51 protein-coding genes and 5 pseudogenes (1 of these 56 running past the window's edge) are annotated in these 57,671 nt (G+C 69.6%); 24 read left to right on the top strand and 32 right to left on the bottom strand.

What is annotated here, in order from left to right; genetic code table 11:
* Positions 1-454: the 5' portion of an aminotransferase-like domain-containing protein gene (locus NP777_RS37455; protein WP_256654647.1), read on the bottom strand. It extends 671 nt beyond the left edge of the window; only the first 454 of its 1,125 coding nucleotides appear in the window; its start codon is at positions 452-454; its stop codon lies beyond the left edge, outside the window.
* Positions 455-569: 115 nt separating this feature from the next.
* Between NP777_RS37455 and NP777_RS37450 the strand changes: the two genes are divergently transcribed.
* The 6 genes and pseudogenes from NP777_RS37450 (at position 570) to NP777_RS37430 (ending at position 5,592) form a co-directional block, all read left to right on the top strand.
* The gene (locus tag NP777_RS37450; protein ID WP_256654646.1) at positions 570-1,253 is read left to right on the top strand and encodes an HAD family hydrolase; all 684 of its coding nucleotides are present in this window, start codon (positions 570-572) and stop codon (positions 1,251-1,253) included.
* A complete protein-coding gene (gene ggt, locus NP777_RS37445; RefSeq protein WP_256654645.1) occupies positions 1,250-2,857 on the top strand; it encodes a gamma-glutamyltransferase in 1,608 nt (535 codons plus the stop codon). The genes NP777_RS37450 and ggt overlap by 4 nt, the downstream gene beginning before the upstream one ends.
* Before the next feature lie 13 nt (positions 2,858-2,870).
* Positions 2,871-3,428, top strand: a pseudogene (locus NP777_RS37440) (amidohydrolase family protein); the annotation flags it as partial.
* The gene (locus NP777_RS48690; RefSeq protein WP_391858652.1) at positions 3,359-3,739 is read left to right on the top strand and encodes an amidohydrolase family protein; all 381 of its coding nucleotides are present in this window, start codon (positions 3,359-3,361) and stop codon (positions 3,737-3,739) included. The pseudogene NP777_RS37440 and the gene NP777_RS48690, both read left to right, overlap by 70 nt.
* A gap of 9 nt (positions 3,740-3,748) precedes the next feature.
* Positions 3,749-4,339, top strand: coding sequence for an RraA family protein (locus tag NP777_RS37435; RefSeq protein WP_256654643.1), 591 nt, complete (start codon positions 3,749-3,751; stop codon positions 4,337-4,339).
* 14 nt (positions 4,340-4,353) lie between these two features.
* Positions 4,354-5,592, top strand: coding sequence for a hypothetical protein (locus NP777_RS37430; RefSeq protein WP_256654642.1), 1,239 nt, complete (start codon positions 4,354-4,356; stop codon positions 5,590-5,592).
* Between the two features lie 236 nt (positions 5,593-5,828).
* Here the strand turns inward: NP777_RS37430 and NP777_RS37425 are convergent, their stop codons facing one another.
* Positions 5,829-6,428, bottom strand: coding sequence for a TetR/AcrR family transcriptional regulator (locus NP777_RS37425; protein ID WP_256654641.1), 600 nt, complete (start codon positions 6,426-6,428; stop codon positions 5,829-5,831).
* Between the two features lie 102 nt (positions 6,429-6,530).
* Between NP777_RS37425 and NP777_RS37420 the strand changes: the two genes are divergently transcribed.
* Positions 6,531-7,694 carry an epoxide hydrolase family protein gene (locus NP777_RS37420; RefSeq protein WP_256654640.1) on the top strand — a complete coding sequence of 388 codons (1,164 nt, stop codon included), beginning with the start codon at positions 6,531-6,533 and terminating at the stop codon, positions 7,692-7,694.
* Between the two features lie 63 nt (positions 7,695-7,757).
* Here the strand turns inward: NP777_RS37420 and NP777_RS37415 are convergent, their stop codons facing one another.
* The 4 genes from NP777_RS37415 to NP777_RS37400 all read right to left on the bottom strand — a co-directional run bounded on the left by NP777_RS37415 (position 7,758) and on the right by NP777_RS37400 (position 10,320).
* Positions 7,758-8,039, bottom strand: coding sequence for a hypothetical protein (locus NP777_RS37415; protein ID WP_256654639.1), 282 nt, complete (start codon positions 8,037-8,039; stop codon positions 7,758-7,760).
* Between the two features lie 149 nt (positions 8,040-8,188).
* Positions 8,189-8,755 carry a hypothetical protein gene (locus NP777_RS37410; protein ID WP_256654638.1) on the bottom strand — a complete coding sequence of 189 codons (567 nt, stop codon included), beginning with the start codon at positions 8,753-8,755 and terminating at the stop codon, positions 8,189-8,191.
* A complete protein-coding gene (locus NP777_RS37405; RefSeq protein ID WP_256654637.1) occupies positions 8,752-9,015 on the bottom strand; it encodes a hypothetical protein in 264 nt (87 codons plus the stop codon). Before NP777_RS37405 ends, NP777_RS37410 begins: the two co-directional genes overlap by 4 nt.
* A gap of 351 nt (positions 9,016-9,366) precedes the next feature.
* Positions 9,367-10,320 carry a MurR/RpiR family transcriptional regulator gene (locus NP777_RS37400; protein ID WP_256654672.1) on the bottom strand — a complete coding sequence of 318 codons (954 nt, stop codon included), beginning with the start codon at positions 10,318-10,320 and terminating at the stop codon, positions 9,367-9,369.
* A 137-nt stretch (positions 10,321-10,457) separates the two neighbouring features.
* Here NP777_RS37400 and NP777_RS37395 point away from each other — a divergent pair, with 137 nt between their 5' ends.
* Positions 10,458-11,681, top strand: coding sequence for a metal-dependent hydrolase family protein (locus NP777_RS37395; RefSeq protein ID WP_256654636.1), 1,224 nt, complete (start codon positions 10,458-10,460; stop codon positions 11,679-11,681).
* Positions 11,682-12,025: 344 nt separating this feature from the next.
* Positions 12,026-12,544, top strand: coding sequence for an alpha-D-ribose 1-methylphosphonate 5-phosphate C-P-lyase PhnJ (locus NP777_RS37390; RefSeq protein ID WP_256654674.1), 519 nt, complete (start codon positions 12,026-12,028; stop codon positions 12,542-12,544).
* Between the two features lie 194 nt (positions 12,545-12,738).
* Here the strand turns inward: NP777_RS37390 and NP777_RS37385 are convergent, their stop codons facing one another.
* From NP777_RS37385 to NP777_RS37375, 3 genes are all read right to left on the bottom strand, one after another.
* Complete coding sequence (locus NP777_RS37385) at positions 12,739-14,793, bottom strand: phosphocholine-specific phospholipase C (protein WP_256654635.1); 2,055 nt, start codon at positions 14,791-14,793, stop codon at positions 12,739-12,741.
* 172 nt (positions 14,794-14,965) lie between these two features.
* Positions 14,966-17,257 (bottom strand): hypothetical protein, encoded by a 2,292-nt coding sequence (locus NP777_RS37380; RefSeq protein WP_256654634.1) that lies wholly within the window; start codon positions 17,255-17,257, stop codon positions 14,966-14,968.
* A gap of 222 nt (positions 17,258-17,479) precedes the next feature.
* Positions 17,480-18,478 carry a LacI family DNA-binding transcriptional regulator gene (locus NP777_RS37375; RefSeq protein WP_256654633.1) on the bottom strand — a complete coding sequence of 333 codons (999 nt, stop codon included), beginning with the start codon at positions 18,476-18,478 and terminating at the stop codon, positions 17,480-17,482.
* A gap of 211 nt (positions 18,479-18,689) precedes the next feature.
* On the opposite strand from NP777_RS37375, the gene NP777_RS37370 reads away from it, so the two are divergent.
* The 4 genes from NP777_RS37370 to NP777_RS37355 all read left to right on the top strand — a co-directional run bounded on the left by NP777_RS37370 (position 18,690) and on the right by NP777_RS37355 (position 24,059).
* Positions 18,690-20,675, top strand: coding sequence for a glycogen debranching N-terminal domain-containing protein (locus NP777_RS37370; RefSeq protein WP_256654632.1), 1,986 nt, complete (start codon positions 18,690-18,692; stop codon positions 20,673-20,675).
* A gap of 90 nt (positions 20,676-20,765) precedes the next feature.
* Entirely contained in the window at positions 20,766-22,085 is a 1,320-nt protein-coding gene (locus tag NP777_RS37365; RefSeq protein ID WP_256654631.1) for an ABC transporter substrate-binding protein, read from the top strand.
* A gap of 82 nt (positions 22,086-22,167) precedes the next feature.
* On the top strand, positions 22,168-23,190 hold the full coding sequence (locus NP777_RS37360; RefSeq protein ID WP_256654630.1) for a carbohydrate ABC transporter permease: 1,023 nt from the start codon (positions 22,168-22,170) through the stop codon (positions 23,188-23,190).
* Complete coding sequence (locus NP777_RS37355; protein ID WP_256654629.1) at positions 23,187-24,059, top strand: carbohydrate ABC transporter permease; 873 nt, start codon at positions 23,187-23,189, stop codon at positions 24,057-24,059. Before NP777_RS37360 ends, NP777_RS37355 begins: the two co-directional genes overlap by 4 nt.
* Before the next feature lie 75 nt (positions 24,060-24,134).
* Here the strand turns inward: NP777_RS37355 and NP777_RS37350 are convergent, their stop codons facing one another.
* From NP777_RS37350 to NP777_RS37340, 3 genes are all read right to left on the bottom strand, one after another.
* Complete coding sequence (locus NP777_RS37350) at positions 24,135-25,268, bottom strand: GDSL-type esterase/lipase family protein (protein ID WP_256654628.1); 1,134 nt, start codon at positions 25,266-25,268, stop codon at positions 24,135-24,137.
* A gap of 87 nt (positions 25,269-25,355) precedes the next feature.
* A complete protein-coding gene (locus NP777_RS37345; RefSeq protein ID WP_256654627.1) occupies positions 25,356-26,426 on the bottom strand; it encodes a glycoside hydrolase family 43 protein in 1,071 nt (356 codons plus the stop codon).
* A gap of 231 nt (positions 26,427-26,657) precedes the next feature.
* Entirely contained in the window at positions 26,658-27,020 is a 363-nt protein-coding gene (locus NP777_RS37340; protein ID WP_256654626.1) for a hypothetical protein, read from the bottom strand.
* 38 nt (positions 27,021-27,058) lie between these two features.
* Here NP777_RS37340 and NP777_RS37335 point away from each other — a divergent pair.
* A pseudogene (locus tag NP777_RS37335) lies at positions 27,059-27,163 on the top strand (ABC transporter permease); the annotation flags it as partial.
* Positions 27,164-27,214: 51 nt separating this feature from the next.
* Here the strand turns inward: NP777_RS37335 and NP777_RS37330 are convergent.
* A complete protein-coding gene (locus NP777_RS37330; protein WP_256654625.1) occupies positions 27,215-28,108 on the bottom strand; it encodes a LysR family transcriptional regulator in 894 nt (297 codons plus the stop codon).
* Positions 28,109-28,208: 100 nt separating this feature from the next.
* Here NP777_RS37330 and NP777_RS37325 point away from each other — a divergent pair, with 100 nt between their 5' ends.
* Positions 28,209-29,297 carry an alcohol dehydrogenase catalytic domain-containing protein gene (locus tag NP777_RS37325; RefSeq protein WP_256654624.1) on the top strand — a complete coding sequence of 363 codons (1,089 nt, stop codon included), beginning with the start codon at positions 28,209-28,211 and terminating at the stop codon, positions 29,295-29,297.
* Positions 29,298-29,806: 509 nt separating this feature from the next.
* Here the strand turns inward: NP777_RS37325 and NP777_RS37320 are convergent.
* Entirely contained in the window at positions 29,807-30,307 is a 501-nt protein-coding gene (locus NP777_RS37320) for a hypothetical protein (RefSeq protein ID WP_256654623.1), read from the bottom strand.
* A gap of 603 nt (positions 30,308-30,910) precedes the next feature.
* Positions 30,911-31,689 (bottom strand): annotated as a pseudogene (locus NP777_RS48870) (MerR family transcriptional regulator).
* Between the two features lie 264 nt (positions 31,690-31,953).
* Between NP777_RS48870 and NP777_RS37305 the strand changes: the two are divergent.
* A complete protein-coding gene (locus NP777_RS37305) occupies positions 31,954-32,196 on the top strand; it encodes a hypothetical protein (protein ID WP_256654620.1) in 243 nt (80 codons plus the stop codon).
* Between the two features lie 270 nt (positions 32,197-32,466).
* On the opposite strand, the gene NP777_RS37300 is transcribed toward NP777_RS37305, so the two are convergent.
* On the bottom strand, positions 32,467-32,670 hold the full coding sequence (locus NP777_RS37300; RefSeq protein ID WP_256654619.1) for a hypothetical protein: 204 nt from the start codon (positions 32,668-32,670) through the stop codon (positions 32,467-32,469).
* A 261-nt stretch (positions 32,671-32,931) separates the two neighbouring features.
* Positions 32,932-33,522, bottom strand: coding sequence for a TetR/AcrR family transcriptional regulator (locus NP777_RS37295; protein ID WP_256654618.1), 591 nt, complete (start codon positions 33,520-33,522; stop codon positions 32,932-32,934).
* Between the two features lie 87 nt (positions 33,523-33,609).
* Here NP777_RS37295 and NP777_RS37290 point away from each other — a divergent pair, with 87 nt between their 5' ends.
* The 4 genes from NP777_RS37290 (at position 33,610) to NP777_RS37275 (ending at position 38,599) form a co-directional block, all read left to right on the top strand.
* Positions 33,610-34,890: an MFS transporter gene (locus NP777_RS37290; protein ID WP_256654617.1), complete on the top strand. Its 1,281-nt coding sequence runs from the start codon at positions 33,610-33,612 to the stop codon at positions 34,888-34,890.
* A complete protein-coding gene (locus tag NP777_RS37285) occupies positions 34,883-35,815 on the top strand; it encodes an alpha/beta fold hydrolase (protein ID WP_256654616.1) in 933 nt (310 codons plus the stop codon). Before NP777_RS37290 ends, NP777_RS37285 begins: the two co-directional genes overlap by 8 nt.
* Before the next feature lie 644 nt (positions 35,816-36,459).
* Positions 36,460-37,650 (top strand): NAD(P)/FAD-dependent oxidoreductase, encoded by a 1,191-nt coding sequence (locus tag NP777_RS37280; RefSeq protein WP_256654615.1) that lies wholly within the window; start codon positions 36,460-36,462, stop codon positions 37,648-37,650.
* 10 nt (positions 37,651-37,660) lie between these two features.
* Positions 37,661-38,599 (top strand): sigma-70 family RNA polymerase sigma factor, encoded by a 939-nt coding sequence (locus NP777_RS37275; protein ID WP_256654614.1) that lies wholly within the window; start codon positions 37,661-37,663, stop codon positions 38,597-38,599.
* A 238-nt stretch (positions 38,600-38,837) separates the two neighbouring features.
* Here NP777_RS37275 and NP777_RS37270 read toward each other — a convergent pair whose 3' ends face one another.
* The 6 genes from NP777_RS37270 to NP777_RS37240 form a co-directional block, all read right to left on the bottom strand.
* The gene (locus NP777_RS37270; RefSeq protein WP_391858651.1) at positions 38,838-39,119 is read right to left on the bottom strand and encodes an SbtR family transcriptional regulator; all 282 of its coding nucleotides are present in this window, start codon (positions 39,117-39,119) and stop codon (positions 38,838-38,840) included.
* A gap of 51 nt (positions 39,120-39,170) precedes the next feature.
* On the bottom strand, positions 39,171-39,341 hold the full coding sequence (locus NP777_RS37265) for a hypothetical protein (protein WP_256654612.1): 171 nt from the start codon (positions 39,339-39,341) through the stop codon (positions 39,171-39,173).
* The gene (locus NP777_RS37260) at positions 39,338-39,490 is read right to left on the bottom strand and encodes a hypothetical protein (protein WP_256654611.1); all 153 of its coding nucleotides are present in this window, start codon (positions 39,488-39,490) and stop codon (positions 39,338-39,340) included. The genes NP777_RS37265 and NP777_RS37260 overlap by 4 nt, the downstream gene beginning before the upstream one ends.
* Before the next feature lie 234 nt (positions 39,491-39,724).
* Positions 39,725-42,451 (bottom strand): DUF6493 family protein, encoded by a 2,727-nt coding sequence (locus NP777_RS37255; protein ID WP_256654610.1) that lies wholly within the window; start codon positions 42,449-42,451, stop codon positions 39,725-39,727.
* Complete coding sequence (locus tag NP777_RS37250; RefSeq protein ID WP_256654671.1) at positions 42,448-43,866, bottom strand: SWIM zinc finger family protein; 1,419 nt, start codon at positions 43,864-43,866, stop codon at positions 42,448-42,450. The genes NP777_RS37255 and NP777_RS37250 overlap by 4 nt, the downstream gene beginning before the upstream one ends.
* 307 nt (positions 43,867-44,173) lie before the next feature.
* Entirely contained in the window at positions 44,174-44,302 is a 129-nt protein-coding gene (locus NP777_RS37240) for a hypothetical protein (protein WP_256654673.1), read from the bottom strand.
* A 430-nt stretch (positions 44,303-44,732) separates the two neighbouring features.
* Between NP777_RS37240 and NP777_RS37235 the strand changes: the two genes are divergently transcribed.
* Together NP777_RS37235 and NP777_RS37230 are read left to right on the top strand one after the other, a co-directional pair.
* Positions 44,733-45,365 carry a hypothetical protein gene (locus NP777_RS37235; protein ID WP_256654609.1) on the top strand — a complete coding sequence of 211 codons (633 nt, stop codon included), beginning with the start codon at positions 44,733-44,735 and terminating at the stop codon, positions 45,363-45,365.
* A gap of 121 nt (positions 45,366-45,486) precedes the next feature.
* Entirely contained in the window at positions 45,487-46,119 is a 633-nt protein-coding gene (locus NP777_RS37230; protein ID WP_256654608.1) for a DUF2461 family protein, read from the top strand.
* A 97-nt stretch (positions 46,120-46,216) separates the two neighbouring features.
* Here NP777_RS37230 and NP777_RS37225 read toward each other — a convergent pair.
* Together NP777_RS37225 and NP777_RS37220 are read right to left on the bottom strand one after the other, a co-directional pair.
* Positions 46,217-47,233, bottom strand: a pseudogene (locus NP777_RS37225) (lactonase family protein).
* Between the two features lie 545 nt (positions 47,234-47,778).
* Positions 47,779-48,684, bottom strand: coding sequence for a phosphotransferase family protein (locus NP777_RS37220; RefSeq protein WP_391858649.1), 906 nt, complete (start codon positions 48,682-48,684; stop codon positions 47,779-47,781).
* A gap of 426 nt (positions 48,685-49,110) precedes the next feature.
* Here NP777_RS37220 and NP777_RS37215 point away from each other — a divergent pair, with 426 nt between their 5' ends.
* Positions 49,111-50,157 carry an LLM class flavin-dependent oxidoreductase gene (locus tag NP777_RS37215; protein ID WP_256654606.1) on the top strand — a complete coding sequence of 349 codons (1,047 nt, stop codon included), beginning with the start codon at positions 49,111-49,113 and terminating at the stop codon, positions 50,155-50,157.
* Between the two features lie 138 nt (positions 50,158-50,295).
* Here NP777_RS37215 and tpg read toward each other — a convergent pair whose 3' ends face one another.
* From tpg to NP777_RS37195, 4 genes are all read right to left on the bottom strand, one after another.
* The gene (tpg, locus tag NP777_RS37210) at positions 50,296-50,853 is read right to left on the bottom strand and encodes a telomere-protecting terminal protein Tpg (RefSeq protein ID WP_256654605.1); all 558 of its coding nucleotides are present in this window, start codon (positions 50,851-50,853) and stop codon (positions 50,296-50,298) included.
* Between the two features lie 12 nt (positions 50,854-50,865).
* Complete coding sequence (gene tap / locus NP777_RS37205; RefSeq protein ID WP_256654604.1) at positions 50,866-53,154, bottom strand: telomere-associated protein Tap; 2,289 nt, start codon at positions 53,152-53,154, stop codon at positions 50,866-50,868.
* 70 nt (positions 53,155-53,224) lie between these two features.
* Positions 53,225-53,416, bottom strand: coding sequence for a hypothetical protein (locus tag NP777_RS37200; protein WP_256654603.1), 192 nt, complete (start codon positions 53,414-53,416; stop codon positions 53,225-53,227).
* A gap of 48 nt (positions 53,417-53,464) precedes the next feature.
* Complete coding sequence (locus NP777_RS37195; RefSeq protein ID WP_256654602.1) at positions 53,465-54,061, bottom strand: cadmium resistance transporter; 597 nt, start codon at positions 54,059-54,061, stop codon at positions 53,465-53,467.
* 838 nt (positions 54,062-54,899) lie between these two features.
* On the opposite strand from NP777_RS37195, the gene NP777_RS37190 reads away from it, so the two are divergent.
* A complete protein-coding gene (locus NP777_RS37190) occupies positions 54,900-55,727 on the top strand; it encodes a calcium-binding protein (protein ID WP_256654601.1) in 828 nt (275 codons plus the stop codon).
* A 146-nt stretch (positions 55,728-55,873) separates the two neighbouring features.
* On the opposite strand, the gene NP777_RS37185 is transcribed toward NP777_RS37190, so the two are convergent.
* The 3 genes and pseudogenes from NP777_RS37185 to NP777_RS37175 form a co-directional block, all read right to left on the bottom strand.
* The gene (locus NP777_RS37185; RefSeq protein ID WP_256654600.1) at positions 55,874-56,089 is read right to left on the bottom strand and encodes an MbtH family protein; all 216 of its coding nucleotides are present in this window, start codon (positions 56,087-56,089) and stop codon (positions 55,874-55,876) included.
* A 116-nt stretch (positions 56,090-56,205) separates the two neighbouring features.
* Positions 56,206-57,009: a hypothetical protein gene (locus NP777_RS37180; protein ID WP_256654599.1), complete on the bottom strand. Its 804-nt coding sequence runs from the start codon at positions 57,007-57,009 to the stop codon at positions 56,206-56,208.
* Positions 57,006-57,671: pseudogene (locus NP777_RS37175) on the bottom strand (class I adenylate-forming enzyme family protein); the annotation flags it as partial. The gene NP777_RS37180 and the pseudogene NP777_RS37175, both read right to left, overlap by 4 nt.

The following is a 57,671-nucleotide window of genomic DNA, read 5'->3' as shown; positions in this document are numbered from 1 at the left end:
TGTGGTAGCCGGGATTGCAGTAGATCAGCCGGGGTTTGAACTTGCGGCACGCCGCGGCCAACGACTCGGGCACCATGCCGTCGTCGTCAAGATCAACGGGGTGTAGGTGCACCCTGGCGCGCTCGGCCAGGTTGCCGATGGACCCGTAGGTGAGCCCTTCGGCCAGTACGGCATCCCCCGGGGCGGCCAGGTGGCGCAGGACCAGCAGGAGCGAACTCTGCGTTCCGTTGGTCAGCAGCAACCGGTGAGGCTCTGGCGCGGGCATCCGCCGCGCCATCCATCGGGCCGCCGCGAGGCGGTCTTCCGGCCCGCCGCCGGGCTTGCTCTCGTGGAGCAGCATCCGGGCGCCGGGGTCGGCGGCGATGGCCCCGAGGGTGTTGATCAGTGCGTCGCCCACCTCGGGCGGGGCCGGCGGTATGGATCGGGTGAAGTCGGCGACGATGTCGCGTTGCATGGAGTCCCCTCTCGACCCGGGCAGGCTAGCCGCACAAGCAACCTCGTTGCCACATCGAGGGTTAATGATGGATTATCGTTCCCTCATCGCGTTCCACCGATCGAAGGGAAGCACCATGCACGTTGCACCGCCGGACTGGGAGTTGTTGGTCTGCGACATGGCCGGTACCGCGTTCAGCGACGACGGCCTGGTCATCGAGGCGTTCCGCGCCGCACTGCTGGACACCGGACTCCCCGACGGCCCCGAGCTCAAGGCCGCCCTGGCCTCGTTCGACGGCAACCGCGGCCGCAGCAAGCTGGACGCCTTCCGCGATGTGCTGCCCGAGGAGCGGGCACGGGCGGCCAACGAGGCGTTCGAGCGGCGTTACGAGGAACTCGTCGCCAAGGTCGGCATCAAGGCATTTCCCGGCGTCGAGGACCTGTTCGTGCGACTTCGGACAGCGGGCGTACGGATCGCACTCATCACCGGCTTCGCGGAACGCACCCGCGAAACCCTCGTCGACGCACTGGGCTGGCGGGACACCGTCGATCTCACGCTCAGCCCCAGCGACGCCGGCCGCGGCCGGCCGTTCCCCGACATGATCCTCACCGCGGCACTCCGGCTGCAGATCACCGACATGCATGCCGTCGCGGTCGTCGGCGACACCCGCAGCGACCTGCTCGCAGGCTGGCGTTCGGGGGCCGGCATCGTCGCCGGTGTCACCACCGGGGCCCACACCCGGGCCACCCTGGAGACCGCACCGCACACCCATCTCCTGGACTCCCTCGCCGGGATCGAGACCGCGACGACCACCCGATGACCGCCCACCGCCCCGCGGCCAGCGGCCGCAACGGCATCGTCACCTCCGCCCACCAGCTGGCCACCCAGGCCGGCATGCGCATCCTGTGGGCAGGCGGAAACGCCGTCGACGCGGCGGTGGCCGTCGCCGCCGCGCTCAGCGTGGTCGAACCGTGCAGCAGCGGACCCGCCGGCATCGGCTACATGCTCATCCGGACACCGCACGAGCCGGCACCCGCGGTCCTCGACTTCGTCGGACCGGCACCAGAGGCCGCACACCCCGACCGGTTCACCACCCCCGGCAGCAAGGACGTCGGCATCCTCTCCGCGATGGTCCCCGGCGCGGCCGCAGGCTGGTCCGCCGCCCTGGAACGCTACGGAACCATGGACCTCGCCACGGTCCTGGCACCGGCCATCACCCACGCCGAACAGGGCTTCCCCGTCTCCCACTACCTCCACCACTACCTCGCGGCAGCCCGCCCCCGCCTCGAACTCGCCGCCACCAGCAGAGAGATCTTCCTCCCCAACGGACGAGTCCCACGCCCCGGCGAACTCCTCGTCCAGAAGAACGCCGCCGACACCCTGCGGCTCATCGCCGAAGCCGGCACCGAAGCCCTCTACCACGGCCCCATCGCCGAGGAGATCACCCAGTACTGCGCCGACCACGGCGGCCTCCTCACGGCATCCGACCTCGCCGGCTTCACCCCAAACTGGCAGGACCCGATCTCCAGCACGTACCGCGGCCTGACCGTCTACTGCCCGCCCGCGCCGAGCGCAGCGCTGGAGTACCTCATAAGCCTGCGCATGCTCGGCGAGTTCCCGCTCTCCGAGATGGCAGCGGACAGCGACGCATACCTGCACCTGCTGTCCGAGGTCTTCAAGGCGGCGATCGAGGAACGAAAAGCCCACCTGCTGGACCCGTCACCCCCCTACGACGACCTCCTGTCCGACGCACACATCACAGGGGCCACACAACGGCTGGACCTGCAACGGGCAACCCCGTTCCCGGGGGAACGCCACGAGTACAACCCCGCACTGGAATGGACCCGGGCCGTATTCGCCGGCCCGGAGAACACGACACACTTCGTCACCGCCGACGCTCAAGGGTATGTGGTCTCCTGCACCCAGACCCTGGGAGGCGCCTTCGGATCAGGTGTGGTGGCCGGCACCACCGGACTGCTGCTGAACAGCTTCGCCTCCTGGTTCGACACCGACCCCACAAGCCCCAACGCGATCGGCCCCGGCAAGAAAGTGGAGGTCTGCCTCGCTCCCTCACAGATCTGGTCGGACGGCCGGCCGTTCCTGGCCGTCGGCACCCCCGGATCGTACGGCATCCTGCAGACCACACCCCAGATGATCATCAACGTCGTCGACCACCGCATGGACATCCAGGAAGCGATCGAAGCACCCCGGATCCGCGTCGGACACGGCACCCTCTTGGGCACCGAGAGCAGGATCAGCACGGAAACCCTGGCCCGGCTCCGTGGCCGTGGACACCAGGTGCACGACCTGGGCGCCTGGAGCCGCGTGGTCGGCGGCGGACACGGCGTGGCCTTCGACCCGGACACCTCCACCATGTGGGGCGGAGCTGACCCACGACGCGACGGCTTCGCATTCGCCTGGTGAACAAGAGCCCCCAGTGATCCGACAAGACAGCATCGACGTTCACGCACACTTCCTGCCGAAGCGGTACCGGACGGCGTACCAACACCTCGGTACGCCCGGCCCGGACCGCCTGGCCGGATGGCCGGACTGGTCTGTCGGCCCGGCCCTCGACACGATGGACAAACTCGGTATCGAACTCGCCATCCTGTCCATCTCATCGCCGGGCGTCCACTTCGGCGACGACCGCGCGGCGACGGTGCTCGCTCGTGGTGTCAACGAGGACGGGGCGGCACTGGCCGCCCAGCACCCCGACCGGTTCGGGTTCTTCGCCTCCCTGCCGCTGCCCGACATGGACAGCGCGCTGGACGAGATCGCCTACGCACTCGACCAACTGGGCGCGGACGGCGTGGTCCTGCTGAGCAACTACCACGGGACCTACCTCTTCGATCCGAGGTTCCGTCCGGTCCTCGACGAGCTCGACCGCCGGGGCGCCGTGGTCTTCCTGCACCCCACGTCGCCACCGTGCTGGGAGCAGACCGCGTTCGGACAGCCACGCAGCCTCATCGAGTTTCCCTTCGAGACCACCCGGGCGGTCACCGGTCTGCTGCTGACCGGTGCGCTGGACAGGTATCCGCGGCTGCGCATCATCCTTCCCACGGCGGTGGCGCGTCGGGGTTCCCACTCGACACGCAACTGGCCTCGTTGCTGCGGCTGGTGCCGCCGAGCCGGCTGCTGTACGGGACCGACTGGCCGTTCACTCCCCAACCCCAGATCACCGAGTCCGCTCGGCGCATCGCACACACTCGGCTGCTGTCCGGCGACGACCGCCAGCTGATCCGGTACCGCAACGCGCGACACCTCTTCAAACGCTTCGAACCCTCCGGCGCACCCGACCTTTCATAAGGAGTTCCCATGACTACAGCCCATACCGACAACCTCGACCGCTGGCATGGACTGGCCAGCAGCACCGTCTGCGACTGCCTCAACCGCTTCCAAGCCATGCACGCGGCCATCCGGCCGGTCGTCGGCGGCACACTGCTGGGACGCGCATGGACCGCCCGCAGCATGCCGGGCGAGAACAACACCCTGCTACGCGCCATCGAGACGGCACCGGCCGGCAGCATCCTCGTCGTCGACGCCGGCGGCTTCGTGGACCGGGCCGTCTGGGGCGAGGTCCGCACCATGGAGGCCATTCGGGCCGGTCTGATCGGCCTGGTCGTCGACGGCGCGGTCCGCGACGTCGACGCGATCCGCGAGCGGGGCTTCACCGTCTACGCGCGCGGCATCTGCGCCGCCGGGCCGAACAAGGGATGGGACGGCGATGTCGGCGGTCAGATCCAGTGCGCTGGCGTCGTCGTCAATCCGGGCGACCTGGTGGTGGCCGACACCGACGGAGTCGTCGTAGTCCCCCGCGACCGGGAAGAACAGGTCCTCCTCGCGGCTCGTCGACGTGAGCAGGAAGACGCCAACCTCATCGCCGAGGCCGCCAAGGGTCAGCGATGATGGAAAAACCTGCGGTGACCTGGGAACAGTACGTCCGCAATGGCGCGGCGTCGCGCGAGGTGATCGATGGCTTCCTGACCGGTCCGGGGTGGGCGGCGTTCGGCCCTGAGCTTGGCTATGTGTCGCAGAACTCGCTGGTGCCGTGGGGGATCGACGACAGCCGGACGATCGAGACGTTCGGCCCGACCGGCGCGCGGTCGGCGTTCCTGTACGCGGACCGGGTGCCGCGGATCAACACCTACGGCGACAGCTTCACCGAGGGCAACCAGGTCAGCGACGGCGAGACCTGGCAGCAGTACCTGGCCGGGCATCTGGGCGAGCCGATCGGCAACTACGGCGTGGGCGGGTACGGCATCTACCAGGCGTACCGGCGGATGGTCCGGGAGGAGAGCGCCGAGCACGGCGCGGAGTATGTGATCCTCTACGTCTGGGGTGACGACCCGGTCCGCAGTCTGATGCGAGCCCGCTGGCTGCAGCGCTACCCGTGGTTCGCCGACCTGTCGCGGCGCAACCTCCAGTTCCACGGAAACCCGTGGGCGCACATCGAACTGGACCTGTCCACCGGCCGGTTCACCGAGCACGAGAGCTTGCTGACCACACCGGCGTCGGTGTACTCGCTGTGTGACCCGGACTGGCTGTGGGAGCACCTGGGTGACGACCTCGCGGTGCAGTTGTACGCGTACGGCGCCGGCCTGACCACCGAGCTCGACCATGAGAAGGCCGATGCGCTGGCCGGCCACCTCGGCTTCGACTTCCACGGCGCGACGGACCCGCGGGAGCAGGCCAACCGGCCCCTGCGTGTGTACGGCCAACGGGCGACCAGCCACATCCCCGACCTGGCCAGATCGTATGCCGTTGCCATCGGCAAGAAACTGCTGGTCGCGCTCGACTTCACCGCGCGTATCGGTGTCGGCGGCCCGGCCCGGGAGCTGGGGACCCCGATCGGCGACGGTGAGCGCACCGACCAGCTGATCGTGGACCACCTGGCGGGCGGAGGCTTCGACTGCTTCGACATGAACGAGGTGCACCGGCTGGAGTACGAGCGGATGGCGCCGACGAGCCTGTCCTACACCGACTACCTCGGCCTGTACCGAGTCCGCGGCGGGCACTACAAGCCCGCGCGGCAACCACCTGTTCGCGTACGCGATCAAGGACTCGTTGGTCGCGCTGCTGGCCCCCAAGCCGCTGCCGTACCGCGAGCCCAACACCAACGCGCCGATCGACTTCGAAGGCTACCTGCCCGCTTCCACTGAGACCGGAGCGCCGCGGTCAGGACGTGTCGACCACCTGGGCGATCTGCCAGGCCAATGCGGCGAACGCTTCGACCTCGGCCGCCGGTGCATAGTCTCCGTATTGAGAACTCAGGAGCGTTATCCGGAACGGCATCCGTCGGTTTCCGGCCATCAGGGGCGTTACGAGATCCGGGAGGTCGCCAACGCGCTGCGGTACCAGAACCGGACTGGCTCCGCGGCTCGTCGAGTACTGCGGGTCAGGGCTGGTCGCCCACGAGAGCGATGGCGCGCGTCTCGGGAACTCCCAGCATCAGCAGGCTCGTGATCGTCGCTGCTCGGGCACCGAAGGTCCCGTTCGGCAGATCGCTGTCCGCGATGGCGAACACGACGCCGTAGGCGACCTGGCCCAGCAGGCCCGCCGGCAGGTGCTGTGCGAACACCTCGGTGTCCTGGCCCCGTTTCACGAGGTCGGCGAGGAGCTCATCGACTGGCCCGAGCAGGCCGTGGATCGCCTCGCCGTACTCACCACGGCGCAGCGCCAGCAGCACTCGGTACCGGTGCGCCACCGGCCAGAGGCGGGCGATGAATTCGACCCACGTCGCGTCCGCCTCCGCGCCGGAGGCGTTGACTTCGTTGAGCACGGCCGTCATCTCGGTGACGGCCCGTTCCGTGAGTGTCCGGACCAGGTCGAGGCGCGAGGGGAAATGGTCATAGACCGTGCGACGGACGACGCCGGCAGCGGAGGCGATCTCGCCCATTCCGGCATCGGGGTTCTCCCCCAGCACATCGAGGGCGACGTCGAGGATGCGATCGCGCGTCTCGTTCATCGAGCGCACACGGGAGGACTCGGTGGACACGGCACCAGTATTGCACACCGGTGTACAGTGAGATTCACTGTACACCGATGTGCAGCGGAGAGTTGCGCTGTGCTTCGAAGCTCAGGAGAAGGGAAGAAGGCCATGACCGCACCGACGCCGCCTACCTCGGCCCTCGTCCGCCCGTTCACCGTCTCGATCCCGGAATCGGCGATCGACGACGTCAAGCAGCGACTGGCCAGAACTCGATGGCCGGATCCGGAAACGGTGGGCGACTGGTCGCAAGGGGTCCGTGTAGAGAACGCCAGATCTCTGGTCGACTACTGGGAGCGCGGCTACGACTGGCGGCGCTTCGAGTCCGAGCTCAATCGCTTCCCCCAGTTCCTGACCGAGATTGATGGACTGGACATCCACTTCATCCACGTCAGGTCCAAGAATCCCCACGCGATGCCGCTGATACTCACGCATGGATGGCCGGGCTCGATCGTCGAGTTCCTGAAGCTGATCGGCCCGCTGACCGATCCGGTTTCGTTCGGAGGAGACGCCGCCGATTCGTTCGATGTCGTCGTCCCGTCGCTCCCCGGGTTCGGGTTCTCCCAGAAGCCCACGGAGACCGGGTGGGCTGTATCGCGCATCGCAAGCGCATGGGTGGAGCTGATGAAGCGTCTCGGCTACACGAGATGGGCCGCGCAAGGCGGCGATTGGGGTGCCGTCGTCACCACCGCCCTCGGGGCCATGCAACCCGAGGGGCTTCTCGGAATCCATCTGAACACCCAGTACGCCTTTCCCGCACAGATACCCGACACCTTGTCGCCCGAACAGCGCTACGCCGTGGAGACCCTCGCCCTCTACACCGGCGATCTCGGTGGGTCTAACCACCTTCAGGGCACGAAGCCGGAGACGGTAGCGTTCGCCCTGGCGGACTCCCCCGCCGGCCAGGCAGCCTGGATCTACGAGAAGTTCCAGTCCAAGACCGACAACCACGGGCTCGCCGAGGACGCTCTCAGCATCGACGACATGCTCGACGCGATATCCCTCTACTGGTTCACCAACAGCGCAGCGTCGTCCGGCCGCATCTACTGGGAGAACAAGTCGCTCACTTTCGCCGGCCCGAAGGTGACGCTTCCGGTCGCGGTGACCGTCTTCCCGAGGGACATCCCACGCGTGCCACGTAGCTGGATCGAAGACACCTACAGCAATCTGATCCACTACGGCGAGGCCGACAAGGGCGGGCACTTCGCGGCCTTGGAACAGCCCGAGATCCTGGTCAGCGAAATCCGCACCGGCCTGCGCACTCTTCGATTCTGACGCCAACGCGCGAGCTCAGCGGGCAATAAGCGAGTCTTGTAAGGTTTTGCCAGTTGGCCTGGATCAGGATTGCTGGTCGGCGGGGGCTGTCGGGGCCTGAAGGCCGTGCTGTGCGAACAGTCCGGGTTCGGTCTCATCGAGGAATCCGAGGCTGACCAGGCGTTTGAGTTTCGCGCGGGTGCCTTCGACGTGCTTGGGCATCAAGGGCAGGTCCAGCGCGAGGCATAGCTCGCGGGCGCGAAGCGGTCGGCGTTCGTGGTCGAATACGTCCATGATCTGCTGGTAGGCCGCACCGTCCGGCAGCGCCGGGGTCGGCGGCCGCTCGAGGTCGAGGTCGGCGGCCATCGCGCGGACGGTCTTGGCCGTGGTCGCCAAGGCCTCGCGCTCAGCCCGCGCCTCACGCAGGCGGGCGGCGAGTTCGCCGATCTACTCGGCAAGTTGACGTTCGCGCGGTTCGATTCCGTCCAGGAGTTGCTGGATGACGGCGTGGGTCATCACACCTCCCGCCAGCGGGCGGGCGTGCCGACCAGGCGGCGGCCTGCCAGAGCTCCTCGATGTGGCGTGCCGCGCGGCGGGCACCGGCGGCGCCGAGGAAGAAGAAGTGGTTGCCGGGCATGAAACGGACCAGGTCCGTGGACAGCCGCCGACTGGTCGCGGTCAGGCCCGCCCAGATGTCGGCCGGCAGCGCCCGTCGCATCCGACAGGCGCCATCCCAGTGAGTAGGCGGTGATCGCCGACCAGGTGAGGTGATCGCACAGGGCCTGCCGAGCGTCCTGTGCGCCCTCCGGGACGACGGCCTCGCATATGGGGAACTCCGCCCACCGTCCCACCCCGGTCTCCCGGATCGCGGCCTCGGCGTCATGGACGTCGGCCGCCCCGTCCCAGCGCTGCGCCTCACCACGCAGACCGACCGAGTGCCGGCCCAGGTAGTGCCGTACGTACTCCTCCCGCGACATGATCGGCCTGCCCTGTTCCGCCTGAGCAGAGATCTGCCCGTACCAGTTGTCAAGCCGCGCCGACGACTGCCCCAGGGCGGCTTCCCACAGACCCTCGGGGGTCAATGGCTGGCCTGCCGGAGGGACCGGTACGGGCCGGGCAGCGGAGCCGAAGCCGCGAGCGACACGAAGCACCGCAGATCGAGGCCGACCCGCCGGGCGGTCCGGGCGGTCCGGGCGGTCCGGGCGGTCCGGGCGGTCCGGGCGGTCCGGGCGGTCCGGGCGGTCCGGGCGAACGGTAGAACGCATCGGCCGGCCATGCTCCAGTCGCACAGGATGACTCCGGCCCCGAGCTGGTGCTCGGCGACGATCCGTTGGGTGAGCACCGCTGCCGCCGCACCCCACCGGTCGACGGTCAATTCCGGGTGCGCCGCCGGGAAGGCCGGATGGTCCGACGGATACGACAGCGCGAGTACCGTGAATCCACGTGCCGCCAGCCAATGTGCGAGAAAGTCGTCCGGGCGACCGTCCGGGTGCCCGTAACTGATGCGAGCCAGGCGGCCGCCGCCGACAGGAACACGACGAGGGGCCGACCGGGATCGCCCACCCGCAGATAGGTCAGGAGCGGGAGCCCTTCGCTGTGCTCGAGGGACTCACCGCTGTAGTGAAGGGACTCACCGCTGTGTTGGAGGACTCACCGGCGTACTGGAGGGACTCACCATGGACCCGGTCGTCCCTCACAGCATGTGCTCTGCGTGGACGTCCGCGATCGCGTTCAGGTACGCCCTGGACCGCTCCGGATCGCGCAGGGCGAGCCCGACGAACAGCGCGTCGGTGATCGCCAGATGTGCCAATCGGCTGGCCGTGGCCTCCAGTCGGAAACCCTGCCCCGGGCTGCCCGCGATGAGAGGCGCGTCCGCGATGTCGGCCAGCGGCGAGCCGTGAAAGCTCGTCACCGCGATGACGTAGGCGCCGCCCGCCTTCGCGGTCTCTGCGGCCAGCACTGTCTCGCGTGTCGCGCCGCTGTGGCTCATTGCCAGGCAGACGCCGCTTTCGCCCAACTGCCGAGCAGCGATGTGCTGTGTAATCGCGTCCATCGGCGCTGCCGTGGCCAGCCCCAGCATCCGCATGCGGTGTGCCGCATCTCGGACGGGCGTGGTCGACTGGCCGTTACCGACGAAGAACACCTTCTGGCGGGTACGCAGGGCGGCCAACGCACCGGCGAATGCCACCGGGTCGACCGTGCTGATCGCATCGGACAGCGCACGGCTGCTGGCCGCGAGGATGGTGTGCAACACCGCGTCCGGAGGCGAGTCGGTATCCAGCTCGTCGGCGAACACCAGCTGGTCGGCGCCGCGCAAGGCCAGGTCACGGACCAAGGCCAGCTTCAGATCCTGGAAACCCTTGAACCCGGCTTGCTGGCAGGCTCTGACCACGGTTGATGCCGCCGTGTCAGCACGCGCGGCAAGGTCTGCGGCGGAGTATCTGGTGGCTGCCTCGGGGTCGGCGATGATCACCTCCATGGCCCGACGCGCACTGGGCACGAGCGACGGCGCCGCAGCCTGAATCTGCGCAAGGACCGCACCGCTGGTCAGCGGGCCGGTCGACTGCCCGGCCGGAAGGTTCTGAGGACCCAAGCCCTGTGCGCCGTCCCCGTCAGCCCCCTGACGTCGGGCTGCCTTAGCCGCCATCCCCGCCCCTTCCTCCATCCAGGGAATATTGTTGCGGCGCCAGTGTACCCCAGGGAACAACGTCTCACATGCAATACTGGTGCCTCGATTGGCCGTGACTATGGAATGAAATTCTCCTCTGTTGGACGGAGCTCTACGTGACTCAGCTGATCAACGCACGGCTCATCGACGGCACCGGCACAACGCCGGTTGACGGTGCGACCATCGCCATCGATGCCTTCGGCCGTATCACTCACGCCGGTACCGGGCCCGGGGCGATGCCGGCCCCGGACGAGACCGTCATCGATCTCGGTGGCCGTACCGTGGCGCCAGGCTTCATCGACTGCCACGTGCATTTCGGTCTCGGACACGTCAGCGAACTGCTGGAGCCGCCCCCGCACTGGGCGTCACTCGCCACCTTCCAGACCGCGGAGCGCCTCCGCCGGACCCTCGTGGCCGGCGTCACCACCGCGCGTGACCTCGGCGGCCTCGACGCCGGATACCGAGAGGCAGTGACGGCCGGCCTGGTGGAGGGGCCGCGCCTGCAGGTAGCCATCCGGATGATCAGCCACACCGGCGGGCACGCCGACTTCACACAACCCAGTGGGATCGACATCGATGCGCTCCGCCCGCAGCCCTGGACGGAGATCGCCGACACCGTCGGCGAAGCCCGAATCGCAACACGCCGCGTCATCCGGGCCGGCGCCGACGTGATCAAGGTGTGCGCCACAGGCGGCGTGAGCAGCCCGACGGACCAGCCTGACGACGAAGGGCTCGCAACCGACGAGATGGCCGCCATCGTCGACGAAGCGCTCCGACACCGCGGGCGACCGGTCGCCGCGCACGCCCAAGGCACCTCTGGCATCCGCAACGCCGTCCTCGCCGGCGTCACCAGCATCGAACACGGCTACGGCATCGACGACGAGACAATCGACCTCATGCTCGAACACGGCACCATACTCGTGCCGACGCTCACCACCGCGGCCACCATCCCAGAGCCGGGCTCAGTGCCCGACTTCCTTTACCAGAAGAAAATCCGGTGGTCCGCACTCGCGATGGAACGAGTCGCGGAGGCGATCCGCCGAGGCGTACCCATAGCACTCGGCACCGACTCCGGGGTGACCTCGCATGGACACAACCTGCGCGAACTGGCGTATCTCGTCGACCTCGGCCTCTCCCCCATGGGCGCGATCGAGGCCGGCACCCGTGTCGCAGCCCGGCTCCTGGGCCTCGACACCGACCTCGGCACGATCGAACCGGGGAAGCTCGCTGATCTTGTCGTGTGTCGGACCGACCCGCTCCACGGCATCGCCAGCCTCGCCGACCCGGACAACATCCTGCTCGTCATGCAGGCTGGCCGCCTCGTGAAGGATCGGCTGTGACCGCAGACTTCACCGACCTCCCGCTGCGAATGTCACGTGCCTTCCCGTGGCCGGGACGCGAGTGTGGCCTGGTGCCGTTCCTGCTGCAACGGACGTACCGCGCGGCGAGGAGTTGAGCGATCACCTCGGCCGACAAACCCGTGATCCGCCGGTTACCGATGGTCGCCGCACGAGACACATCCTCGCAGATCAATGCTCAGGGGCCGGTGGCTGGCGGGGACGGACCCCAGCCGGACCACCCCCGACAGCTGTCCAGGCGGAGGGGGGTCCGGTCGTCTTGCAGGTCCCGGTTCCCGAGCCCCTGCGCACCGTGGAGCGACGCCTGGACGAAGCGCTTCGGATGCATGCCGAAGGGGACTACGCACATCACCGTCTTCGGTGCCGGCCGGGAAAGCCGGATCCACGCGATCCCCCCGCACACCCGCGTCGAACCGCTCACCTTCGACGACCTGGAATTCACCGTCGAATCCCGCCCCGGCCGCTGCGCCCGCTGTGGCAGCGACACCAGCTACCTCGTCGAAGTCCCCGACCCGACCGGCGCCGGTGGTCGGTGGATCTGCAGCGACACCGACTGGTGCGCCGAGCACCGCGACCCCGGCTCGCGCCCCCGCTCGACCTCGGCTCCAGGCCGGTCGGCGGTCCACCGTCGCACAGCCGAAACCAGCGACCCTCCTGACACGCTTCCCACCACGGCGGCTCCTACGCCGACCAGCACGCCGAAGAGGCGAGCCGGCGGGGCCGGCCCGGTCCTCCAAGCACACGACGTGCTCGTCCGCTGGGGCACGTTCACCGCGGCACAAGCCATCTCGTTCTCGGTCGACGCCGCGGACATGGCACGACTGCATCCCGAGTGCGGGCCGTGACCACCACCGCGCCGCCGCCGTCCGCCACGCCCTCGACGACCAGCGCCGCAAGCCCGGAAAGCACCGTCTCCACAAGGGAGTTGACATCTATCACAAGCTCGTGATCAGGGACGGCTACTCGACGTCACCACCGACTACGGGCCAGAGCCGATCTGGGCCCGGCCCCCGGCGGCAGCTCTGGTCGCGGGGGAAGATCAGGTGGTGGTGGTTGCGGGGTCGCTGGTGCCGGCTGTGCCGGTCTCGACGTGCCCGGCGAACCGTCGCACGAACGCGCTGTCGGTGTTGGAGGTGACGGTGACGTCGTACCAGTGGTGGCCGGCGGGCACGCCCCAGGCGGGGACCGTCCGGGAGGCGCCGGGCTGCACGGTGTAGGAGTAGTGGTCGTCGGGTGCGTACGCGTCGGTGGCGGTGAAGGTGACGGAGGTGCTGCCGGCGTTGGTGAACGTCAGCGTGACCTGCCCGGCGGCGTTGTCGTGGCGGGCGGTGACCTCGGGACCGACGGCGGTGTTGGTGCCGGCCTGGCGGCGCAGGAACCCGTTGGGGCCGTAGACGGAGAAGTCGTAGCGGCTGCCGGGCAGCGCCCAACTGTCGGTCAGGCTCTTGCCGCCCTCGACCGTGTACGGCCAGGGACCGTCGCCGCGGGTGGCCGATGTGACATGGAACGACGCCCCCGCCGCACCGAGGCTGGTGAAGGTGAACCGCATCCTGCCGCCCACCGCCTTGGTGTCCACGACCAGGTCGTACGGCAGCGGCCGGGCGTTGCGCAGCCCGCTCTCCTGCCTGGGCAGCGTGCCGGTGGCCGGCGGCGCGGGCACGTAGTCGCCGGGGTTGTCGTGGTTCGGCGGGGCGTAGCCGGTGGTGTCGGGCAGGGCGGGCACGCCGGCATCGCTGCCGGAGAAGTCGAACGCGGAGGTGAGGTCGCCGCACACCGCGCGGCGCCACGCGGACACGTTCGGGTTGTGAACGCCGAAACGCTTCTCGATGAACTGCACGATGGAGGTGTGGTCGAAAGTCTGCGAGCACACCCACCCTCCGGTGCTCCACGGGGAGATGACGAGCATCGGCACGCGCGGGCCGAGCCCGTACGGTCCCGCGCCATAGCCGGAAGACCCGGCGAACAGATCCTGCGTCACGTCGGCGGTCGACAGCCCCCGGGCCGCGGAGGCGGGCGGGAACGGCGGGGTCACATGGTCGAAGAACCCGTCGTTCTCGTCGTAGGTCACCAGCAGCGCCGTACGGCTCCACACCTGCGGGTTGGAGGTCAGCGCGTCCAGAACCTGCGAGACATACCAGGCGCCGTAGTTCGCCGGCCAGTTCGGATGCTCGGAGAACGCCTCGGGGGCGGCGATCCAGGAGACCTGCGGCAACGTGCCGGCCGCGACATCGGCGCGCAGCCGGTCGAAGAAGCCGTCGCCGGCAGCCGCGTTCGTGCCGGTGCGGGCCTTCTCGTACAGGGCGTCGCCGGGCTTCGCGTTGCGGTAGTTGTCGAAGTACAGCAGCGAGTTGTCCCCGTAGTTCCCGATGAACGAATCGCTGGTCCACCCCCAGTGGCCGGCGGCGTCCAGCCCGGTGCCGATGTCCTGGTAGACACCCCAGGACACGCCGGACCGCTGAAGGATCTCCGGGAACGTGGTCCACGAGTAGCCGGCCTCCTCGTTGCCGAGTACCGGCCCGCCGCCCCTGCCGTCGTTCCCGGCGTAACCGGTGTACATGTAGTACCGGTTGGGGTCGGTGGAGCTCAGCATCGAGCAGTGGTAGGCGTCGCACACCGTGAACGCGTCCGCCAACGCGTAGTGGTACGGGATGTCCTCACGGGTCAGATACGCCATCGTGGTCGTCGACTTCGCCGGGATCCACCGGTCGTACGCGCCGCCGTTCCACGCCGCGTGCGTGCCGGACCAACTATGGTCGAGGTCCTGGATGAACTGCAGGCCCAGGTCGTCCGCGTCCGGACGGAACGGCGGCGTCTCCCGCCCCGAGGTCGCCGCCTGGTAGAAAGCGGTCTTCCCCGACGGCAGCACGAGCGGGCGCGGATCACCAAAGCCCCGCACCCCGCGGAGCGTCCCGAAGTAGTGGTCGAACGACCGGTTCTCCTGCATCAACACCACGACATGCTGAACGTCGTCGAGCGTGCCGCTCCCGGCGGCGGGCGGAATCGACGCGGCCCGCGCAATCCCGGCGGACAGACTGGACGCCGCGGCTGTACCCGCAGCGAGTTGCAGAAACCTACGGCGACTGACGTCGGTCACAAGCACTCCTGGAGATCCGGTGTGGGGCTCAGAGTCAGGGACTGCTGCCGGGCGAGTGCCCGGGGTGCCGTTGAACGTGGTGACCACGTTCACGAACGGTGGGGGCTCCCGGCCCGATGTCCGGGGCGTCAGGCCGGGAGCCGGTCCGAGGGTACGGGTCGACCGGGCTGGATCAGAAGTGCCAGCAGGCCCAACTCTGGGGGTCGTCGGCGTCGGCGGCGCGGGAGAAGACGCTCGCCGCGTACGGGTAGCCGTAGGTGCAGGCGTCGTCCATGCTCATGGAGACGTGGTCGCCGTCGGGGGCGACGCAGTGCCAGTCACTGGCGGTGGTGCCGTCGAGGCTGACGCCACCGGTGTTTCCGATCGACTTGCAGTAGCCGTTGAGGTCGAGACCGCCGGAGCTCTGGAAGGCGGGAGCCTTGGTGAGGGTGACGGTGGTGGAGGTGGTGCCGGCCGGGAGGGTGACCGTCCCGGCGGCCGAGTTCACGGTGCCCGCGGTGGCGGAGGCGATGTTCCCGGCGAAGCCGGGTACCTGGAAGGACACCCCGCCGGCGGGCCTGTCACCGCTCAGGCGCAGCGTCACCGCGGAGCCGGTGCTGGTGATGGTGGCACCCATGCGGTGGCCGCCGGCGATCGGGACGTCGGTGGCACTGGTCCTCGCGCCGGAGCGCAGCCATTCGGTGGGCAGACCGCGGCCGACGATGACCTGCCCGTCGGACTTCTCGGCGACGAGGGAGTCGAGCAGCACCTTGGAGGCGTTGGCCTGACCCCACATATGAGGGCTGGAACCGGTTCCGGCGGTGGCGTGCGTGCCGGGTGACCAGTTGGTGGACCCGGCGGTGGGGATGCCCTCCCACCAGGAGAACGGCGCGCTCTGCGAGTTCGTGATCATGAACTGGTAGTCGTACACGCCTTCGGCGCGGTGGTCGGCGGAAGCGAGCCCGGCCTCCCCGTACCCGGCGTTGTAGCCCGTGCTGAAGCCGGTGTAGCCGCCGTAGGTGTGCGGGGGGAGCCCGGAGAGTTTGGCGAATCCGTCCTTGTAGGTGGCGTCGAGCATGGTGGCCATCGGGCCGCTCTGCTGGGCGCCGAAAAGGTAGCCGTCCCAGTTCCAGCGGCCGAACAGGAACAACGCGGCCCAGTTGGCGTTGTTCTTCTGCCCGCAGGCATTGCCGTCGTTGGGCGCGTCCACGGCGCAGGGGATGTAGCTGAGGTGGTTGGTGTTGATGGTGTTGGTCAGCGCTGTGTTCACCGCGGACAGCAGGGCGTTGTAGGTCCGCTGCGCCCAGTTCGCCTCCGAGGACTTGCCGAGCTTGGTCGCGATGTAGTGGTAGGCGGTCAGGCCCATGAGGGCCTCGGCGTTGTCGACGGTCCAGTAGCCGTCGCTGTCGATGTCGTAGGTGGACTTCATGACGCCGCCGGGCCCGGTCCGGTCGGTCTGGATCCGGTGGGCCTCGGTCTGGATGCGGTTGAAGTTGCTCTGCACGAAGGCGGTGTCGCCGGTCTTCTGCAGGTAGACGGCCCAGGGCCAGGGGAAGGTCCAGTGCCCGTCGTCGTAGTCGACCGGAGAGTTGTGCGGGTCGAACCGCGTGAGCTGGCTCTTGGCGTCGGAGAGGTCGCCCTGGGTGAAACGGTTGACGAGCATGCCGACGAGGTCGTGGTTCCAGACCTGGTCGTAGCCGTTCTCCCCGACATTGAGCGCGGTGCCGTCCTTGACGATCTCGCCGTAGATCATGCCCGCCTTGTAGGCGTTGACCAGCCGGGGGTCCGGCAGGTCGAGCTGGGCGATCTCCCCGAGCCGGCCGTCCCAGTGGTTGGTCATGTGCGCGTAGTGGGAATCGTACGAGCCCGCCGCGGCCAGGCTGCTGTCGGAGGGCCACGGGTACGAAGCCCCGAAGCGGTCGACGGCGATGACGTAGTCGTGCGAGACCGACTGACCGGGCTGCACCGTGTTGCCCACGTCGTTCAGCGGGATCAGGCCGGATGAGGGCGCCGGGTCCTCGGTGTGGGCCACCGTGTCGTGGTTGTCCACGGTGACGCGGGAGTAGACGGCGACATAGTCGTTGCCACCGGTCGTCACCTTGTCGCCGAAGTTGGTGATGGTGACGGTGGTGTTGTCGCGCTGAAAGCTGGTCACCAGCGCCGGGTAGTAGCCGTCGGCATTCGACCACTGGAGAGATGCGGGGTTGTTGTAGATCCCGAATCTGGCGGTCGTGTTTTTCCCGTCGCGGATGTCGAAACTGCCGTCTCGATGGGCGATGGCGGCGTCTTTGTCTCCGTCCCAGCCGATGACCGCGCTGTCGACCTGGGTCGTGCCGGCACGGGCCGGAGCGGCCTGGAGGGTTTGGACACCGGCGGCGAAGCCGACGAGGGCGAGCCCGATGACCGCGCTGAGGAGGCGTCGGCGCAGGGTTCGGGGGCGAGAAGGTCCGTCGGCCGGCACCGGCGACGGTGTGATGCGGCTCATGGCGATTCCTGGGGGCGTCGGTCGCCAGGATCAGAGGCGACAGGGGCTGATCGTGCTCTGCGGTGGCCGTAGAGGCCGGGCGCCGCGGTCAGCGGTGGATTTTTGAGCGCTCAAACGCGGCGACCCTAAAGAACCAACCGATGCTGGGACTGTCAAGGGTTCGCGCACCGATTGCTCTGGAGCGTCCGGCATCGGCCGGGTTGCCGGTGGGGCGGGCCGGGGCTACCGCCGAGGGGTCGCGGGCCGGGCGCTGGAGGACCGAATGACCAGCTGGGGTTCCAGGAGCCGGCGTCCGGGACCCGCCTCGTCGGTACCGAGCAGGGCCGCGACGACCTGCCGGCCGACCTGCTCGATGGGCTGCCGGATGCTGCTGAGCTCCAGGGCGGCCGCCGTGGGCGTGTCGTCGAAACCGACGACAGCGAGGTCGCGTCCCACCTCGAGCCCCCATCGCTGAGCCGCTTGCATGGCGCCCACGGCCAGCGTGTCGGTGGCGGTGACGATAGCGGTGGGGGGCTCGGCATGTTCGAGCAGCCTGAAGGTGACTTGGATGGCCGCTTGGACCGAGTCCTCACTCCGAACGTCCAGGACTCCGCAGGTCGAGGCGAGATGGTGGCTTTCGACGGCTTGGTGCCAGCCATGTGCCCGGCGGTCGCCGATGGTGCGGCCGGACGGCCAGCCGAGGAACGCGATGCGGCGATGACCGCGATTCACCAGGTGGTCCACGGCGAGGCGAGTGCCCAGGACATTGTCCACGTCGACCCAGGGATAGGTGTCGGCGCCCGTATCCGTCCGCCCGAACGCGACGAACGGAACCCCCATGTCGAGCAGGGCCTTCGGGCGTTGGTCGTCGGCTGTCAGGTCGTACAGGACGAATGCGTCAGCAGCTCCTCCGCGGTGGAGCCTGCCGACGCTGTCGATCTCCGTGGACTCGTCCTCGGCGGCGAACAGCAAAAGGTGGTGGTCGGCCGCCCGGCCGGCCTCGGCCAAAGCATGCAGAAACCTGTCGTGCATCGAGGTGAGGGCTCCGGGAGTCAGCGGGCGGATCCGGCAGCCGATCATGTGTGAGGCGCTGCGCGCCAGAGCCTGCGCTTGGCGATTGGGCTGATAGCCGAGCCGGGAGATGTACTCCACGACGCGCTCCCGGGTGGCGGCTCGCACACGCTCGGGCGCGTGCAGGACATTGGACACGGTTTGTCTGGACACACCGGCCGCCTGTGCCACGTCCTGGAGAGTGGGAGCGCTTCCGCCCACTGGCTCGTGGTGTCCCGGCTCCGCCATGTACGCCTCCAGTTCCTTCTGCTTCGCCCGCAGTGCATTGTCCCTGAACTCGATGCCTGGTCGGCGGTCGTCCGGTCTGCTACGGTTCGCTTCCTCGCGATTTGCGCGCTCAAATTTTACCGCAACTCCACCCGTCCGAGTTCACGGAGGCGATGTGAGCCACTTCCGCCAGAGCTCTCTGCACGAACTGGTCACGTTGCTCTGGGCACCCTCCGTGTGCCTGAGTTCCGGCGACGGCCAGATACGTGCGCAGGGGCTCGACGGCTTCTACACCAATGATTACCGGGTGCTCTCCGGCCTGGAGGTGGAGGTGGCCGACGCTGTGGTCGAGCCGGTCGGGTGCCGGCTTCAGGGCCCTGCGAGTGCCGTCTTCACCTCCCGCGTACGCCTGGACGGTGACGAGGGCGCCGATCCATCGGTGGTGATGCACCGCTACCGGTCGGTGGGCCAGGACGGGCTCGAGGAACGGCTGGAGTTGGTCAATTACGGTGCCACCCCCGTGCGGGCGACCGTGCGGGCGCGTGCCCGAACCGATCTGGCACCGGTCCATGTCGTGCGCGGCGGCCGGCAGGCGCCTCACGTGGATCCTCAGCGCGTGGCCGGAGGCGCATGCTGGGCCGGAGCAGTACAGGAGGTTCTGCTGACCGCGGAACCGGTTCCGGCGCAGATGACGTCCGAGGACGCGGACGTGGTGCTGTCGTTCACCTTCGACCTGGCGCCGGAGCGGCCGGCCGGGGTCACCTTGAGGGCGATCGCCCGGGACAACGATCCGGAGACGGCCCAGCGTACGTTCCTGTCCGTCGCTCCGCGGAATCCGCCCGTCCTCCCCGACCGGACCACCGGGGCGGAGGAGCCGCGCGACCTCCGTCGCCGCAAACTGCTCCAGGTGAGTCTGCGGGATCTTCAGCGCATGCTGCTGGCCGATCCCCTGGAGCCCGCGGACTCCTTCCTCGCCGCCGGCAGCCCCTGGTACTTCACCCTCTTCGGCCGCGACGCGTTGTGGTCGGCCTCCCTGCTTCTGCCCGGTGCCCGGCGATTGGCCCTCGGGACACTGCGTACCTTGCAGCGGCGCCAGGGGGAACGTCACGACGCCGTGGCGGAGGAGGAGCCGGGCAAGATTCTGCACGAAGTCCGCCGGGAGACTCTGCGCCTGAACGACATGGTGATCCCTCCCCTTTACTTCGGCACGATCGACGCCACCATGTTGTGGGTCCGCCTCCTGCACAGCACCTGGCAGGCAGGGGTGGACGAGGCCGAGATCGAGGCGCTTCTCCCGAGCCTGCTCGCGGCGCTGGAGTGGATCACGGCCCACGGCGACAGCGACGCGGACGGTTTCATCGAGTACCGGTCCTCCACCCGGGGCGGCCTGGCCAATCAGGGATGGAAGGACACCCCGGACGCCGTGCGCTGGGCGGACGGGCGACGCGTGGCATCCCCGCTGGCGCTGTGTGAGGTACAGGGCTACGCGTATGCGGCCGCCACTCAGGGCGCCACCCTCCTCGACGCCTTCGGACTGCCCGGAGCCGACCGCTGGCGGGACTGGGCGGCCCGGCTTCAACGGCGGTTCCGCGCCACCTTCTGGATCGACGACGCCACCGGCGTCTATCCCGCCATAGCCCTGGACGCGGACAAACGGCCCGTGGACGGAGCGGCCTCGAACATGGCGCATCTGCTCGGCACCGGCCTGCTCAACTCCCGTGAGGCGGACCTGGTGGCGCGTCGCCTGTCGCGTCCCGACCTCGACTGCGGCTATGGACTGCGCACCCTCTCCTCGACCAGCAGGGCCTTCAACCCGCACAGCTACCACTGCGGCAGCGTCTGGCCGCACGACACGGCCATCGCGGTGCTCGGGCTGGCCGCCGAGGGTCACCACGCCATCGCGCACTCACTGGCGGAAGGTGTCGTCACCGCCGCCGAAGAGTTCGCTTTCCGACTTCCGGAACTGTACGCCGGCACCTCCGCCCATGATGGTGAGCCCGTTCTCGCCTACCCCAATGCCTGCCGTCCGCAAGCATGGGCCTCGGCCGGGGCCGTGGCGCTGATCGACTACCTCGAAGGCCATGACTCCACGGGCGCGGGCGCCGAATCCGGCGATCGTCCGGGCCTCCTGACGGCCGTTCCCGAGTCTCGGCACACCTGACCGGGGACTCCCTCTCCCGGCTCCGCGACGCCCCCTCGCGAGCCGCACCCACTTCCCTTCCCGTACCCTCCCGCACCGCAAGGAGCCCGCATGAGCCGCACCCGCACCACCTGGCGCACCTCGAGAACCGCCGGCCTGGCGGCCCTGGCAGTCACCAGCGCTCTGATCCTGGCCGGCTGCTCCAGCAGCGATACGAAGGACGAGACGTCCACGTCTGGCGGTGGCACCGATCGTGGCCCCATCACCTTCGCGGTCGGCAAGGACACCTCCGGCGCCTTGCAGAAGCAGGTGGACGCCTGGAACGCCGCCCACCCGTCGGAGAAGGTCACGCTGAACGAACTCCCGGCCGCCGCCGACGCCCAACTACAGCAACTCCAGCAGAACGCCCAGGTCAAGTCGACCGCATTCTCCGTGCTGGGGCTGGACGTGACGTGGACCTCCGAATTCGCGGCCCACCGGTGGATCGACCCGATACCCGCCTCGACCAGCACCAGCAGCCTGCTCCCGGCCGCCGTCGAATCGGCGAAGTACCGCGGCACCCTCTACAGCGTGCCGTGGCAGACCAACGGCGGCCTCCTCTTCTACCGAAGCGATCTGCTCACCGCCGCGGGAATCAAGACGCCACCGACCACCTGGCACGAGATGCAGGCGGACTGCGCCAAGATAAAGGCACAGCCGCAGGCCAAGAAGGCGTCCTGCTACGCGGGGCAGTTCGACAAGTACGAGGGTCTGGTCGTCAACTTCTCCGAAGCCGTGCAGTCCTCCGGCGGGCATGTCTTCGACACCAACGGCAAGCCGACGGTCGACACTCCCCAGGCGAAGACCGCGCTTACCTGGATGGCAGACGCCTTCAAGGACGGCACCATCCCGCACGAGGACCTCACCTATCAGGAAGAGAACGGACGACAGGCGTTTCAGTCCGGGAAGGTGATCTTCATGCGCAACTGGCCCTACGTGTGGGACCTGGCCAACAAGACCGACGGCTCCTCCAAGGTCACCGGCAAGTTCAATGTCGCGCCCCTGCCCGGCCTCGACAGCACCGGCTCCTCGACACTGGGCGGCTACAACCTCGCCGTCTCCTCGTTCACCAAGCACAAGACGACCGCCCACGACTTCATCACGTACCTGACGAGCGACAGGTCCGAACGCGCCAACCTGCTCGCCGCGTCCACCGCTCCCACCCGAACCGCCCTGTACCAGGACCCCGCCCTCCAGAAGAAGTTCCCCTACCTGGCCGGGCTCAAGAAGTCGCTGGACACCGCGGTCGCACGTCCCCAGGCCGTTCGTTATGGCGATGTGTCCGCGGCGATCCAGGACGCCGTCTACCCCGTGCTCTCCGGCCGGACCGATCCCGCCACCGCGCTGGCCTCGCTACAGGACAAGCTGACGCAGATCACTTCTCAGCCGTGAACGGACGGTCCGGGCGCGGCCCCTCCCCCGCGTCCGGCCCGTCGTCTCCTCCCGACCGCTCGCACGGAAGACCGAGCCTTTCATGACCACTTCCGCACCCGCCGCAGCTCCACCGCACGCAAAGCCCGCACCGAAAAGGGGAATCCGCCGCGCCCATCGCGGCGAAGGCCGCCTCGCTGCCTTCCTGCTCTCGCCCACACTTCTCGTCCTGGCCCTGGTCATCGGCTACCCGCTGGTCTCCGCCCTGCGCGAGTCCCTCTACCAGCGAGGGGAGGGACTGGACGCGAACGGCTTCGTCATCAGCGGCGAGCACTTCGTCGGCCTGCGCAACTACATCGACGCCTTCACCGGGGCCAACGGCTCCCGATTCTGGAACGCCTTCGGCAACACCACGTTCTTCACGATCACCACCGTGGCTCTGGAAACCGTCATCGGCCTGGCCATGGCCCTGATCATGCATCACGCGCTGCGCGGCCGTGCCTTCCTCCGGGCCAGCATCCTCGTGCCCTGGGCGGTTCCCACCGCCGTATCCGGCCTGCTCTGGCGATGGATCTTCGACGCCAACGGCATCGCCAACAACCTCCTGGGTCAGCAGATCCTGTGGTCCGCGGACGGCTGGCCGGCCAAGTGGGCCGTCGTCATCGCCGACACCTGGAAGACCGCCCCCTTCATCGGCCTGCTCACCCTCGCCGGCCTCCAGCTCATTCCCGCCGAACTCCACGAGGCCGCCCGGGTGGACGGCGCGAATGCCTGGACTCAGTTTCGAAAGATCACACTGCCTCTGATCAAGCCGGCCCTCCTTGTCGCCGTGCTGTTCCGCCTCCTCGATGTCCTGCGCATGTTCGACCTGCCCTACCTGCTGGTGGGAAACCAGAAGTACTCCGTGCAGACGCTGTCGGTGCTCGCCTTCAACGAAGCCAACAACCTGCACTACGGGCCTGCCTCGGCCTACGCCACGCTGCTGTTCCTGTACGTCGTCATCGTCGCGTACGCCTTCGTCAAGATTCTCGGCGCAGATCTCCTCGCCGGAGCGCGAACCAGGACCCCGGCACGTCGGCGCCGGTCGGCAACGCGCCCGCTCGCAGGAAAGGGAACTCCCGCATGACCACCCACGCCACGGACCGGCCCAGCAGGAGAGCGAGTGCCAACCACTCGGGTGCCGCGGCCGTCCTCCGCTACTTCGGCGTAGCCGTCATCGTCGTCTACTGCCTGGCACCGTTCTTCTGGATGGTGGTCTCCGCGTTCCGCCGGCCCTCCGACCAGTTCCAGCTCTCCGCCCTGCCCAGGCCCTGGTCCACCGCGAACTTCCGCGCGGTGTTCAAACCTGATGTCGGATTCGGACGGGCTCTGCTCAACAGCCTCGTCGTGGCGGGCATCGCCACCATCGTCACGCTGGTGATCGGCACCGTTGCGGCTTACGCGCTGGCACGGTTGGAGTTCCGCTTCAAGAACCTGGTCGCGGCCGTCATCATCGCGATATCCATGTTCCCGCCGATCTCCATCGTCGTGCCGCTGCTGAAGCTGTTCACCGACATCAAATGGATCAACACCTATCAGGCCATGATCGTGCCAAGCCTGTCGTTCGCCCTTCCGCTGGCCGTCTGGTACTTGACGTCGTTCTTCCGCCAGCTCCCCGCCGAACTGGAACAAGCGGCGATGATCGACGGATGCACCAGGGGACAAGCCTTCCGCAAGGTCATCCTCCCGCTCGCGGCACCCGGCGTGTTCACGACCGCGATCATCACGTTCATCGCCGCCTGGAACGACTTCATCATCGCGCTTTCCATGGTCAACAAGAAGGACATGCAAACGGCAACCGTCGCCATCTCCCGCTTCACCGGGGCCTACGGCTTCGACCAGCCCTACGGAACTCAGATGGCAGCCGGTGTCGTGGTCACCGTCCCCCTTGTCCTCGCGGTTCTGGCGTTCCAGCGACGCATCGTCTCCGGCCTGACCGCGGGCGGACTCAAATAGGGAGCGGAGCGAGCGGCTGCGGAGGCGTCCTCCCCGGCGAGCCGCCGATGGCGTCGGCGGCTCGCCGGGGAGGCACTAGATCCAGGGAGTGGGTGCGCCGAGGGTGGCGAAGTCGATCGCGTCGATCTCGGCGTAGCACGTGCCCTTGGCAAAGCGCAGGGTGTTGGCGCCCTGCTGGAGGTGGACGTCGACGCCGGTCATCGACCACTCCTCCCAGCCGTAGGAGGGGTAGGCGACCGTGACGGCGGGGGCGTCGTCGACGGTGAGCAGGTGGGTGCAGGTGGCGCCCATGCCGTTTCCGGCACGCACGTACATGCGGTAGGCCCCGGTGTAGGGGGCGGTGACGACGTACTGAAGATAGCTGTCGGCGTTGTCGATATGGCCGGCCTTCACACCACCTGACGCGGTCGGGCTGGACAGCAGGTCGGCGTCGTGCACGGACGCGTACGCGGAGTTCTCCGCCTCCCAGCGGGTGACCGGCGAGGAGATCAGCGCGGAGTACCAGCGCGCGGCCATCTTCGAGTAGCCGCCGGCCGTCGGGTGCACGCCGTCGGCCAGGTCGGCGGTGGTGAGCGCGGAGTGCATGGAGACGAAGTGCACATGCCGACCCTGCGCGGCAAGCGCGGAGACCACGCCGGGGACGGCCGCGTCGTACCGTTCCGCGCGGCTTTCGAGGACCGGGTCGGCGAGCGGGATCAGGTCGGAGACCAGCACATCGGCGGTGGGGGCCGCGTCGGTGAGGTGCGTGAGCAGCGTGGACAGCCGGGCCGGGGCGCCGGCCGGGTCGTAGTTCTGGACCATGTCGTTGGTGCCGATGTGCAGCAGGATCGTGCGCGGCGACGTGACGCGCACCCAGTCGGCGGCGTGTGCGTCGATCTCGTCGATCCGCCAGCCCGGATGGCCCTCGTGGTCGTGGTCGCCGAGACGCGCGGGGCCGTTGGACTGCGAGCCGACGAAGTCGTCGGTGTGACCGTCGGCGACCAGGTACTGCCACAGGTCCGAGCGGTAGCCGCCAGGCACGTTGAACCCGTCCGTGATGGAGTCGCCCAGCGGCATGATGCGCACGCCTCCGTTGGACTCACCGCTGGAGGCCGTGCCGGGGCGGAGCTGCTGGTCGGCGCCGGCGGGCGCGGCGTACGCGTGTCCGGCGCCGAGGAGCAGCGTCACGGCCAGCAGGCAGAGGGCGGCCAGCGCGGCGCCCGGGGACATGTGGTGGCGTCTTCGCGAAAGCGGTGGCACGGGACCTGGCATGGTGTCCCTCCATGGGGGTCGGGGATGGGGCCGGGCCAGGCACGCCTACTCGAAGAACTTCAGGCTCCAACCGGTGTTGCTGGTGTCGCCGGGGACGTTGGCCCGGGTGTACGTGGTGCCGCCCCACCAGCAGAAGCCGCCGGTGAACCAGTAGCGGGCGGACCAGGAGTACGGGGTCCCCTTCGGGACCGCGGTGAACATCAGCGGGAACGTCGGGCCGGCCGGCGGACTGGTGTTGATGTCGCCGTTGAGCAGCACGAAGCTGTGGCTGCCGGGCCCGTCGACGTACAGGGTGGGGTCCCACCCCTTCATCATCGTGGCCGCGTGCGACCCGAACAGGCAGCCGTTCGACTTGTACCAGTCCCATACGTACGTCGGGTCGCCGCCGGCCCGCAGCCGCAGGTCGGCCATGCAGTACTGGTCGCTCCAACTGCCGTTGGCCGAGTACACGATGTGCAACTGGCCGTTGGGATCCTTGATCGCGTTCGGCGCCTCGTTGATGTACGGGTTGCCGACCACGCGCTCCCAGCTCTCGCGCGGCTGCGAGATGATGTACCGCGCGCCGGTCGGCGTGGTCGGGCTGCTCATCCTGGCCAGGTAGAGGTTCTGCTCGACGTTGGTGTCGCCCGCCCAGCCGGACCAGACGAACCAGCGCTGGCCTTCGAAGGTGAACATGTTGCCGTCGATCGCCCACTTGTCGTCCGGGAGGGCCAGTTTCGTCTCGTCCCCGTACCCGCTGCCGGCGGTGGCGGAGCTGATCACGTACATCCGGTGGGCCGCGCCGGTGCCGGCGGTGAAGTAGATGTAGTACCGGCCGCCGTCCACGACGATCTCCGGTGCCCACACCTCGCCGCGGCCGCTGGGGTTCGTCCATACCTTCCGGGCCGTGGCCGCGCCGAGCGCGCTCGGGGAGGACGCCTCCCGGACGGCGATGCCGCCGCCGGAGGTCTCCGCCGAGATGTAGGTACCGCCGACCCGGATCACGCTCGGGTCGGCGTTGTGGATGGTGGTCTGGGATGCCTGGGCGGGCGCGGGGCACAGCAGCGACAGCACGGCGGCCAGAGCACCGCACACGCCGGCGGCGAGGAGGCTGTGGAGACGTCTCCATGGCTTCATGATCGCGCTCCAAGGTCGTCCGTACGGAAGTCGGATCCACCGCTTCCGCACATCGGTCAACAGGATTGCTCCATCGGGCCGCCGCTCGTCGTCGGAGGCCCGACGGTGTCATCAGGCCCGGGGCGGCCGGTTCGTCGCCATGCGCGTTCCCTGGTGGGGTGGGGCCGCTTGGGCAGCGCTCGGCACCCGCTGGGTCTACATGGCGCTACTCCCCTCCAGGCGTTTGAGCGCTCAAACCTGTCGTGTACAGAACCAATCGCGAGGCGCTCTGTCAAGGGTTCGCGCAGTCGGCCGCAGCAGGATGCCCTCCTTGCCGCGGACCCGCTCGAGCTCCTTGTCGAACTCGCCCTCGGCCTTCTTCTCCGGGCGCGTGTTGATCCTCTGCACGAGCTGGATGAACAGCTCCACCAGCGAGTCGGTGATCTCCGTCTCCCGTACGCGGCACAGCGTCGACAGCAGCGTGTACCGCACCCGCCCGGCCGCCGCCCCCAGGTCCGAGGGGTACTCGTTCGCCGCCCGCGCCCGCGCCCGCACCCGCACCCGCACCCGCACCCGCACCCGCACCCGCCAGGCCGCTACCGGCTTCTCCGACACGTCCGCGAACAGCTCCGGATGTTCGGCCCCTGCCGCCGTCCAAGGGGCTCCCGCGCCACCGGATCGTCACCCGCCATCTGCTGCGCAACTCGCTGATCCCGGTGGTGACCTTCATCGGCACGGACATCGGCGCGCTCATGGGCCGGAGTGAAGGGGAAAGGGGCACCCGCGATGTGTGCGGCCCTGGTGGCGGTTCAGGCGGTCGACGTGATCGCTCGGGTGACGGCGGTGATCGCCGGGGTGGGCTGGCCGGAGAGACGTGCCACGAGCACCCGGCGGATCTCGGGGGGTGCGCCGTCGACGCGCAGCAGGCTCACCCCGGGCGGCAGCACCGGTGAGAGCCGGGACGGCACCGTGGTCACGCCGAAGCCGCCGGCGACCAGTTGGAGCTTCGTCAGCCAGTCGCGCGCGGAGTGGACGACGCGCGGCCGTCCGGGCAGGCCGGGCCAGACGCCGAGCAGTGGCTCGGAGTTCGACGACGGGGTGGCGATCCATGCGGCGTCGACCAGTTCGTCGATGTGCACCGTGGTGCGTCCGGCGAAGTCCCCGGTCGAAGACACGGCCACGACCAGTTCGGTGTCCGCGACGGTCTCGAGGTGCAGGCGCGGCGACTCGCTGTCGAAGGGCCGGTGGGGTGGGCGGGATGTCAGCACGGCGAGGTCGAGCGAGCCCGCGCGCAACGCCCGGATCAGGGAGGGCGTGGTGCCCTCGCGGGTGGTGACCGTGATCTGCGGGTCGGCCTCCGCGAGGTGTGCGAGTACGGCGGGCAGGATCGCCGAGCCCGCGCTCAGGACTGCCCCGAGCCGCACCAGTTCGGTCCGCGGGGCGGTGCCGGTGAGTTCACGCTCGGCCGCCGCGAGCGAGGCGAGGATCGTGTGGGCGTGCCGCAGCAGGGTCAAGCCGGCGGGAGTGAGCCGCACCCCGTCCGGGCGGCGTTCGAACAGGATGGTGTCGGCGCTGTGTTCGAGGGCGGCGGCCTGGCGTGAGACGGCCGACTGCGTGTATCCGAGTCGGGCGGCCGCCGCGGTGAAGCTGCCGGACTCGGCGATCTGCCGCAGGACCCGCAGTCCCGTGCTGGAGATGTCCATGCGTTATACGCATACCATAGATGCCAGATCCTCGCTTCCCGCATGTTCGTCCCGCTCCTAGTGTTGATCTCAGAGCACGGACGAACACGGAGGTCATCACGTGCGAGCAGCAGTTCTGACGCGGTTCGGCGCCCCACTCGCGGTGCGGGAGGTGCCGGACCCCGAGGCCGGCAGCGGTGAGGTGGTGGTCGAGGTCCTCGCCGCCGGCGTGGCGCCCTACGCGGCCGAAGTCTTCAGCGGCAAGCGGAAGTACCCCCTTGTCCCTCCTGTCGTGCCCGGTGTTGGCGCGGTGGGGCGGATCGTCCACGTCGGCCCTGACGCCACCCGGCTGCGGGTCGGCGACGTGGTGTGGTGCGACTCGACGGTGCGCTCGCGGGACGATGCCCTGACGCCCGACATCACGCTCCAGGGCTGGAGTTCGCGCGGCGAGGGCGGCGCGCGGCTCGCCGAGTACATGCACGACGGCGCGTTCGCCGAGCTCATGCGGGTCCCGACAGAGAACGTCTTCCCGCTGCCCGCCGCGGCCGGGGAGGATCCGGCCCGCTGGGCCGCGCTCACCGTGCACACCATCTCCTACGGCGGGCTGCTGGCAGGTGGGCTCGCGGCCGGCGAGACGCTGCTCGTCAGCGGGGCCACCGGCAACCTCGGCAGCAGCGCGGTCGCGCTCGCGCTCGCGATGGGCGCGGGCCGCGTGGTCGCCCCCGGCCGCAACAAGGCCGCGCTCGGCCTCCTCGCCGACCGGTTCGGTCCGCGTCTGCGCCCGGTCCCGCTGACCGGGGACGAGGCCACCGACCGCGCGGCGATGTCCGCGGCGGCCGACGGCCCGATCGACATGGTGATCGACCTGCTCCCGCCGAGCGCACCCAGCTCGGCCTCGCGCGCGGCCGCCATGACCGTGCGCGAGTACGGCCGGGTCGTCCTCATGGGCGGCGTCGGCATGCTCGGTGGCGACGACCTCGCACTCCCGTACCCATGGATCATGCGCAACTCGATCACCGTGCGCGGGCAGTGGATGTACCCGCGCACAGCCAATGTCGGCATCATCCGGCTCCTTGCCTCGGGCGCTTTGGATCTCGCCCCCGAACGGGTCCGGTCGTTCGACCTCGATGCCGTCAACGACGCCATCACCTACGCCGCCGCGCACGGTGGCCCGTTCGACCGCACCAGCCTCACCCCGTCGGCCGGCTGACGAGGCCCACTGATCACCACCCGCACGACCCGCCACTCTCACGCACTGTTCGAGCCGGTCCGTGGCCCCGCCGGGGTGCACAAGCCCGCCTCTGAACTCACGTCCCTTCGCCGTGGCGCGCATTCTGCCCGAGTGTCGAGAAACGACGTCTGCCGACACTCGGCACCGCGTGTGAATGACCGTAGTCGTCCGCGCGGATGAGCTGGGGATTTGCCGTGGCGTGCAGAGAAGTACGAACGTCCAGCACTCCGAGACGCTGATCACCTGGGCTGCCATCACTCCCCCATGACCAGGCGCCTGGCCCGGAAAGGCGCCACTCCCCGCCGGCCGAGGAAACCGGCGCCCACCGATGCGTGACCGCTCCCTCTACTCCTCTTCCTCTTCCGCGTCGCCGATGGCGATGCGGAGGTCGTGGATGCCTTGCAGGATCCCGATGACGGATGCCTCCGCCCGGCCGAGAGGCTGTCGCACGCCTTCCGCATCACCGCGAGAATGTCCGATCTCCATGATCACTGCAGCAGGCCAGCCTCGGCCGCCCGGCGGAAGACGTCCCCGCACGTGAGGGACGGCATCGGCGAGCGTTCGGCGAGCACGATCAGCGCATGGCGCAGTTCCCTGCTCAGCTGGAAGAGCCAGCGGCTGGCCTGCCCGCCTTTGTAGGTGTACAGGCGGAAGAGGTCGACGGCCTGTCCGTCACGGCCGTCGGCAAAGGTGTCCGGGAGCCCGGCGAGCAGTTCGATGTCGCGCTTACCAGTCGCCGCTTCGGCCACGGCACTGAGGGGTAGAGCATCGAATTCTGCGGCGGACACACCAGCTTCGGCCGCGACGGCGTGGGCAGCCAGAGCTGCGAAGACCTCGATCAGGCGCTCGCCTTCGACCGTGTCGATGCCCCAGGTCCGCAGGTTCTCGTGGCGACGAGCCTGTCGCCATGGCTCCTGGTCCATCAGCGGCAGCAGAACATGGCCCAGGTGCGCGCAGCGGCGCCAGAGCATGTCATGGTCCGAGGTCACGGTCGATCCTCTCTACGCCGAGTGGAAGGCCTGGGGCCGAGGATCCCCCCGACTGCCACAGGCCCTCCAACTTCCCACTACGCGCAGGGCACGTACAGGACGGGGCTGTCTGCCGTGCCATGGCCCGCAGAGCCGCTCGAGCTCACCGTGGCCGCGACCGTAGTGGTACGCCCCTTCGGGTCACCGGGGTGGTTCACGCAGATTGCCGCCGCGGTCGACGACCGCAGCGGTGGCGCGCACTTGGACTGACGTGAGGTCGCTGCCGTCATCCACATGTTCGAGACGTTGTTGCAGAACTCGAGGTCCGCCTCGCTGGTACAGGTCGCAGGCCCGCCCGAGCACGACTAGGCCGGGCGGCCTCGATCGGCACCAGACCGTAGATGTGGAACACGAGGTACAGCAGTGGCGTACCAGCCGATACCTCCCCTCCTGCCTCACGAGCCTGAGAAACGTCATCCTCCGACGGGGCCCAGCGGGTTCAGCAACAAGCTCTTACTCGGCCGCCAGCCGCCTTCGCTGGATCAACGCTCTGGATGCCGCAGGACCTGCACGACAAAATGCCCTGCCCGCCCAACGGGGCAGGGCCTCACCGGGATGGCGACGTCAGCCGCTGGACCGCGCTGCTCGGGCCCGCTCCAGGTAGGCCATCAAGGCGGCCATCTTCTCGGCCGCCCAGGGCAGACTCCGGCTGAGCCCGGCTCCCTGGTCCTGCCACATCTGCCGGGCCGCGGCCTTGGTCCGCTCACCGCCGGCTCCCTGGGCATGAAAGGCGGAGCCCAACTCTTCCCAACGCCACAGAAGGTCCTGCACCCGCGGATCGTCCACCGGGATGTCGTCCCGCACATGGCCCAGCAGCTGCTCGACCAGCCCGGCGAAACGCGTCCTGGCCTCCTCGACGGCCTCCGGGCCCAGGGCCTCGCGACGACGCGCCAGCTCCTCGCGCTGCTCGTTCGTGAAATAGCTGTCCAGCACCGAAATCATCTCCAACGTCGTCATGAACTGGTCCGGATCGGGCCACGCCCCGCGTCCAGCTGCCGCAGCAGGCCGCCGACTTGCCGGATGAGTCGCTGGAGCCGGTCGGCCTGCGCGGTCAACTGCTCCAGCTGCGCGGCCAGCAAACCGCGCGCGGCGGCCAGATCCTCCGGAGCGCCGAGCACGCTCTTGATCTCCTCCAGGGGCATCCCTAGGCCGCGCAGCGTCCGCACCCGGTACAGCCGTCGCAGGTCGGCAGCGGTATAGCGGCGGTGGCCCGAAGCCGTGCGCTCACTGGCCCGCAGCAAACCGATCTCGTCGTAGTGATGCAACGCGCGCACAGTCACGCCGGTGGCGCGAGCCAGCTCGCCGATGCTCCACCGACGCTCGGCGGTGTCGCTTCCGATCACGCCAGCAACGCTAGAACCTCCCGCCACGTCAGGTTCAAGCCCTCACGCGGCCCCACCTTGGAAGCAATCATCCAGGCCGAGCGAGCCGAGCTGGTCCTACCCGAACTGGCGCGGCTGACAGCCCGACAGGGGCATGCGCGGGTCGAGTCACTGAGGGTAGTGGTCAGAAATCTTGGAGCCTGGAGTGTCCGGGCATGTCGCGTACCGCTGCGTCCGCATGGTCACCTGTGACAAGGCGCCCGGGACCAGACGACAATCCAGCACATGGATGACGCGTTCACACTCCTTCGGCGAGCCGCCGACCTGCTGCCCGAGCACGCCGTGGCAGAGAACGGCCAGACGGTCGGAGATGTTCGCGAGGAGATCGAGTTCCAGGAATGGGAGATGGCGCTCGACGTGCCGTGCGCGCCAGGTACCCACGCCGGGACCGCTACTCACGGCTACATCGGTAGGTGGCCGTACGTGGGGAATTCGAGGTGGGCGCTGTCATCTTGGTACCCGGGCTGAGACCAGATCAGATTCAGCGAGCCATGGGTGGCGGGCGGGACGCCCGGCCCGGCTGTCCTCGTCCTGGCCCACTTCATCACCGCACCGCGCGCCGGCCGGCGCCTCGCCCAGCGACCAGCACCCGAGCCCGTCGACAGGCCCGAGCCCTCATCAGATAATCGGCCGACCGGGGCGGATACCGAAACACATCGGGGCCGATGGAGTCGACGCCTGGACGGACAAGACGATCGGCAGCGCGTTCGTGCTGGTCTTCGTGTATGCGGGAGTTGCTCAAGGGGACTGCCGCCGCGAACGCCGAACCACCGGGAAAGTCAAACCGAGGATTCCGCCTACACCACTGCCGAGCACCAGACCGATCGCCATGCTGCCGAAGACGGACAGCCCGAGCACGACCCCAAGCGGAACGCCTACCAGCATGCCCACAACAAACCCTGCCGCAGGAAACGGCGTCCCGTCCTCGTCATCGTCTGTCACACGCTCATTGTGCCGAACGCCATGAGAAGCGGGTCTGTCACCGTCCTGATACGGCCACCGTCCCGATACGGCCTCCGAAGACGCGTATACAGATGTGTTCGGTGCCGTGCTTGTCGACCCAGGCCAGGAATGTGTGACCCGCGGAGACGACAGCGCCTCCGAGGTGGCTCTCCAGGCGCGGCGGATCGTCGGCCCGGCGGGCGCGGTTCCAGTCAGGGGTCTGGCCGGGACGATGGCGAAGTCCGCTTTGCCGGACAGATCTCAGTCGCTCGCGCCGAGAGTCCGCGCAAGTGCGTCGAGGGTCACGTCGACGATGGCGCGCAGCTGCTCCGTGCTCGTTCCGGCTCTGCTCATGACGGCGAGGGACTGGTTCACGGCCGCAAGGTGGGTCGCGAGGGACTCGGCCGCCTCGTCGTGCAGTCGGCCGGCCTTCAGCGCGGCGCGTAGCCGGGTGTGCTGGAAGCCGATCGCCTCCCGTGCACGCGCCGCGACGCTCGCGCTCAGCACTGGGGTCGCCATGACAGTCTGGGCCACCAGGCATCCGTCGGGCAGACCGGGGTCCGCGATGCGCTCCAGGGTGATGTCGAAGAACGCCCGCGCGGCTGCCAGGGGCCGGTCGGCGGCGCAGGACAACGCGGCGTCGTACTTGTCTCCGTAACGCGTGGCGTAGCGGTCCAGGCAGCGCATGAAGAGCGCGTCCTTGTCGCCGAGGGAGGAGTAGATGGAGCTGCGGTTGAGTCCGGTCGCCCGGGACAGGTCGTCCAGCGACGTGTCCGCGTAGCCGGCCCGCCAGAACTGGATCATCGCGGCATCGAGCGCCGTGGCGATGTCGAACTGCTTCTTGCCCGCCATGCCGCGCCTCCCTCCTGCTCTGCCTTCTCAGTGGAGACCATCATCTCATCTTGAACCGATCAGTTCAAGATGAGTTAGGGTGAAGGCATGATCGTGGCCGGATACCCCGCAGACCTCACAGCGCGGCGACACGCGCACCGCGTGCTCGCGGTCGGCGCCGTCGCGTTCGTCTACACCGTTGTCATGGCGGGCGGAACACTGACGATCCCGCTGTACGTGCTGTGGGCCTCGCAATTCGGCTTCGGCCCGCTCACCACCGTTGTCGTGTTCATCGCCTACGTCGTCGGAGTCGTCGGCACCCTGCTCATGGCCGGTTCCCTGTCCGACGCCATCGGCCGCCGTCCCGTTCTCGCGCTGTCGCTCGCCCTCACGGCGCTGAGCACTCTGGGATTCGCGCTGGCAGACGGCCTCACGGTCCTGCTGATCTCGCGTGTGCTGAGCGGCGTGGCGACCGGGCTCATCACCGCGACGGCAACGTCGGCGATCGCGGAACTCGTGCGCGGGCGCAGGACGGCAGCCGTGCTGAGCACCGCGGCCAACATCGGCGGCCTAAGTCTCGGCGTCGTCGCCGCGGGCATCCTGGCACAATGCGTCACGGCACCGACTCACACCGTGTTCTGGTGCTACCTGGCGACGTGCGCCGTCGCCGGCGTCTCCTGGCTGGTCATCCCCGAGACCGCAGACGAGACCGCCGACCGAACGGCGTGCCGGCGGCCTCGTATCCGCCGCCCCGTCTTTCCCAACGGAGCAAACCGGGTGCGGTCATTCGTCGCCAGCGGCGTGCTCGTCGCGGCCGCCTCGGGCGTCAACGGGTTCTTCTCCTCGCTGGCTCCCGCGTTCCTGCGCGACGACCTGGGCGTGTCGAACTTCGCCGTCATCGGCGTGGGCGTCGGCACACTGTTCATCAGCGCGCTGCTGGCGCAGATCGTCATGCCTGCGGCCCTTTTGCGACGCGACATCGGGACGGCCCTCCTGGCCGTGGGGATGATCGTCATTGAGACCGCGCTGTGGACCCACTCCGCGCCGCTTTTCATCGTCGGCACTGTCCTCGCCGGCGCGGCAGTCGGAACGCTGTTCCGGCACGGTCTGAGCGTTACCGACGCACTGTGCGATCCCGGCAATCGAGCCGAGCTCAACGCAACCTACTTCTTGTTCCTCTACTCCGGGCTCGTCGTCCCGGTCCTGCTGCTCGGTTTCGCCGATCAGGTGGTCGGGACACGGGCCTCCAGCACCATGCTCGTCGCTTTCGTCGTCTCCACCGCGCTCGTGGGCCTCGCCCTCGGCCGACGCACCGAACCAACCAGCACGCCTGACACCTTCAGCACACCGTCAACACACCTCACACCAGTGGAGGAGAACCATGAATGACCCCGAAAGCACCCCCCGCGTCTCCGGCAACCCGGTCCGCGACCTGCCGCTGCCCGACCTGGCCGGTTTCACCCACCGTTGGGTCGACGCGGGCGGCGTCCGGCTTCACGCGGTTGAGGGCGGTCAGCCGGACGGTCCAGCCGTCGTGCTGCTCGCCGGGTTCCCGCAGACCTGGTGGGCATGGCGCAAGGTGATGCCGAACCTGGCCGACCGATTCCGAGTCATCGCGATTGACCTGCCGGGCCAGGGCCACTCCGAACGCCCGGACATCAGCTACGACACGCACACGGTCGCCGCGCACGTCCACGCCGCGGTCAAGGCGCTCGGAGTCTCGACATACTGGCTGGTCGCCCACGACATCGGCGCGTGGGTCGCGTTTTCCCTCGCCTTGAAGTACCAGAGCCAGTTGCGTGGCCTGGCACTGCTCGACGCAGGCATCCCGGGCATCACACTCCCTGACGCCATTCCGACCGACCCCGAGCAGGCGTGGAAGACCTGGCACTTCGCCTTCCACCTGGTGCCCGACCTGCCCGAGACACTGCTCACCGGCCGCGAACGGGAGTACGTCGGCTGGTTCCTGAAGGTCAAGACCCTCTCCCCCGGCACCTTCGACGACGCCGAAATCGAGCGATACGCCGCGTCCGTGGCCGCCGACGGCGGTCTCCGTGCATCCCTGGCCTACTACCGGGACGCCGCCGAGTCGGCGCAGAAGAACCACGAAGCGCTGGAACAACAGCGCCTGACGGTCCCGGTTCTTGGGATCTCCAGCAGCCACGGCTCCATCCCCGACATGGCAGCTTCCATCAGGCCGTGGGCCGACCGCGCCACCGGGATCGTCGTGCCGGACGCAGGACACTTCATCCCCGATGAACAGCCCGATGCCGTCGCTGCCGCGCTGACCGGCTTCATCACCGAAGACGATTGAGGCTGGGCGGAAACAAGTGTCAGGACCGGCGCCCCCACCCCTGACCGACTCAGCTGTCCGGCATCGCAGTACTGCGACTCCGCCTGGCCGGCTCTGCGGGTGACAAGCGTCGCCGAACTCGTCGCGCAAGGCGCTCCAGCCCCAGGGGCCCGGTGTGTGTTCGGCTCGTCCCAGCTCGTGGGTTGACGTCGGCGGTGGGCCCTGGAAGCAGGCGAACACGGCCACTGTGGATCACGGAGTTCTCCACCCTTCAAGATCCGCGAAGGTGGCCGTGTTCGTTCCGCCACCCATCCCCCATCGCTGCTCCGGTTCGCCCGCGCCCCGTCAGGAGCGTGAACAGCGCCGGGTCCACCGGGCTCCCGCCCGGGCCGATCTGTACTTTCGGTTGGAGTAGACAGGCTGGTCGCGGGCTCGCTGGGCGGCTACGGCCGCTGCTGGGTGAACAACCCCCGCTCGGTCTCGACCAGAATGCCGCGCTTACAGCAGGGGGGCCGCCCCGTTTCGACTGCCCAAGACAGGCCCCAGTGCCTGGCGGAGGCCCAGCCGCTCGCCCAAAGTCGGTGACCCGCGTCACATCCGGTTCCTGTCAGCAATCGGAGTTCCGTCTCGTTCAAGGGGCACGCGAACGAGACAGGAGCAACGCCATGAAGCACCGCATCGTCGTACTCGGCGCTGGATACGCCGGGGCCTTCGCCGCCGGAAATCTGGCTCGCCGGCTCTCCCCCGCCGACACCGAGATCACCGTCGTCAACGCCGTGCCCGACTTCGTCGAGCGGATGCGGCTCCACCAGCTCGCGATCGGCCAGGACCTCGCGTTCCGCAAGCTCGCCGACGTATTCGCGGGCACCGGGGTGCGGCTGCGCCTGGCGCGCGTCACCGACGTCGACCCCGAGCGCGGAACCGTCGCCGTGACCGGCGAGGACGGCGACGGCAAGCTGGTGTACGACACGCTTCTCTACGCGCTCGGCAGCTCCGTCGCCGACCATGGCGTCCCCGGCGTGGCCGAGTACGCCTTCGATGTGACCGGTCGGCCCTCGGCACTGCGTCTGCGCGAGCGCCTGGCCGGTCTGAGCCGGGGCGGCACCGTGCTGGTCGTCGGTGAGGGGCTGACCGGCATCGAGACCGCCACCGAGTTCGCCGGGTCCCGGCCCGACCTCTCGGTCGCCCTTGCCGCCCGCGGCGAGTTGGGCGCCTGGCTCTCGCCGAAGGCCCGCCGTCACCTGTACCAGGCCTTCGACCGGCTCGGCATCACCATCCACGAGCACACCGGCATCGAAGCTGTCGAGCCGGCACGGGCGATCGCCGCTGACGGCAGATCCATCCTGGCCGACGTGACCGTGTGGTCGGCCGGGTTCGTCGTGCATCCCATCGCGGCCGCCAGCGGCCTGGAGGTCGCCGAGACCGGCCAGATCGTCGTCGACCGCACCATGCGCTCGGTCTCGCACCCGGACGTCTACGCCGCCGGTGACTGCGCCTACGCGATCGGCGAGAACGGCCGGCCGCTGCCGATGTCCTGCGCCTCGGCCGGCTACACCAACATGCAGGCGACCGCCGCGATCATCGCGCGCCTGACGGGCGGCAAGATCCCGACCACCGGGCTGAAGTACCACGGCAACCACATCAGCCTCGGGCGGCGGGACGCGATCTTCCAAATGGTGGATGGGGACGTCCGGTCGAAGTCCTGGTACCTGGGCGGCCGGACCGCCGCGCTGCTCAAGTCGGGCGTGCTCAAGGGGTCCGGGTGGGGCATCGCCCACCCGACCTTCGGCATGCCGAAGCGCAAGCGCCGCCTGGCCACCGCGCCTGACCAGTCCGGTGCGAGGGTCGCCGCATAGGCTGCTCCGCATGGACAGCGCGGCCATCGACAGGTTCGAGGCCAGCCGGGGCCGGCTGGCCTCGCTCGCGTACCGTCTGCTCGGCTCGGCCGCCGACGCCGAGGACGCCGTGCAGGACACGTTCCTGCGCTGGCAGGACGCAGACCGGGAACGCATCGAGGTGCCGGAAGCGTGGCTGACCAAGGTCGTCACCAATCTCTGCCTCGACCATCTCCGCTCGGCGCAGGCACGCCACGAGCGAGCCGTCGGAGACTGGCTGCCCGAGCCGCTCCTCGAGGGCGACCCGATGCTCGGCCCGGCCGACACCTACGAGCAGCGTGAATCGGTGTCCTTGGCCGTACTGACCCTCATGGAGCGCCTCTCGCCCGTCGAGCGGGCCGCCTACGTCCTGCGTGAGGCCTTCTCCTACCCCCACGTCGAGATCGCCGGGGTCCTCGACATCACCGAGTCCGCGAGCCAGCAGCATGTCCACCGGGCCCGACGCCGGGTCGCCGCCGAGCGCCGCGGCAGCGAGGAGGTAGACCCCGCCTCCGCGCGCCGGATCGTCGAAGAGTTCCTCGCCGCCGCCACGTCGGGGCGCACCGAACGGCTGGTGGCGCTGCTCACCGGCGACGCGACCGCGGTCTCGGACGGCTACGGACTGGCCAGGCGGCTGCTGCGGTACACGACGCGCGAGCGCATCGCCTCCTACGTGCGGGCCGGCTTCAAACCCTCTCCGGCGAAGCGGCGGCTGGCCGGCGGCTCCCCCGCGTTCCACATCGCGCTGGTCAACGGCTCCCCGGCCGTCCTCGCCGTGATCGACGACCGGGTCGTGGGCGCGGTGGCGTTCGAAGTCAGCGACGGCAAGGTCGCGTCCCTGCGCGGCATCGCCACCGCGGACCGGCTCGCCCGCCTCAACGAGTCCTGGCGGCAGCACGAACTTGACGCCCCGGTCATAAACGCATGGTGACCAGAGCCAACCGCCAGGACGACACAGCACGACGCGTCCGTGCGCTTCCACGACCCCAACACGGCAGCAACCGTGAAGAAGGCGTTTCAGAAGACCAGCCGTTTGCGACAACCCATGAAACATGATCGCCGCAGGCGGAGGACCGCCGCATGGCGGGGTGTTTCACAGACGTGCGGGGCCATGACGCTTCTGGTGGCAGGAGGGGTGTCCCTGAGCTGTGGGGGTGGGGGTGGGGGTGTCACCGGGGTAGGCGGATGCCGTCGATGGCGATGTCCAGCAGTCGGTTCGCCTGGACGTCGTCATCGTGATGCTCGGTGGCGAGTGAGATGGCGTTGACGAACGCGAGGAGGTCTTCGGTGTGCACGCCGGGTCGTACCGTGCCTGCCTGCTGTGCGCGGTGCAGGAGTTCTCCGGCCGCGGCCGTGATCATCACTTGGCAGTCGTCGTGCCTAGGGGAAGTACGTGATCGACATGGAACCCGAACGCCCGTAACCGCGCAAGCGCCCGAAACCCGTCCCACGCCCAGAACGACGAGCACAGCGGGCGCACCTCAACCGGTCGGCTGAAGCGCTCAGTCGAAGATCTCGGCTGTGCCGGGGGCGGTCGGGGTGGACTTCGTCTGTTCGACCAGGGTCTCCATCCGCCGCTCGAACTCGGCCGGGTCGGCCATCGCGCGGATGTCGACGCAGATCAGCAGATGGCCTGCCCCGCTGCGGCCGGTGGGATTGCAGGGGCCGATCACCGACGCTCAATGTCCGCGACGAGCTGCGTGGTCACCAAGTGCTCCGGGAATCCGGCGTCGACGAAGAGATCCTGGTGGGCCAGGGCGCTACAGCGGTGCGGAATCCCGGCCGGCACCCAGGTTGCCTGGCCGACCTCCAGGTCCGTCACGGAAATGGGCGAGGCGGAGGGGCGAGGCGGAGGGCGAGGTGGACCAAGTCCGCCCCCGAGGAGAACCGAAGATCCGTGATCAGGTTCCCGACCTGTGTGGATGAATGATCGGCACCCGCAAAGGTACTGACAATCGGGTGCCGGGTTCAGTGTTCGGGCGGGTGGTCCGGTGCCGTGCGTCGCGGGACGCGGAGCCCTCGACGACGGTAGGACCCCGAAGCGGGCCGGGACCGCTCAGCCCAGTACGTCGCGCAGCAGTCTCGCGTTCTTCACCACCTGGCTCGACGCGGAGCCCGCCGCGACGGCCGTGACCGCGGGGATCTCCCCCTTCGCCGCGCAGCGCGAGGCGCAGTCGACGCCGAGGGCGAGCAGCGGTCCGGCGCCCCGGACCACAGGGTCGCGCAGCAGGTGGGGCAGGGCGGCTTCGAGCACGGACCAGACGGTGGCGTAAGCGCCGGTCTCGGCCGCCGTCCGCAGGGAGGCAGTCACCCGGTGCGCCAGGTTCCACTCGGCGCGCAGCACCTCGGCCAGCTGTCGTCCGAGCAGGTCGCTGTTCAGCTGTCCGCGCGCGGCGAGCACGAGGAGTGCGTCCACCCCCGCGTCGCGTTCGACCGGCTGTTCGTACGTGAGGCTGTACACCAGCGCCATGTGCAGCGCGAATCCCGCAGGGCCTCCGGATTCCGCGGCGAACGGCAGGGTGGGGGCCCAGTTCTGTATGAAGACGAGGTAACCGAAGTTGCCGCGGGCCAGCACGACTTCGCGGTGGTGCGGCAACTGGGCGAGCCAGAAGGGAAGCATCCCGGAGAAGCCGGAGGGGCGGTACGGCCCGAGCAGGGCCGCGGCGGCCGGGAGCAGCGGAGGACCGGTGATCGGCTGGGGGCGTTCGTATCTCAACCAGTCGGTCAGGCTCTTACCCGGGTGGTCGCCGGGCCAGTTCTCCGGCTCGGAGTCCCGGTGCGGCAGGCCGCCCTCGTGCAGCCACTGTGCCAGCCGCCGCCCGGCCTCGGATCTCAGCTCCCCTGCCGCGGCCAGTACCTTCTCGTCCACGGTCGTGGTGACGCGCAGCAGCGCCTGGGCGAGGTCGACCGGCGCGGGGGTGACACCGAGTCCGTCGAGCACCGAGATCCGCCCCACGAGTACGGAGGCCTCCAGCGCACCGGTGGCATCGGTCGGCACGGCCAGCAGAAACGGCTGCGCGTCGGCTTCGATGATGTCGATAGCCTCGGCCAGGCGCGCCGCCAGCAGGTCCCCGGCCGGGGTGAAGCCATGGGACCGCAGACGGGCGGCGAAGTGGCGCTCCCTCGGCTCCTCGCCCACGAGCGCGGCGGCCACGTCGTACACGTCCGACTGAGTGGAGTCGGTGTACCAGGCGGGCTCCTGACGCATGACCGGCTTCAGCGCCCGGGCCAGCGCGACCCGGTCGAGGTGGGCGTGGCGGACCAGCCCGTCCAGGGCGCGCTCGAACATCACCACATCCCGGTCGTTCGCGACGACCGCGGCGACCTCCTCGGCGACCTCGACGGCCGTCTCGATGGGGTCCGGCACCGGGCGCGGCTCGGGCACCGCGGGCAGCGTGTCCGCGTACGGCTCGGTGAGATGGTCCGGGCCGGTGCCGAACAGGTCGGCGGCGCGGGCCGCGAGACCAGGGCTGATCCGTGCGGCTGCCGCACGCAGCTCGGGCAGTACCGAGTCGCCCGCGGCCCCGAGATGCCGGGCGATCACGTCGAGGGCGCGCTCCTGCACGTCGACGTCCCGGTGCTCGAAGGCCGTCGCCGCGTCGAGCACGGTCCGGGCGGCACGCGCGGGGTCCTTCCGGGCCGCGCGGTCGAGCCGGGTGAGCTGGGCCCGGACCAGTTTCTTCTCCGGGCGGAGCAGGACCCGTTCGCACACCTCGGTCAGCACCTCGGGCTCCAGCAGCCCGGCCTCGTCGAGACCGGTCAGGACCTCCTGGGCGTAGGTGGCCACCGGCAGTGACAGGTCAAGCAGTGCCACGTGGTCCCGCATGGCGGGCGCGTTCTCGGCTGGGGTGAGGGCCAGAGCGCGCAGGTAGGCGAGCGGCGGGGCGGTCTGCCTGCGCGGGCCGTCCTGGAGCACCTGCGAGAGCAGCTGCCCGGCGATCGTTGCGCGTTCGCGGGACACGGAGGCGCGTTCCGCCGGGGTGAGGTCAAGTACCTTCAGCACATCCGTGGCGCTCGACACCTGATCCGCGGTGGCGGCCAGTTCGGAGAAGACACGCCGGATCAGAGCGCCGCGGTCGACCATGCCCTCGGCCGAGAGGCCGAGGAACACGCCCAGCATGGTGTTCTCCATGGCGTGCGTCAGGCTCTTGGCGTCCCACACGTGGTGGAACATGTGCACGTCGAATTCGATACCCGGTCGCTCCAGCACCAGCGGGAGGAGCTTCGGCGACAGGTCGTCCGCGCGCAGCCGCTCCAGGAGGCTGCCACCGGGCTGGGCCCCACCGCGGAGGTGTGCGGGGTGCCGACGGCCGGGGTGGCGGCTGCTCAGCCAGCCCTGGATGAACCCGTCGGTGGTCGGGAGGGGGCAGCCCGTGTCATGGACGAGATGTTCGATGAGCTGGGCCGTGTCCTCTTCCTGGGAGTAGGGCTCCCACTGCTGGGCGAGCTGTGCGGCCAGTTCGGCCCGCCAGGCGACAGGGTGAAGGTTCACGACGTCGAGCATCCACGTGCCGCCGAGGGGCAGGCGGCGGCCGAGCACTCCGTGGTTGTCCTCTTGATGGATCCACTCGGCCGCGGCCACGGGGTCGGTCCGGCATCCGAGTTCGGCGGCGAGCTGGGCACCCCGCTCCTTTTCGGGGCGGGTGTACCAGCCGTCCCGCAGCGTCACGCGCCGGGCTTCCAGCGCGTCGGCCTGTGCCGCGCGTTCGTCCGGCGTCAGGGCGCCGAGTTCCCGGAGCACTCCCTCGACGTCGCAGGCTTCCGCGAGTTGGACCAGCCTCATCGTGCCGTCTCCGATCGTGCCGTGTTCGCCGTCGCTTCGGCGGCCGCCGCCGTGCCGCGCACCATGCCCACCGCGAGCACGTGCCTGCAGGGACCGCGTCCGCCCCGGTACTTCGCCCACCAGAAGCAGGTACAGCTCAGCTGTCCCGACGTCTCGTCGGTGCGGACCACATGGGCGTCGTCGCCCGTCCCGACCCGGGCCAGCGTGCCGTCGAGCCGCACCGACCCGTCCGCGACGAGCGCCCGCGCCCCGCGCACCCGGGGATTGCGGGTCTCCGCGGCGCCCACGTGGTACGGCAGGTGGCGATGGAAGTACGCCTCCTCGGCGAGGTCGTAGCCGATCTGACCGGACGTCCCCAGCATGGTCAGCGCGGCCCGCACCCGGTCGGCGGGCAGACCTGCCTGCCCGGACAACTCGGCGACATCGATCCTGGGCTCCCAGGCCAGCAGTTCACCGACCCGTTCCGCGTCGGCCGCCGCGGATCCGGTGGCGAGGTCGTGGAGCACTCCACCCTCGCCGGAGAAACCTCGCGAGGCGCTCTGGGAGATCATCAACGTGAGCCGCATGCCCGGCAGTCCGACCTCCCACGCGACGGCGGCGGTCCCGTCCGCTTCGGCCGGGGCGGTCGGCGCGTACACCCGTACGGTCGTCGCGTGCCGCAGTACCGTCCGCAGGGTCAGCAGCCGCTCCGGCCCGGGCAGGCACACGGCACCCGGCGCCGGCCTGGACGTGGGACGCAGGGTGTGGCCCGCGGGCACCACCCAGCGTGTCGTGCGGGCATCGGAGCGGCGGGTGGGCGGGGGCAGCGCCCGCAGCATGGCGGCCGCCTCCGCGGCGGGCACCTCGGCCCGAAGGGCGGAGCCCGCCGCGAGCACCTGGGCCTCGGCGAAGCCGCGCAGCCAGCGCTCCGGCAGCGGAACCTGCTTCTCCACGAACTCGCCGTCGAAGGTGCGAACCGTCAACTCATCCGGCCCGAGGGCCAGATGCAGCGGGTCGAGCCCGCCGAGCCCGGCAAGCGCCCGCCGCAGCGGCAGATTGATGTCCACGTTCGTGGTGCCGTGCCCGACATCGTCACCGTCGAGGCCGGACGCGAGGACATCGAGCCGGGCGTACACACCGCAGCAGCCGGAGAAGGACTCAAACCGCAGCCGGTCGCCGTCAGCCGTCACCACCGGGTCGAGCGAGGGTCTGGCCCTCGGCCAGCGGTTCGGCTGGTAGTAGCGGGCGGCCGCCACGTCGGCGACCGCGAGCAGCGCCGTCGCCGCAGCGGCCGGCGCGGTCAGGAACCCGTTGAAGAAATGGGGGTTGGCCGCCTCGCCGGCTGGGGTGGCACCGCCGGAGGTCTCCAGCGCGAGAGCGCGCCCGGCCGTGGAATCGCGCACGGCCGAGGGGCGTAAGTAGAAGTAGGCCTGCATGAGTTGGGTCACGCGCACACGCTACGATCACTCACTGACACCGCGGGCACCGCGGGCACCGCGGGCACCGCGGGCACCGCGGGCACCGCGGGCACCGCCCGGGTCTGCCCTGATCGACAGCCTGCCCCCGGCACGGGGCGAGCGGGATCGGCCCCGCCGCAAGTCCAGGCCCCGCCGCAGGCCCGGCACGCCATATGCCGACCGCGGCGACGGCCACGGTGTCTGCCGTCGCCACCCACGCGAGCGCGGCATCGCACCGAAGATCGCCCGGCGCGGCGGAGCCGCACGCGTACTCGTCTTCGTCCTTCTACCGCCGGCGTGTGAGGTCGGGTTCGATGAGCAGGTCCAAGGCCAGGTCGAAGGTGTCGAAGCCGCCATTCTCGGCGGTGTTCACCGTGCTGCTGACCATCGTGGCGGCTCCGGGTGTCTTCAACACGGTTCTGCTGAACGCCCGGGAACGCCGTCGTGCCCCTGGGCATGCTCAAGTCGATCGGCATGACGCCGCGTCAGATCACGGTGATGACCGTGACGTCCGCGGTGGGGTTGGACGACATCGGCGACGCCAGGTCCCTCGTCGCGGTGAGTCCTCGGGAGAACCGTTCCAAGGCCGATCGGGACCCGACCGAGTGGCTTCCCTCCGGTCCGGGAGCCCGCTGCCGGTACATCGAGGAGTGGAGGTGGCGAAGTCCCGCTGGGCCCTGTCGGCAGCCCCGCACGAAGTGACCGCGCTCACCGATTTCGCGGACAGTTGCCACGACGCCCGCATCACCTGCACGCCTGCCGGCTGAAGTCAGTAGTCACGTAGCCATCGCGCGGAGGTACTATCCACCACCAACATGAAAAAGCCCCAGACGAGGGAGCCTGTGATGGATACCTCTGCCGACAACACCAATCTGAAGTCCCAATACGCGTCACAGATCACCGCCGATCTCGAACACAACACAGCCGAACACGAACGTCTCAGCTCCGAGATCACGGCACTGCAGCAGCAGCTGTTGGTGCTGGAGAACAACCGGGCGCTACTGCTCGGCATGCGGCAGAGCCTTGGCGACGAAGCCGCCGGTGACGTGCCGGAGAACACCGGCGTCAGCGGGTCTGAGAATGGTGCGTCCGCCGCGCCGAAGTCCGCGGAGCGGTCACCGTCGCGCAAGCCGAGGAAGAAGACCGACACCGCCGGCGGCAAGCGGAAGGGGACGGAGTCGGGCGGGAATCGCACCAAGCGGGTGCGAGAAGCGGGTGCGCCCACCCTGCGCGCCCTCATCCACGGTGACCTCGTCCAGCACGGTGAACCGCGCTCCGCAGCCGAGGTCACCGCGGCCCTTACTCAGGCCCTCCCGGATCGCGAGATCAAGGGCACGGTCGTGCGCGGCACTCTCGAGTCGCTCGTGGCCAAGGGCGAAGCTCACCGGACCAAGCAGCGGAGGTCCGTCTTGTACTCGGCTGCCGCCCCGGGTGCGGCCGCTGGTACGGCTGAGCGCGGCGCGGCATCTCCTTCCTGAGAGTCGCAGGCCGGCCGCACAGGGTCCGGGAAGCCCCCCAGCCTCGATGGACTCGATGGAGGCCTGTGCGGGATTGGCATGCGTAGGTCTGGTGGGTGGTTTCGTGGGTTGTGGTGCCCGCATGAGCGGACGGTTCACCGGCTGGCCGGAGCGGGCCATGGACGTGTTGCTGCATCTGCAGGGCGAGCCGTCTCACGTGGTGCGCGAGCGGTACCGTGCGGATCGCGAACGTCTCGTCCGGCAGCCGATGATCGCGCTGCTGAATGATGTGGCGGACGCCGACCCCCGGTACGAGGACTTCTCGGTCTGGCACTACCGCACGAACTCCTGGTGGTGGCAGCATCAGGGCGCGGTGATCCGGCTCGGCCGCAAGGTCGAGATCGGTCTGCGGTTCGACCTGGACGGCCTGCGGATCCAGGGCGCTTGGTGGTATCCCGACCCCGGCCAGGTCACCATGTTCCGCGAGGCCGTCGCCGCCGAGGGAAGCGGCCACGAACTCTCGGCCATCGTCAATGACTTGAGGGCGAAGGGCTACGACATCTCCGGGGACGTGATGAAGCGCCCCCCACGGGGTTATCCGTCCGACCACTCCCGCACGGTCCTCCTGCGCCATCGTTCACTGATCGCCGCCTCTCCCCTCGGCTGCGACGAGTGGCTCCACACTCCTGAAGTGGTCGGCAAGGTCCTCGCGGCCGCCGACGACCTCGACACCATGCTCACGTGGCTGGTCCGTCATGTGAACGGCTCTGCCTGACTCGAGAGGAACCAGCATCGGCACATACCGTCCGGGAAACTGGCGCACGTCGCTGACGAGAGAGGGTCCGTTGTGGCTGTGACCTCGTGCTTCGGGATCAGCCGGGCAGCTCCGCGAACTCGACGAACGCGGGCTGCGGAACGTGCGCTTCTGCCAGCGGTGAGAGTGCCCCGTCGGCTCCGTCGACGGCGTACGACCGCACGAGGTCGGCTGGCCGGTCGGCGACGAGCATGAACGATCCGGACGGGTCGAAGGCGAAACTGCGGGCCGCGACACCCGGGTGCGGCGAGACAGCGACGGGCCCATGCCCCATCCGGGTGAGCCCGCCGTCATCGGCGACGTGGAACCAGGCGACCGAGTCCTCCCCTCGGTTGTTGACCTAGACGAACCTGCCGTTGGGGCGGCCCCTCACCTCGGCCGGTTCGTTCAGGGCCTCGTGGCCGGCCGCGACGGTGGACACCTGATCCAGCAGACGCAGTCGGCCCGAGGCCGGATCGAACGCGAAGGAGGCGAGGTCGGACGAGAACTCGCAGGTGACGAACGCGCGCCCGCTCGCAGGGTCGAAGGCGATGTGCCGTGGGCCGGTTTCCGGCGGGAACGTGTGCGTGTGGAGGAGTTCGAGCGTGTCACCGAGCGCGTAGACGTGGACGCGGTCGGTGCCCTTGTCTCCCACCAGCACGTGGTTCCCGCTGGGATCGATGACGGCACAGTGCGCGTGAGCGCTGGCCTGACCGTGTCCGCCGGCCTGCGGCGAGAAGTTCGGGTCTTTCCCGTGGCCGGGCATCACCTGCACGTCACGGAGTTCACCGATCCGTCCGTCCGGCTCCAGGCGGTAGAGCAGCACGGTCGAGTCGTCGTAGATGTATTCCACTGCCCAGTTGCCGTCGTCCGTGCGGACGACGTGCTCGACGTGCTCGAAGTCACCGCGGATGGCGGTCAGAAGGATGTTTCGCCTCTCGTCGACCGAGAGGAATGTCGGCCGGGGGCCGGGAGCGACCCGCGAGTTCAGCCATGTCAGGCTGCCGTCCCGTTCGGACACGGACAGGGCATGCACGCTCGCGGGCGGTTCCACCGGCCCCCTGCCGTCGGTCTTGCGCTCGTCCACGGCGTACAGGGTCCGCGAGCCGCTCGCTTCGTGTCATTTCCGCACACTACATACGACGGAGACCTGGCTGCGTCGCTGCGTCCCTCGCGGACGCCGTCGCCGGCCGTGGGCCGCGAGAGGTACCGCACCGGGAGATGACGCTGGGGGCTGATGTGCCCTCCGGGCCGCGCCGCCGCGAGCGGCTGTTCGACATTAACAACCCGGCTGGCTGGGTTGGGTTCAATGACCCAGATGTGACAACCGCGACCGATGACATGACGGTCCCGCATGATGCGGTCTCAGGGCGGAAAGCGGCCACCCTGAGACCCGTCCGCTCGAACACTGGCATGGATAATGCTCAACCGTTTGCCGTGTGCTCGTCGCCTGGCAAGTCACGCTGCGGCTGCGCGCCGCGCTGCTAGTGGTCATCCTGCTCTGGATGACCAGCGTCCGCTACCTGCGGATCCACCTCCCGTGAACGCCGGGTGCCCGTTCCGGAAGGCCGGAGAGCCGGCCGGAGCAGGCACCCGCCGGGTGAACGATGAGACCGAGGCCGCACCCCGGACCGCCTTGGCTCAGCCCAGCGCGTCCATCACAGCGGTGACATAGCCGTCCAGCCGCTCCTCCACGGCTCGCGTCGTCAGCTCTGTCCTCCCTGCCTCCCGCCATGACTGCGCCACCAACCGCACTTCCTCCGAGAGCGCCAGCCCGTCCCGCACCCGCCAGTACAGCCGCTCGCTCGCGACCGCGGCCAGCACCCCGCCGGCCTCCTCGTACGCCTCGGCGAACCGCAGGCCCCACGCCGGGCCGTGCAGCAGGGCGAGATTGGTGCAGCAGTGCGCCACATCGAGATCCGCCGGGCCCCAGGAGGTCTGTGCCCAGTCGACGACGCCGGTGATCCGGGCACCAGCCGGCCCCGGAGACAGCACATCGTCGAACAGCACGTTGCCGGGGTGGAAATCCCGGTGCAGATACCGCCCCTCATAGGGCGGCGCAGGCCGGCGGATCACGTCGATCGCCGCGGCCCATACCTCCGCGTCGGCGCCCTTCGGAACGACGACGGTGTCGGCGGTCGTCAACGCCGTATACCCCCGGGGCCGCTCGGCCGGTCGCAACGCGTGGATCGCCACGAGTTGGCGGGCCAGCACGGGGACGCGCGCCTCCAAGCCCTCATCGTCGAGGACCGTCCGGCCCCCCAAATGGGTCATCAGGAGCGACGGATGCTCGCAATGCCCGGCGGTCGGATCAACCGCGACCAGTTCAGGAGCCGGCACGCCGGTCCCCGCAAGCAGGGTCAGGGCGACGGCCTCCCGGTTCAGCCAGTCCTCGGCGTGCTCCACGTTGACGAAGGTCCGCAGTACCAGGTCACGGATGCCTCCATCCGGCGTGCCGATGGTCAGCCTCCGCACTTCGGCCGTGATGCCACCGTGCAGCGCCTCAGCCTTGACGACCCGTTCGCCGGCCTCCAGGTGCCGGCTCACCCAAGCCAGTGTCAACGGTCGGACAACCGCCGCCTCATCGTGGTCGGTCACCGGGCTACCTCATCATCCGGACGTGAGCACGCGCCACTGGTGGTGTTCGCCGCCTGGCAGCGGCGCACGGCGCACCCCCTGCCGCCACCGGGCGTCCTGCTCGACCGGGACCGCGCGGCCCCGGGCACTCCGGTCGCCAGCTCATGCGCTCGCTCGCCAAATGAAGCGCTCGGTCACATCGGGGATGTGATTGAGTGCTCGGGTTGGCGGATGAGCGTTGCGGTTGGCGGAGCTGAGCGCTTGAACCGGCGGACCGATGGGCCAGGGCCGACCGGCGGGTAGCCACCGCTCAACGGGGCGTGATCACGGCCACCACCGGGGTAGACCGCAACGTGAGTCGTTCAGCCATAGAACCCGACGGCGAGAGGGATCAGCATGCGGGCCGGCATCGTCATGACTGCGCGCCCGGGTCTGGAGCACCTGGCCGCCCGCGCGGAGGAACTCGGCTTCAGTAGTTTCTGGGTATACGACACACCGATGGTCCATGGTGATCCATTCGTCAGCCTCGCGCTCTGCGCCAAGTCCACCAGCCGGATCAAACTCGGTATCGGGGTCACCTCACCGGCGCTGCGCTCCGCGCCCGCCGCGGCGGCGGCGCTCAGCAGTCTCAACGCCCTCGCTCCCGGCCGCGTCATCTGCGGGGTCGGCACCGGCAACACCGCACGCCGCACGCTGGGCATGCGGCCTGCGAAGATGGTGGAGCTGGAGTCGTTCACGGCCGCCCTGCGGGATCTCACCGCCGACCGCGAGACGGACTACCGCGAGGGAACCCGGACCAGCAGGGTGCGCTTCCTGCACGTCGGCGGCTACGTCAACACCGAGGACCCGGTGGAGTTCGTCGTGGCTGCATTCGGCCCGAAAGTTGGCGCCATCGCCGGCCGCCTGGGTACAGGAATGATCTCCTTCGCGCTGCACGACCCCGCGGCCTGGTCCGCGCTCGGCCAGGCCCGCCGGGCAGCGGCACAGGCCGCGGGCAACAGGGAGGAGACGCGTTCGTACCTCATCTCCTCCCTGTACGTTCTCGCCGACGGCGAGGACCGGTACGGCGATGCCGTCAAGGACGCGATGGGGCACATCGCGGTGAGCGCACTGATCCTCGCGGTGGAGAACCCGGCCTTCCGCGCGACCCTGTCTCAGGAGGAGTCCGCGGCCGTCGACCTCCTGCTCCACCTGCGCGGTACCACCGCCACCGACCCCAACCGCCACCACACGCTCTACCACAATTATCTCGGCCGACTGTCCGCCGAGGACCGCGATCTCGTCGTGCCATCGCTGGTGGACAAGTTCGGTCTGATCGGTACCAGGGACGAGATCGGACAGCAGATCAACGCGCTGGAGAAGTCAGGGGTCAACGAGCTCGTGATCCAGCCCGGGGCGGACCCTGATGCGGAAATGGCCGAGCTCGCGCGGCTCCTGCCCTGATGCCGCACGGCCACGGTCATGGCGGCCCCGCACCGCCGCCCACCCTCCTCGGCACTCAGCTCGCCAACTGCAACGCTCATCGGCCAACTGGCACGCTCAGTCACAAGGGGAACGCAACCCGGGGAAGGAGTGCGGCTGCTACAGGTCGAACTCCAGGTGCTCGATGTCCGTGAAGCGGACCTCCTCCAGCTGGCCGGCGCGGCGGCCGTTGTCCTGGAAGTAGATCTCCTTGAGCGCTTCGGCGGCGATCTCCTTGAGCCGCTGGTCGCCCGCGCCGGCCTCCTGGGCCTCGAAGAGACGGGCGGCGTACTGGGGTGGCAGGGCGACGGTCAGGTGCCGGAGGCGGTCCTGGTCCGTCGTCCCGATCGGCGCGGTGTAGCCGAGCCGGGCGCGGGTGTCGATGACGATGCCGGCGGTCGTCGCGGCCTTCTGCCGGGCCTTGGCCCGGATCTGCGGCTGCCACCGGGCCTTCACCTCGCGCTCCAGGCGCGCGGCGAGATCGGGGCGGGGCTTTTTGATCTGGCCCCTCACATACCGTTCGACGGTGCGCTGGGAGACCCGCAGCAGTTGGGCGACCGCCCTGGTGCCCTTGAGCTGCTTGACCAGGTAGCGCATCTGCGCGGGTGCGCTCTTGGGCGCCGGGCGGGTGAAGGACTTCTGTACCGCGGCGTCCAGGCCGTCCCCGAACAGGCTCATCGTCGCCTTCTCCTACTCTCCGTTGTCGACATCGGTGACGGTGCCGTCCTTGATGTACCGGGCGAGGTTGAGCTCCGGGGCGTTGAACTGCTCGCGGACGCCCTCGCCCCACAGGACGGTCTGGGTGCCCTCGTGCTTGACCAGGCCCGGGTTGATGCCGAGCTTGAAGCCGCCGGGCAGCGGCCTGCCGTCCCGGTAGGGCAGGAAGTCCAGCGGGCTGGTGCCGTCGGCCGCGTACACGACGCAGTCGGACAGGATCGCGACCGGGTACTGCCCGGTGAACGCCGCGTGCTTGACGATCTTGCGGTGGAGGTTGACGCGCGTGCGGGAGATGACCGCCGCGCGGATGTCCGGCCGCCAGGTCGGGCGGGACAGGGCCCGCCACGGCTCGCCCGGCCGCCACCCCTCGCCCCGGGGACGTTCGCGCAGCTTGCCCAGGCCGCCCTTGACCGTCGCCTTGATCGCCGAGACGACGATCGCCAGCTCGGGGTCACGTTCCTTGTAGCCGTCCATGGCCGCAAGGAAGTCCGCCGGTGTCAGGTCCGCGTCGACGCCGAGGTCGGCCATCGTCGCGAGGTAGGCGGCACGCAGCCGGTCGTACCAGGCGTCCAGGTAGCGGCCGTTGTCGTAGCGCACCCACGCCTCGATCGGGTGCACCTCGTAGCCGAGCTCCACCGCGTAGGCGACGGTGGGCGTGGCGTACCAGGCCGGGCCGTCGGGGCGCTCGCCCTTGGGCGTGAACGGGCTGGGCAGCAGACCGGCGTCCAGGTCCGCCCACTTGTCCTTGCCGACCTTCACGCGGGACAGGTCGACGTGGGACAGGTCGACGAGCCATGAGCCGGGCAGCCTGGGGTCGAACGCCGGTGCCTTGCGGTGCGCCGGCGCACCGAGGCCGACCACGAGGCCGTTCGCTCCGGCGGCGAAGGCCATGTTCACATCGATGCCGACCAGGTGCCGCAGGGTGCATTCGGCGTCCGTCATCGGCCGTGCCCAGTCGTACGCCTCCTCGAACAGCTTCTCGCCGGGGCCGCGGACGTGGAAGCGCGGCAGGTCCGCCAGCAGCGGGTGCCCGTCCGGGGCCTCACACGGCGCGCAGGCGACCTGTTCCGTGCCCAGCGAGCCGGGGTTGTGCTCGGAGTGCCGCTTGCCGTCGGCATCGGGCTTGGAGGCACGGGTCGGCGGATGCAGTGCGGTCATCAGCTCCAGACCGGTGACGGCGGTGGAGCCGAGCGGCGTGATCACCCGGGACGCGTACGTGCCCAGGAGCCGGGCCAGTTCCGCCGGTGGCAGCTGGGCTGCGGTGCCCCAGTGACGGGAGTCCAGCGCGTGCCAGGACGGGATGCACAGCTGGACGCAGGCGCGTTCCGAACCCCGCGCCGGGCGGTAGATCCGCGCCCACGGGCCGAAGCCGCGCTTGGTCAGCTTCCAGTCGGCCCGCGCCAGCTGCTTGATGACCTTGTGGTCCTCCGGCAGTCGCCCGGCGAGCCGTTCGGCCTCCGACAGCGTCATCGGCACTCCGTACCGCTCCAGCGCCGCCTCGGTGAACACGAGCAGCGGGTCCGCGTCCTTCCCCGAGCGGTGCAGACGCGGCGCGCCGAGCCGCGCCTCCGTCAACGCCCATTCCACCAATGACGGGAGGGACTTGGCGGGCACGTCCAGGACCAGACCGTCGACGCAGTACGCCACGACCTTACGGTCGGCATCGGCGTCGATGACGGCGAGTGGGCCGTGGGCGAACCGCGGATCGGCAGCCGCCGCGGTGCTCTTCCCCGGGGCCGCGGTCTTCGCCCCCGGGCGCCGGGACGTCGACGTCGGCCTGGAGGCGGCCGCCGGGCGTACCGCGGCGGCCGGAGCGGTGACGGTGGGCGGTGCGGTGACGGTGGGCGGTGCGGTGACGGTGGGCGGTGCGGTGGTCTCCGAAGGCGTCTTGGCCGGGGGCCGCGACGCGGGGCCGGTGAGCGCCTCGGGCACTGCCGACTCTCCGGCGGGCACGGTGGTTGGGCCGGCACTCGCGGTCGAGGTGCCGCCGGTCGGCCCGGGCCCGGGCGCGGGGAAGCGGGCAGCGAGGCCCTCGAGGAGCCGGGCGTATGCGGCACGCTTCGGCGGCCGCGGCTCGGTACGGCCGGCCTCCCAGTTCCCCACCGCCTCGCGCCGGGTCCCCAGAGCCTCCGCGACCTGGTCCTGCGTCAGGCCGGCCGCCTCGCGCAGACGCTTGCGCTCCGCGGGCTCCGGCAGCGGATCCCGCACGGCCTGCTCCAGCAGCGCGTCAACGGCACTGAACAGCTCTTCCTCGCTGGACAAGAACTCACCTCCGCACCACACCCTACCGCGAAATCGCGCGTCGATCGCTTGTGAATCGCCCACCAAACGCTCATTCGAGCGACGGCAGGGTGCCGTACCGCCGCACAGGCCACGGTGCGGTGGTGCCCTGGTGCTGTGAGGTCACCGCCGACTTCCCCGAACCGATGGCCGCCGAGCCGAACACCTGGTTCGGGCCGATGCTCGCGGACAGCACCACCGCACCGCGGCTGAAGGCCCGGTCACCTCGGTGGATCCGGCGCATGATGAGGTCCGCGAAGCCCGCCCGAGGCTTACCGGCCCCGCCCGAGGCTTACCGGCCGAAGGCGCCGCCTTCGATGAGGATGAGCAGGCCGATGGCGATCAGGACCAGCGGCAGCAGGATGTGTCCCCAGCGGCTGAGGGCCTTGGCGATGACGGGGCGGGTGGCGAAGAAGCGGCCCGCGAAGCACCACACGGCCACCAGCATGAGGAAGACGATCACGTACACGCTCATGCCGCCGACTCCGGCGGTGGCGAAGACGGGGACGTAGACGCCGATGTTGTCGCCGCCGTTGGCGAAGGTGACGGCGGCGACCTCCAGCACCTTCGGCCCGCCCTCCGTCGTCTCCTGCTCGCCGTCCTCGTCGTCGCGGTGCTTCCACGCCTGCCAGGCCGCCTTCAGACCGAGGGCGAGGGGCAGGAGGCCTAGGTAGGGGATGGCCGACTCGGGCAGGAAGGTGGCGCCGAACGCGGCGGCGACCGCCACGGCGAGGATGGCGGCGAAGCCGAGGTATTGGCCGATGACGATCCGGCGGGCGGAGCCGTGATGTCCGGCGCCCTGGGCGAAGAACAGGGACAGGATCAGGATGTCGTCGATGTTGGTGACGGCGAACAGCCCGGCGGCCTGCCCGACGATGCCCAGGTTCACGAGTGGCTGCCTTCTCCTTCGGTGCGAATGTTCCCGTGACGCTACCGGGAGCTCGAAGAGCGCCCCTCGCCGGGCCGAGATTCAGTGCTCCCGTTCTGTCCACCCCAGGCAAATTCTGTGCACCCCAGGCAAATCCACGCTCGCCCGAGTACGGTTACGGCCGCACCACCCTTCGGTTCGGCGACGAGCCCCGTTCGGAGAACTCGAACCCACGGCCGTTTGCCGGATTCCACAGCCGCTTCATCACGGCACGGCAGTCCGAGACCGCCCGGTGGTCCCCTCCGTACCGCGGCTGCCAGGCGTACGTGGGGCGTCGGATGGACCTGCGCACAGGTGTGCCCCGAGGATGACCGGTCCGCCGAGGGCGAGCGAGGGCCGGTGCTCCCCCTCAGCGGACCGGCGTGAGAGCCACGATCGCCATCCGCGCTCTCCCGCTCCGTGTCCGGCCTACGGCGGCGAGAGGGTGTGCTCCCGCCCATACCGCCATACCCGACGGCACGGGCGGAGTGCGGATTGCTGAGCCACGTGGCGGAGATGGAACCGCGTCGGCCCGCCGGCACGAGCGGCCACGAACCGGTTGTCAGGAAGGGAGCGGGTGCCTTGTGCGATGCCCCGTACGGCCTCCGCCGCCCGGTTCCGGGACTCACCGGAGTTCCCGACGCCCACAGAAGGCACCTTCCGGCAACGCGGAGAGAATTCCCGGTGTCGTAGAGCTGAACGCGAAATGGGAATTCGAGAAGATCGGTGAACAGGGCATGGGAGTGGCACAACCCCGCGCGGATTTTCCACGTCGAAACGGGTGATCGGAAATCAGATCCACTTCCCACGGAGGCTTTTCGTGTCCACCCTTGGCCCGCGTTCCCGCCGCGTCCGCCCGGTCGGCGTCGCCGCCTTACTGGCCGTCGCGGCCAGCACCGGACTCTTCGCCTGGAACGCCCAGGCCGCCACCTCGCCCGCGTCGTCGTCACCGGTGTCGTCGGCCGCGTCGCCGGCCACCGTGACCGTCACCGACGGAGTGATGGCCTACACGGCGGCCGACGGCCAGACCAACAAGCTCACCATCAAGCGGGTCAGCGAGACCGACACCACGCTGACCTTCGGCATCGACGACGTTGTCGAGATCACCGCCGGCACCGGCTGCACCCACCCCACCGCCACCGACCTGACGTATGTGACCTGCACCGTCCCCGTCCCCGACCCGGACCACGGCGGCGACCAGGGCAACGTCGAACTCGGCGACGGCAATGACAGCGCCAGGATCTCCGGCGGCGATGTGAACGTCGACGGCGGGACCGGGGACGACACCATCATCGGCGCCTCCGTCGCGGTGGGCGGCGACGGCGACGACACCATCAGCCACGCGACCAACGCCAACGGCAACGGCGGCAACGACACCATCACCGACTCGTTCGCGGTGTGGGCCGGGGACGGCGACGACACCGTCATCGGCAATGACGTGGCCAACGAGATCTACGGCGGCCCCGGTAACGACTACCTCGACGGCGCCGGCAACGATGACTCGATCGACGGTGGAGAGGGCGACGACATCATCAAGGGCGGACCGGGCAACGACTACCTCTTCGGCGGCCCCGGCCAGGACGACATCGACGGCGGCCCCGGCGACAACGTTATCGACCAGGACGGATCCATGCCCGAAGGGTTCTGAGGGGACCTCAAGAAACCGCACGGGACCCCCAGGGACCTGAGCGACAAGACGGCCCGGGTCGACGACCCGGGCCGTTCCGCCGCCGAGCGGGCGACGCGACTCGCCCCCAGCCCTGACCGGACCATCGGCCGGCCGGTGGCCTCGGCTCAGCCGGTGGCCGGATCCGTGGGGCGGGTCGGATGGCCGGGTGCGAGGTCGGTCCAGGTGTGCTCGATGTGGTCCAGGCACACGTCCCGGGGTGCGGCCGGGTGCGCCTCATGCCATCCGTCGGGCACCGGGGCGAAGGTGGGCCACAGGGCGTGCTGGTTCTGGTCGTTGACCACGACGAGGAAGGTGCCGTCCGGGTCGTCGAAAGGGTTCACGTCTTCCTGCCGATCTCTGCGGGGTCGGGGAGGGTAGGGGGGTAGGGGGTCGGGAGGGGCGGGAGGGTCGGGGCGGAGAAGCCGGTCCGGCGGCCGTGGGGCTCGGCCCGTATGGCTCAGCGTGGCGAGGTCGTCCCCGGCGCGCCGGTGTCGGCGCAGGTGGCGGCGGGGCTCCTGTCCTTGGCGAGGAAGATGGTCTGCGCCATCATCCGGTAGCCCGACATCCCTTCCCGGAGGGTCTCGATGGACTCCTCCGGGTGCACCGAGTCGATGACCGCGTTCGGGCCGGCCGCGTTGAACTGGTGTGAGACTCCGCGTGGTATCTGCATGTCCACCCAGGAGTTGGGCGGCACGATCACATTGTGCCGCTCGCGGCGCACCCCGTCGGGGGTGCCGGGCAAGTCGTCGGCGAAACATGACAGCGCTGCGAAGCCTCCCGTCGGTGGGCGGACGGTGATCGGCGACAGGCTGGACACGCGGATCGTGGTGTCCGGACCGGTCATCATCCGCACGAACCGCAGCCCGGTGTGCAGGTGCATGCGCGAACAGATCTCGCGTGCGGCGGTGTCGTAGAAGTCCATGAGGTAGCGGTCGGCGAAGAAGCCCGGGAAGGGCGGCTCCACCATGAAGACATCGCCCTCCTCGAAGACCTGCGCCCGCTTCAGCTCGCCCGCCGGCGCGGGTCGCTCCCCCTCGTCCCGGTGGGCCGCCCGGACCAGCCCGGACAGCGCGTCGACGACGGCCAGGGCCGTCTCCGGGGGCAGTTGCACCACCGGGGTGAGCCGGTTGCGGTCGGGGTCCCGGTGACCTCGGACGTCGAGGATCTCGTCCTCGTGGTCGGGCGACCGCTTCATCCGGCCGGCGGTCTGGGCGGTCTGGGCGGTCTGGGTGGTCTGGGTGGTCTGGGTGGTCTGGGTCATCCTGTCGCTCCCGTGTGCTCGTTCGGACCGGAACCGAGGCGGCGCGCCCAGAGGACGCCGCCCGCGTCGTGCCGCCCGGCGCGGAGCACCGAGCAGCCGGTCAGGGATGTTCCGTCCTCCCGCTGCCGGGACAGCCACTCCCAGCGGTCGGTTCCCCCGCCGCCACCGACACCGAGGAAGGACAGCAGCGGGCCCAGCGGCCTGGCAGGGCCACCCGGCGCGGGCCCGTGCGGCAGGAGGAGCAGTGCGCCGCCGTCGAGGCGGGTCTCGACGCCCCACGGCACCGGCCCCTCCTCGACACCGTGCCGGGCGGCCAGCTCCGCGGCCAGTTCCCCGTGCACCGAGAACGGCCACGCGGCGAGCAGCCTCGCGCGCCACCGCGCCTTGGCACGGGCGAGTTCCGCGTCATCGGGGGCGTGCCAGTGCTCGCGCAGGAAATCGTAGGCGGCCAGGACGGTCTCCTCCCCGGTCCCGGCGTGCCGGGCGGCGCTGTGTTCGGCGAGGGACCGCAGGGCCGGATCGTCCGTCCCGGAGTCCAGCAGATGGCGTGCGGTGGCCGCGGCGTGGCGCAGCAGCCGGTCATACCGTGCGGGCGCCAGGCGGCGGGCGGCCAGCGGCCGGCTCATCGCCCGGCGCTGCGGCTTTCCGGTGGCGGTCGCCCG

Origin of the sequence: Streptomyces rugosispiralis (assembly GCF_024505145.1) — a bacterium.
GTDB lineage: Bacteria > Actinomycetota > Actinomycetes > Streptomycetales > Streptomycetaceae > Streptomyces > Streptomyces rugosispiralis.
Note: the sequence above shows the minus strand (reverse complement) of the source record. Positions and strands in the feature narration are given on the sequence as shown.

Excerpts from the sequence above, each read along its gene's own strand:
- NP777_RS37450 (WP_256654646.1), top strand. The coding sequence starts at position 570 with ATGCACGTTGCACCGCCGGACTGGGAGTTGTTGGTCTGCGACATGGCC.
- ggt (WP_256654645.1), top strand. The coding sequence starts at position 1,250 with ATGACCGCCCACCGCCCCGCGGCCAGCGGCCGCAACGGCATCGTCACC.
- NP777_RS37435 (WP_256654643.1), top strand. The coding sequence starts at position 3,749 with ATGACTACAGCCCATACCGACAACCTCGACCGCTGGCATGGACTGGCC.
- NP777_RS37420 (WP_256654640.1), top strand. The coding sequence starts at position 6,531 with ATGACCGCACCGACGCCGCCTACCTCGGCCCTCGTCCGCCCGTTCACC.
- NP777_RS37415 (WP_256654639.1), bottom strand. The coding sequence starts at position 8,039 with ATGGCCGCCGACCTCGACCTCGAGCGGCCGCCGACCCCGGCGCTGCCG.
- NP777_RS37400 (WP_256654672.1), bottom strand. The coding sequence starts at position 10,320 with ATGGCGGCTAAGGCAGCCCGACGTCAGGGGGCTGACGGGGACGGCGCA.
- NP777_RS37390 (WP_256654674.1), top strand. The coding sequence starts at position 12,026 with ATGCCGAAGGGGACTACGCACATCACCGTCTTCGGTGCCGGCCGGGAA.
- NP777_RS37380 (WP_256654634.1), bottom strand. The coding sequence starts at position 17,257 with ATGAGCCGCATCACACCGTCGCCGGTGCCGGCCGACGGACCTTCTCGC.
- NP777_RS37365 (WP_256654631.1), top strand. The coding sequence starts at position 20,766 with ATGAGCCGCACCCGCACCACCTGGCGCACCTCGAGAACCGCCGGCCTG.
- NP777_RS37360 (WP_256654630.1), top strand. The coding sequence starts at position 22,168 with ATGACCACTTCCGCACCCGCCGCAGCTCCACCGCACGCAAAGCCCGCA.
- NP777_RS37355 (WP_256654629.1), top strand. The coding sequence starts at position 23,187 with ATGACCACCCACGCCACGGACCGGCCCAGCAGGAGAGCGAGTGCCAAC.
- NP777_RS37350 (WP_256654628.1), bottom strand. The coding sequence starts at position 25,268 with ATGTCCCCGGGCGCCGCGCTGGCCGCCCTCTGCCTGCTGGCCGTGACG.
- NP777_RS37345 (WP_256654627.1), bottom strand. The coding sequence starts at position 26,426 with ATGAAGCCATGGAGACGTCTCCACAGCCTCCTCGCCGCCGGCGTGTGC.
- NP777_RS37330 (WP_256654625.1), bottom strand. The coding sequence starts at position 28,108 with ATGGACATCTCCAGCACGGGACTGCGGGTCCTGCGGCAGATCGCCGAG.
- NP777_RS37305 (WP_256654620.1), top strand. The coding sequence starts at position 31,954 with ATGGATGACGCGTTCACACTCCTTCGGCGAGCCGCCGACCTGCTGCCC.
- NP777_RS37295 (WP_256654618.1), bottom strand. The coding sequence starts at position 33,522 with ATGGCGGGCAAGAAGCAGTTCGACATCGCCACGGCGCTCGATGCCGCG.
- NP777_RS37290 (WP_256654617.1), top strand. The coding sequence starts at position 33,610 with ATGATCGTGGCCGGATACCCCGCAGACCTCACAGCGCGGCGACACGCG.
- NP777_RS37285 (WP_256654616.1), top strand. The coding sequence starts at position 34,883 with ATGAATGACCCCGAAAGCACCCCCCGCGTCTCCGGCAACCCGGTCCGC.
- NP777_RS37280 (WP_256654615.1), top strand. The coding sequence starts at position 36,460 with ATGAAGCACCGCATCGTCGTACTCGGCGCTGGATACGCCGGGGCCTTC.
- NP777_RS37275 (WP_256654614.1), top strand. The coding sequence starts at position 37,661 with ATGGACAGCGCGGCCATCGACAGGTTCGAGGCCAGCCGGGGCCGGCTG.
- NP777_RS37255 (WP_256654610.1), bottom strand. The coding sequence starts at position 42,451 with ATGAGGCTGGTCCAACTCGCGGAAGCCTGCGACGTCGAGGGAGTGCTC.
- NP777_RS37250 (WP_256654671.1), bottom strand. The coding sequence starts at position 43,866 with ATGCAGGCCTACTTCTACTTACGCCCCTCGGCCGTGCGCGATTCCACG.
- NP777_RS37235 (WP_256654609.1), top strand. The coding sequence starts at position 44,733 with ATGGATACCTCTGCCGACAACACCAATCTGAAGTCCCAATACGCGTCA.
- NP777_RS37230 (WP_256654608.1), top strand. The coding sequence starts at position 45,487 with ATGAGCGGACGGTTCACCGGCTGGCCGGAGCGGGCCATGGACGTGTTG.
- NP777_RS37215 (WP_256654606.1), top strand. The coding sequence starts at position 49,111 with ATGCGGGCCGGCATCGTCATGACTGCGCGCCCGGGTCTGGAGCACCTG.
- tpg (WP_256654605.1), bottom strand. The coding sequence starts at position 50,853 with ATGAGCCTGTTCGGGGACGGCCTGGACGCCGCGGTACAGAAGTCCTTC.
- NP777_RS37200 (WP_256654603.1), bottom strand. The coding sequence starts at position 53,416 with ATGCGCCGGATCCACCGAGGTGACCGGGCCTTCAGCCGCGGTGCGGTG.
- NP777_RS37180 (WP_256654599.1), bottom strand. The coding sequence starts at position 57,009 with ATGACCCAGACCACCCAGACCACCCAGACCACCCAGACCGCCCAGACC.